35 protein-coding genes, 4 tRNA genes and 2 pseudogenes are annotated in these 46,633 nt (G+C 61.1%); 15 read left to right on the forward strand and 26 right to left on the reverse strand.

The window, feature by feature from the left end; all coding sequences use genetic code 11:
- Window positions 1-513 precede the first annotated feature (513 nt).
- On the reverse strand, window positions 514-780 hold the full coding sequence (locus KY379_RS27515; protein WP_368736592.1) for an antitoxin Xre/MbcA/ParS toxin-binding domain-containing protein: 267 nt from the start codon (window positions 778-780) through the stop codon (window positions 514-516).
- Between the two features lie 666 nt (window positions 781-1,446).
- On the opposite strand from KY379_RS27515, the gene KY379_RS23200 reads away from it, so the two are divergent.
- The 3 genes from KY379_RS23200 (at window position 1,447) to KY379_RS23210 (ending at window position 9,135) form a co-directional block, all read left to right on the forward strand.
- Window positions 1,447-2,910 carry a KAP family NTPase gene (locus tag KY379_RS23200; RefSeq protein ID WP_261241545.1) on the forward strand — a complete coding sequence of 488 codons (1,464 nt, stop codon included), beginning with the start codon at window positions 1,447-1,449 and terminating at the stop codon, window positions 2,908-2,910.
- 364 nt (window positions 2,911-3,274) lie between these two features.
- Window positions 3,275-7,699 (forward strand): ATP-binding protein, encoded by a 4,425-nt coding sequence (locus KY379_RS23205; protein ID WP_261241544.1) that lies wholly within the window; start codon window positions 3,275-3,277, stop codon window positions 7,697-7,699.
- Window positions 7,657-9,135, forward strand: a complete 1,479-nt coding sequence (locus KY379_RS23210; protein WP_261241543.1) for a multidrug DMT transporter permease — start codon at window positions 7,657-7,659, stop codon at window positions 9,133-9,135. Before KY379_RS23205 ends, KY379_RS23210 begins: the two co-directional genes overlap by 43 nt.
- A gap of 250 nt (window positions 9,136-9,385) precedes the next feature.
- Here KY379_RS23210 and KY379_RS23215 read toward each other — a convergent pair whose 3' ends face one another.
- The 9 genes and pseudogenes from KY379_RS23215 to KY379_RS23255 all read right to left on the reverse strand — a co-directional run bounded on the left by KY379_RS23215 (window position 9,386) and on the right by KY379_RS23255 (window position 16,546).
- A complete protein-coding gene (locus KY379_RS23215; RefSeq protein ID WP_080604804.1) occupies window positions 9,386-9,697 on the reverse strand; it encodes a hypothetical protein in 312 nt (103 codons plus the stop codon).
- A 235-nt stretch (window positions 9,698-9,932) separates the two neighbouring features.
- Window positions 9,933-10,868, reverse strand: a pseudogene (locus tag KY379_RS23220) (alkaline phosphatase family protein); the annotation flags it as partial.
- Between the two features lie 188 nt (window positions 10,869-11,056).
- Window positions 11,057-11,983, reverse strand: a complete 927-nt coding sequence (tal, locus tag KY379_RS23225; RefSeq protein ID WP_261241541.1) for a transaldolase — start codon at window positions 11,981-11,983, stop codon at window positions 11,057-11,059.
- A gap of 120 nt (window positions 11,984-12,103) precedes the next feature.
- Window positions 12,104-13,114 carry a tRNA dihydrouridine(20/20a) synthase DusA gene (gene dusA / locus KY379_RS23230; protein WP_196172124.1) on the reverse strand — a complete coding sequence of 337 codons (1,011 nt, stop codon included), beginning with the start codon at window positions 13,112-13,114 and terminating at the stop codon, window positions 12,104-12,106.
- 270 nt (window positions 13,115-13,384) lie between these two features.
- On the reverse strand, window positions 13,385-13,648 hold the full coding sequence (locus tag KY379_RS23235; RefSeq protein ID WP_133328916.1) for a DUF3077 domain-containing protein: 264 nt from the start codon (window positions 13,646-13,648) through the stop codon (window positions 13,385-13,387).
- Between the two features lie 169 nt (window positions 13,649-13,817).
- Window positions 13,818-13,946, reverse strand: coding sequence for a hypothetical protein (locus tag KY379_RS23240; protein ID WP_261241540.1), 129 nt, complete (start codon window positions 13,944-13,946; stop codon window positions 13,818-13,820).
- 353 nt (window positions 13,947-14,299) lie between these two features.
- The gene (locus tag KY379_RS23245) at window positions 14,300-14,650 is read right to left on the reverse strand and encodes a hydroxyisourate hydrolase (protein ID WP_261241538.1); all 351 of its coding nucleotides are present in this window, start codon (window positions 14,648-14,650) and stop codon (window positions 14,300-14,302) included.
- Window positions 14,647-15,150: a nucleoside deaminase gene (locus KY379_RS23250; RefSeq protein WP_261241537.1), complete on the reverse strand. Its 504-nt coding sequence runs from the start codon at window positions 15,148-15,150 to the stop codon at window positions 14,647-14,649. The genes KY379_RS23245 and KY379_RS23250 overlap by 4 nt, the downstream gene beginning before the upstream one ends.
- A gap of 58 nt (window positions 15,151-15,208) precedes the next feature.
- Entirely contained in the window at window positions 15,209-16,546 is a 1,338-nt protein-coding gene (locus KY379_RS23255) for a nucleobase:cation symporter-2 family protein (protein ID WP_261241536.1), read from the reverse strand.
- Between the two features lie 206 nt (window positions 16,547-16,752).
- Between KY379_RS23255 and KY379_RS23260 the strand changes: the two genes are divergently transcribed.
- Window positions 16,753-17,667, forward strand: a complete 915-nt coding sequence (locus KY379_RS23260; RefSeq protein ID WP_133328572.1) for a LysR family transcriptional regulator — start codon at window positions 16,753-16,755, stop codon at window positions 17,665-17,667.
- A gap of 242 nt (window positions 17,668-17,909) precedes the next feature.
- Here the strand turns inward: KY379_RS23260 and KY379_RS23265 are convergent, their stop codons facing one another.
- From KY379_RS23265 to KY379_RS23280, 4 genes are all read right to left on the reverse strand, one after another.
- Window positions 17,910-18,215 (reverse strand): hypothetical protein, encoded by a 306-nt coding sequence (locus KY379_RS23265; protein WP_133328570.1) that lies wholly within the window; start codon window positions 18,213-18,215, stop codon window positions 17,910-17,912.
- Window positions 18,216-18,388: 173 nt separating this feature from the next.
- Complete coding sequence (locus KY379_RS23270; RefSeq protein ID WP_261241535.1) at window positions 18,389-19,303, reverse strand: copper resistance protein B; 915 nt, start codon at window positions 19,301-19,303, stop codon at window positions 18,389-18,391.
- Entirely contained in the window at window positions 19,293-19,616 is a 324-nt protein-coding gene (locus KY379_RS23275) for a hypothetical protein (RefSeq protein ID WP_261241534.1), read from the reverse strand. Before KY379_RS23275 ends, KY379_RS23270 begins: the two co-directional genes overlap by 11 nt.
- Before the next feature lie 14 nt (window positions 19,617-19,630).
- Complete coding sequence (locus tag KY379_RS23280) at window positions 19,631-21,370, reverse strand: copper resistance system multicopper oxidase (protein ID WP_261241546.1); 1,740 nt, start codon at window positions 21,368-21,370, stop codon at window positions 19,631-19,633.
- 357 nt (window positions 21,371-21,727) lie between these two features.
- On the opposite strand from KY379_RS23280, the gene KY379_RS23285 reads away from it, so the two are divergent.
- The 5 genes from KY379_RS23285 to KY379_RS23305 all read left to right on the forward strand — a co-directional run bounded on the left by KY379_RS23285 (window position 21,728) and on the right by KY379_RS23305 (window position 28,775).
- Entirely contained in the window at window positions 21,728-22,210 is a 483-nt protein-coding gene (locus KY379_RS23285) for a formate dehydrogenase subunit gamma (protein WP_133328562.1), read from the forward strand.
- Window positions 22,204-23,763 (forward strand): formate dehydrogenase beta subunit, encoded by a 1,560-nt coding sequence (locus tag KY379_RS23290; RefSeq protein WP_133328560.1) that lies wholly within the window; start codon window positions 22,204-22,206, stop codon window positions 23,761-23,763. The genes KY379_RS23285 and KY379_RS23290 overlap by 7 nt, the downstream gene beginning before the upstream one ends.
- Window positions 23,760-26,630 (forward strand): formate dehydrogenase subunit alpha, encoded by a 2,871-nt coding sequence (gene fdhF, locus KY379_RS23295; protein WP_196172117.1) that lies wholly within the window; start codon window positions 23,760-23,762, stop codon window positions 26,628-26,630. Before KY379_RS23290 ends, fdhF begins: the two co-directional genes overlap by 4 nt.
- Window positions 26,627-26,830, forward strand: coding sequence for a formate dehydrogenase subunit delta (locus tag KY379_RS23300; protein ID WP_133328556.1), 204 nt, complete (start codon window positions 26,627-26,629; stop codon window positions 26,828-26,830). Before fdhF ends, KY379_RS23300 begins: the two co-directional genes overlap by 4 nt.
- A gap of 130 nt (window positions 26,831-26,960) precedes the next feature.
- Window positions 26,961-28,775 (forward strand): ABC transporter ATP-binding protein/permease, encoded by a 1,815-nt coding sequence (locus KY379_RS23305; protein WP_261241533.1) that lies wholly within the window; start codon window positions 26,961-26,963, stop codon window positions 28,773-28,775.
- A gap of 61 nt (window positions 28,776-28,836) precedes the next feature.
- Here the strand turns inward: KY379_RS23305 and KY379_RS23310 are convergent, their stop codons facing one another.
- Window positions 28,837-29,151 (reverse strand): helix-turn-helix domain-containing protein, encoded by a 315-nt coding sequence (locus tag KY379_RS23310; RefSeq protein ID WP_133328552.1) that lies wholly within the window; start codon window positions 29,149-29,151, stop codon window positions 28,837-28,839.
- Complete coding sequence (locus KY379_RS23315) at window positions 29,138-29,458, reverse strand: transcriptional regulator (RefSeq protein ID WP_261241532.1); 321 nt, start codon at window positions 29,456-29,458, stop codon at window positions 29,138-29,140. Before KY379_RS23315 ends, KY379_RS23310 begins: the two co-directional genes overlap by 14 nt.
- A 295-nt stretch (window positions 29,459-29,753) precedes the next feature.
- Here KY379_RS23315 and KY379_RS23320 point away from each other — a divergent pair, with 295 nt between their 5' ends.
- Window positions 29,754-31,988, forward strand: coding sequence for a TonB-dependent siderophore receptor (locus tag KY379_RS23320; RefSeq protein WP_261241531.1), 2,235 nt, complete (start codon window positions 29,754-29,756; stop codon window positions 31,986-31,988).
- Here the strand turns inward: KY379_RS23320 and KY379_RS23325 are convergent, their stop codons facing one another.
- Entirely contained in the window at window positions 31,989-32,582 is a 594-nt protein-coding gene (locus KY379_RS23325; protein ID WP_261241530.1) for a biliverdin-producing heme oxygenase, read from the reverse strand.
- 128 nt (window positions 32,583-32,710) lie between these two features.
- Here KY379_RS23325 and KY379_RS23330 point away from each other — a divergent pair, with 128 nt between their 5' ends.
- The gene (locus tag KY379_RS23330) at window positions 32,711-33,250 is read left to right on the forward strand and encodes a histidine phosphatase family protein (protein ID WP_261241529.1); all 540 of its coding nucleotides are present in this window, start codon (window positions 32,711-32,713) and stop codon (window positions 33,248-33,250) included.
- A gap of 10 nt (window positions 33,251-33,260) precedes the next feature.
- On the opposite strand, the gene KY379_RS23335 is transcribed toward KY379_RS23330, so the two are convergent.
- The 9 genes and pseudogenes from KY379_RS23335 to folD form a co-directional block, all read right to left on the reverse strand.
- Complete coding sequence (locus tag KY379_RS23335) at window positions 33,261-34,046, reverse strand: sulfite exporter TauE/SafE family protein (RefSeq protein ID WP_133328544.1); 786 nt, start codon at window positions 34,044-34,046, stop codon at window positions 33,261-33,263.
- A 120-nt stretch (window positions 34,047-34,166) separates the two neighbouring features.
- Window positions 34,167-35,194: pseudogene (locus KY379_RS23340) on the reverse strand (hypothetical protein).
- A 53-nt stretch (window positions 35,195-35,247) separates the two neighbouring features.
- Entirely contained in the window at window positions 35,248-35,922 is a 675-nt protein-coding gene (locus KY379_RS23345; RefSeq protein WP_133328540.1) for a GntR family transcriptional regulator, read from the reverse strand.
- Window positions 35,923-35,937: 15 nt separating this feature from the next.
- On the reverse strand, window positions 35,938-36,645 hold the full coding sequence (locus KY379_RS23350; protein ID WP_133328538.1) for a FadR/GntR family transcriptional regulator: 708 nt from the start codon (window positions 36,643-36,645) through the stop codon (window positions 35,938-35,940).
- Window positions 36,646-36,688: 43 nt separating this feature from the next.
- Window positions 36,689-37,999 carry a C4-dicarboxylate transporter DctA gene (locus KY379_RS23355; RefSeq protein ID WP_133328536.1) on the reverse strand — a complete coding sequence of 437 codons (1,311 nt, stop codon included), beginning with the start codon at window positions 37,997-37,999 and terminating at the stop codon, window positions 36,689-36,691.
- 292 nt (window positions 38,000-38,291) lie between these two features.
- A complete protein-coding gene (locus KY379_RS23360) occupies window positions 38,292-43,058 on the reverse strand; it encodes a dermonecrotic toxin domain-containing protein (protein WP_261241528.1) in 4,767 nt (1,588 codons plus the stop codon).
- Between the two features lie 87 nt (window positions 43,059-43,145).
- Complete coding sequence (locus KY379_RS23365) at window positions 43,146-43,631, reverse strand: Lrp/AsnC family transcriptional regulator (RefSeq protein WP_133328532.1); 486 nt, start codon at window positions 43,629-43,631, stop codon at window positions 43,146-43,148.
- A gap of 81 nt (window positions 43,632-43,712) precedes the next feature.
- Window positions 43,713-44,777, reverse strand: a complete 1,065-nt coding sequence (locus KY379_RS23370) for an ornithine cyclodeaminase (RefSeq protein WP_261241527.1) — start codon at window positions 44,775-44,777, stop codon at window positions 43,713-43,715.
- 288 nt (window positions 44,778-45,065) lie between these two features.
- Window positions 45,066-45,920, reverse strand: coding sequence for a bifunctional methylenetetrahydrofolate dehydrogenase/methenyltetrahydrofolate cyclohydrolase FolD (gene folD, locus KY379_RS23375; RefSeq protein WP_261241526.1), 855 nt, complete (start codon window positions 45,918-45,920; stop codon window positions 45,066-45,068).
- Between the two features lie 271 nt (window positions 45,921-46,191).
- Here folD and KY379_RS23380 point away from each other — a divergent pair.
- The 4 genes from KY379_RS23380 (at window position 46,192) to KY379_RS23395 (ending at window position 46,633) form a co-directional block, all read left to right on the forward strand.
- A tRNA-Arg gene (locus KY379_RS23380) sits at window positions 46,192-46,268 on the forward strand.
- Window positions 46,269-46,309: 41 nt separating this feature from the next.
- Window positions 46,310-46,385 (forward strand) — tRNA-His (locus tag KY379_RS23385).
- Window positions 46,386-46,439: 54 nt separating this feature from the next.
- Window positions 46,440-46,524 (forward strand) — tRNA-Leu (locus tag KY379_RS23390).
- 36 nt (window positions 46,525-46,560) lie between these two features.
- Window positions 46,561-46,633 (forward strand) — tRNA-His (locus KY379_RS23395).

The following is a 46,633-nucleotide window of genomic DNA, read 5'->3' on the forward strand; positions in this document are numbered from 1 at the left end:
GCTGACGACTCATGGCACCTCCTATTTGGGCCTCATTATGAGGCTTGGAGGTGTCTACGAAACTAGGGGCGATTCAAGATAGGCAACGCGGTTGTTCGCTTGCGTCATGTGTCTCGGTTACGACTCCAGCAGGCTGGTACCAACGTAGGTGTGGCCTTGACGGCATTGCTGTACCTTGGCAAAGCAGAGCTGACTGAACTGGCGTTAAGCAAGATCGCCAACTCACTTAGCGTTGAGGAATTCAACCAGCTTATGGACTGCAAAATGCCTGACTGGATGCGGTCGGCTTTGGCCAGATCCGCGAAGGATCATGCGTGCCGAGATAGCACCTCGACGTACCCCGCAAGCGTGTGACATGTGTGGGAGTTTGATGTCGTAATGATGCGGACGTGCACTACGTGTCGATTGCTGAAATTTGTAAATGACTGAGCTCAATCCATTGATTCCCTTGGTTAAGGCTATAGGCTGCCGCCGGACGAGTCGGCGCCATAGAACAGCTCATTGCGCGTCTGCCTAAATGTATACACAATGATCAATTCGCCCCAAAAGCGTGCTCACTTGCTCGTAGCCCGATCTGGTCGTCAGTATGCTGCAAGGTACTTGATGTGCTAGTCCGATGGCGGGCTTGTATAGCCAGAGTACGGCAAGCGTTCGAGATCCAAGCACATGAGTAGCTAGTGCTAATGCCTGCTGGCACCTTCCAACGAAACACCGATGGACGAGGCTCCAGCAACCCAATGGTGCAATGGGGCAAAACGCGATTATTTCAGTTTTGTTCATGTTGCACCCCTCAAAGGTGAATCCTGCCTTTCAGCCACACAGTCGCCCAGCGGGCTCCATTTTTTTGCCGCTTTGCGCGGCAATGTCGAGCAATCTTCCTTGTTTCTCAGACCGAGCAAGCAGAATCTCTCGTGCGCCGTCTTCAATTGTCGACTTTAGAAGCCATCTGTCAGTCTTTATTTTCCGTCGACCCTTCATCGCATATCTCCGCCCGTAGGGCCTGGGGGCACCAGCTACAACTGAAAGGACCTCGTAAACCCTGGTTACGCCAGCCAGAATAGCTCGGCTCCTGCAGTGGGCTCCATTCAATATGGGTATGACAGCTATGCCCGTGTATTGGCTGTGACGGTACGGCTTATGGATGGCACCCTTTCTTAGCCTAGCTACCTAGGTCGCCTTCTGCTTATGAGATGCCTGACATGCCTAATGCACTGGCCTCCTTGCTGTAACGCAACAGATCCTCCCACACAAATCTGATTGGGTAATGCACGCACATCTACCGTCGGTAGCGGCGCGCCGTCTTGGATGACTCGAAATGCTGGTACTGCTGGCGGCACCTATGTGGCCGCTTACCTCATGCATCGCGCCCCTTTTCTAGATGCTAGTAGCCACTGGCCATCGAAGTGGTGTTATCTTGCCTGGGTGAGCATAACTTATGAGTTTCGTATGATTAAGGATGACGAGATGGAGCAGGGTAGTACGGATGCAAACAAAAATTTTTCTGTTAGGTATAAAGAGCTAGACATAGAAGATGGCGGTTGGCCGAGCGGAGAGGACAAGCTTTCAAGGCGAAAGGAGATTGAGAATCTGACGCCGCTCTTGGTTAATGCGCAAGCCCCGCTTGTTATTTGTTTGGATGCTCCGTGGGGTGCGGGAAAAACAACCTTCGTTAGGCTTTGGTCAGAATATCTCCGAACGATTAATGTGGCTAATTTATATTTAAATGCGTGGGAGAGTGATTTCGCCGAAGACCCTCTTTTGCCTCTGATTTCAACGCTGGATAAATGGATTTCAGCTGAGCTAGATGAATCCAAAGCGAAAGCTGCCTGGAGTAAAGCGAAGAAGGTGGTGCCTGGCATACTTAAGTCGACAGCTGTCGCTGCGGCTAAGGCCGCTTCATTTGGTCTGCTAGACATAGACAAAGAAATTGAGAAGCTGGCGGCCGATGTAGTCGGAGGCGCTGTTGGTGATGTTGTTGATAGATTTAATGTTAAACAGAAATCACTTGAACAGTTTAAGAAGCAGCTTTCTATCGCTTTGGAGGGGTTGCCTGACGGCCAAAAAAACCTCGTGATATTTATTGATGAGCTTGATAGGTGTCGACCTAACTATGCGATCGAGACTTTAGAGCGTGTGAAGCATCTTTTTGATCTCGATCGCATTATTTTCATAATTTCAATGAATCGCGATCAGTTAGGTAAGAGTATTCAGGGTGTCTATGGTTCGTCGTTCAATGGGGCTCATTATTTAAAGCGCTTTATAGACGTTGACTACCATCTGCGGACGCCTTCCATAAAGGAATATATCTCGGTAAGGTTGCATGAGCCGGAAATTGAAAGTTATTTTAAGTCGCGCCGAGATGGACAGTATGATCATGAGCATATCATTGAGCTGATGGCGTATTTGGCGTCTCGCTTTGAGTACACACCTCGTGATGTTAATCAGTTGGTTGGGAGGCTTAAATTAATATTTCGTAGCATTCCTGCCAATCATTATCTTGATGAGTCGATCATAATACCGCTTCTAGTGCTGAGGCAAGAGGCACCGGCACTCTACAATCGATATTCAAAAGATCCATTTTGTGCGAATGAAGTGATTGAGTTTTTGGCGGGCAGTCGAATTGGACAGGGCACATTTGAGCATCGGATCGCGGTCATGTTTGGTTATCTGCTAAGGCCGGCTATGGACTCGCAGTCAAAAGAAGGTGTGGAAAGAATACTAGCTCCCTGGAAAGAATGGCATGGTCAAGTGGCGGAAATGGAAAAAACTTCATATCCATCAGAATTCCAGCGCGCAATTAAGGCGGTTTTGGAGTTTGCCACTGATGATCGTGAGTTCAGGGGGCGTAGAGGTATAAGCACGGTGGTCTTCAATCGAATCGAACTAGCCGGAGAAATTAATTTTTCATAACTCCTCGCTGAACCCATGGGTGTCTAACGGCATCCGTGGGGAAAGCGTTATCTTATGACAATCGCTCATCACGGTCACGTTCGTATGCCACCTCCTGATTGCTCAGACTCAATGTCGCGTACTAGGCCACTCTTGGAAATGTAGGGCGGACCAACGTGCTTCACGTTGCGTCTTTGCATTCGCTTATCATTAAGGGCAAGGGCATCATCAGTCGCATCGGTTCCATGGATAGATGGGTGGCTTACACGCTGCCCAGGGAGCCAAAAGCAGGTACTTTAAACAAATCGCCACGTTGAGCAGAATAAGCCAGTGCTGATGTCTAGCTCGTGACCGACCATAACCAGGCAAACCAGTGAGTTGCTCCATGTCTGAAGGTATCAAGAACACCGCCATCACAGCATCAGGCTACATCTATCAGACCCGACAAGGGATCAGGGTCCTTTGTGACTGGCTTGATGCCCCAGCTCGCTACACTCGTGTGAAGTTTGAATGTGATGAGGAGGTAGTGGCCCCTAAAGGACTGGATGACATCGTGGTGGAGCGCGCCGACGGCCTGTTTGATCTGCAACAGGTCAAGTTTACTCCAGATTCAGATGCCCATCCGCTGTGTTGGAGCTGGCTTTTGGAGAAAACCGGTAAGACTGAGAAAGCTCGATCTATGTTGCGGAAGTGGTTTGATGCCTTTCAGGCGTTGGACCCGGCCAGAATTGGCGTGCTTTCACTCACGACCAATCGCCGTCCAGACGCAGAAATCGAATCTTGCTTGGAGCACGGTCGGATTGCATTCATCAAAATTCCAGAACCCAGACGCTCTCAGATCGTCGCTGCTCTGGGGGGCGAGCAGGAGTGCGAGGCATTTTTCAGTCATCTTCAGGTCATACATAGTGACAAAGGGTTCGACAACCTTGAACACGAGATAGATGCGCGCTTGCGTAAGCACGGTACTGGCGAAGGTATTGCCACTCTTAAAAATCTTGCTCTGAATTGGGCAACTCGACTGAATTCTCCGCCTCCGGACGGTTGGATAAAGTTAGAGCAAATACAGGCGATCCTTCGCTCCACGCCACCTACTCCGTTACCAGAAGACTTCGTCGTGCCCGAGGGCTACGAAGTCCCCGATGAGACATTTCACGAAGCTTTTCTCCGTGATGCCGTTTCGACTACGGGGCAGGCGATGGTGCTAACTGGGCCTCCAGGTCGGGGGAAAAGCACTTACTTGAGCGCCTTGTGTGACGCCCTCGCTGAGCAGGGGATACCTACGGTTAGGCATCATTACTTCCTTTCTGTCACTGAGCGAGGGCGTGACCGAGTCAACAGCTATGCGGTGGTGCAATCGATTGAAGATCAAGTGAAGCGATTCCATCCTGACGTATCGTTTGGAGGAGGTGATCTGCGCTCAATCCTGGAGGCCTGCGCCACATACTACAAGGATCTTGGAAAGCCATTCGTTGTTGTCCTCGACGGGCTGGATCATGTATGGCGCGACAACGCTGAAGATAAGCGGCCTCTGGATGACCTTTTTTCTCAAGTAATACCCTGTCCTGAGAACATGGTGCTGCTTGTTGGTACCCAGCCCGTCGACGACGCCCAGTTGCCGACAGATCTGCTCGCTTATGTGCCCAAGGAGGAATGGCGTACGCTACCCGCGATGTCTGAGAATGCTGTCCTTTCGCACCTGCGGAAGGTGTATCAGGAAGGGAGGCTCGCAACTGGTTTTGATGATGAGCACGAGATTGAGCGACAACTACAAGAAGCCGCATCCGCGCTTCGGACGAAAACCAATGGCCATCCGCTGCATGTAATCTACGCCGTTGCCGAGCTTGAACACGCGGGCGGCATGCTTTCCAAGAGCGACGTAGACCAGCTAAAAGGAGATCTCGGTCGCGATGCGAGATTTTATTACGCATCGCTGTGGGAACGGCTTCCTCCTAGCCTGAAGGATACGTTGAGGCTAGTTTGTGCTTTTCCATTTTTTTGGCCTAAAACCGCCTTTGTTGAGATCGCCCGTAGAGTAGGTTCAGCAGAACCTGACGTCCCTAAAGTCGGGCATTTGCTTCACTCCTCTCCAGCTGGCTTGAAAGTCTTTCACGAAAGCTTGGCCGTTTTTGTACGGTCGACTACGGACTACATGCTTCGCATTACTGAGTTAATGCCGATAGTGGCGAGTTGGCTGGAGAGCGATGCCCCCAACTCTCTGCGTGTCAACTGGCTTTGGACAGTCCAGGCTCGATTAGGTGCCCCCCAAAATCTTATCAGCGGCCTCACACGTGACTGGATCATGTCGCGGTTGGAGGAGGGATACCCGGAGTCGCTCTTTGACATGTTGTTGTCCGATGCACTGATAGCCGCCTTGACGACGAAGCAATTCGCCGAATCTTATAGATTGGCGCACCTGAAAGATCGCATGGTGGGCGGCAGTCAGTACCAGATGCAGGGCGACGACATCGCGCGCCTAATCTCCTACACCTTGGCTCTGACCGGGGAGGAGAGTGTAGTGCGTGAAGCTGTTGCTTCTAGGCACGAAGCGGATGTTCTACATCTTGCGGCGCTCGGCTTGGCGCTGCAAACCCGGGGTGACCCGGTTCAGGCAGAGATATGCGCGGAGGAAGCGTTTCGCCGGTTCAGAGGATTGAGTCGATTCTCTAATCGTTATTCCTCCACCAGCGGCGCAGACGAGTTCAAGTTCTTGGTAGATATGTTCGCACGGCTTGGCATTATTGGAGCCACTGCCGACTCGCTGGCTCGGCTTGTAACGGAAAACACTCCCATTGTCTGGTTGCCGCGGGTTCAGCTTTTGGTTGAAAAAGCCAATTTGGACGAGTTGATGCAGGTGGCAGCCCTTCTTCCGGACAACCACAGCAAGGATCTCGTCAGCGACGCCTGTGTTCGCGCTGCTGCAGGTGCAGGAGCGAGCATCCTCGAGCGCACGGATTTCCATTGCCTGAGCAAGACGCCTTTGGTTGCAACTTTGGAAGTAGCTTGGACACGCACAGCCAGCCTATTGATCAAGCCTATTCCCATCAAATGGCTTAGTGGGGAGTATTACGAGCATAAAGACAACTTGGCGAGGCTGGTCCACCACTGGTTTTTCTCCTCAGTTCACCTGGGCCTAAGCATGCTCGCGGCCGGTGCGACCGCTTTTGAGTTCATCCCGGCCCCAGTGTTCAAAGACAGAACGAACATTACTGCATTCCTCAGCGAGCTCGCTCTGGTTGCAGATGAGATTGCGCAGTTGTGGTGGGAGGGGCAGTTTGTAGATTTCCATGAACTGTACAAGCGGCTTGAGACCGTTGAGTTCAAGTTTTTGAAGCAAGATTATCATGAGACTGCTGCAGCTGAGGATTTTCGAAGGGCATTGCACCAAGTCGCGTGCGATATTCGTACAGTTAGCGTACTTCTGGACGGATCAGGCATCAATGTATCACTGACCCACTCCACGCTAACTGAGGCCTCTCGGTGTGCTTGGTTCGAAAGTGGATCATTTCGTACAGATTACGCGGCGGGGCTGCTTACAACGATGGATGCCGATGCGGCAGCGGCATTTGTTCAGGATCAACGCCAAGTGCTCGATGCAGAAGTGCGCCATGAGACAAGCGTTCATCTTCAAACACCTCTGGAATTGTGCGCGATTGCACTACGGCATGGGGTAATCTCCAGTGCCCGTGAGTTGTGCAAGCAGACGTGGGAGTTGACTACTGGCTATGCACATCGGAAAGACCCCACCCTCAACAACACCTTGGACGCTATCCGCTACTTGGCGGATGTTGCCCAGGACGACGCGCGCCGCCTACTCAGCCTCGTTGCACCGCAAGTCCATCATGTATTGGATTACACCGACGGGAAGGGCACGAGGCATGTTCTTAGTTCTGCTGATCGTCTGTTAGCTAAGCTGCAGCCTTCAGCACTGGTCATCAAGTACGAAGAGCACATTCATGCTGGAGACTGGTCGCTGGCTGAGGATAGTCTCAAGGAATACATCATGGAGGGCATCAGAAACAGTTGGCCTTTGGATGCGGTGCTGCGAACCGGACTCCACCCTGAAATATCTCAGGCAATCAAACAGCTTGACCAAGAAGGCATAACTACCGCTGTAGAACGGCTTACCGTGTTGGAACAGCACGCTGGCTGGGACCTTGGTTCTCTGATGCGACCAGAAATGGTTGGGAGCAAAACAGAAAGCAAACCCTACACGGACGATTTCACAAAGTACGAGCCGGCAAGACTCGATGACTTGCTCGATAGCCTCAGTTCTAGCTACCACGAGCAAGAGCGTGTTCTTCGTGCTTGGTACCAGCACTGGGAGAAGGCTGGTCAAGGTCAGCAATTGCTGATTGCCCTCGACGATTTACTGCTATCTGACGAAGGGCGCCGACGCGGAGTTTTTGCGCTGTCGGATCTGGCCTTTGAGACACGACGAAAGCTGAGTGGCTTAAATTCAGCATGGAAGTATCTTGTGCAAGCACACATCCGGAACGGCGCATGGTCAGGCTTCGTTGAACCTGAGGAGAGAACCTTGTCTAGGTTGGAGCTCGTCGCAAGACGTTATCCGCGGCGCTGCGACGATTTTGTAGCGGAGACGACCTACAGCATGTTTGGCAATCCAGAAACGTCTCGTGTGGCACCTTCAGAATTGATGGTTTACTTCTACGCGCGACAGAACCGGATTGCGGAGGCAGTCGCTTTCGCCGAGATGATGGTCAATTGCGTTATTGACGACACCCGTACCCTACCGCTAGAACCCCCGCGATGGGCGTCGGCATTAACAACTTCTACATCGGTGGAGCATTAATGGACGAGCTTCGAATTCTGATTGCCAGGCTAGGCTGGCCGTCTACAACTGCCAGATGGTGGGCTATGCAAGAGCTGGCCGCGTGCTTGGGGAGATCAACAGCGGAAGCTGAGGCAGCATTGATCCAGCTATTGAAATCCTGTCGGCTGGAGGCAGAAGTAATCGAGATCCTCTGCATATTCTGGATTGCAGCAAGAAGCAATGGTTACAAGGCGCCTGCGCAACTTGGCGAAAGTATCCAGCGATCATCCATTCTTGCGGACTTACTTCTGGACAGTCTAGGTGTTTGCAAACCCCTTGGAGATTCGAACCTAATTGAGGTGCCGGTCGACTTCGATATCCCCCAAGATTTTGAGGATGTACAAGGTTCTGATTTGCCGCGGATATTCAGAACTACAATGATTAATCTTGAATACCAAACTGGCCTGCCGTTTCTTCAACAAATGGCGTTTGAGTGGACGTTAAACCACTCTGTGTACCCAGAGGCACCATTCCAAGGAAACCTCGGGCACTTCATCCGCCCACTAGGAGAGGGGTTTGTAGGGCACCTTTCTTCGCGTACAGCACTTCGCTCCATCTCCGCTTATCTCCGAACTATTGCGGTCGCGACTGAGTGTTGGGGAATACCCATGCCATCCGCAGTGGATAGAGCTTTGCTGGCATTACCAATCCATCCGACATTAGCCTTTCTCACCCCGCAACGGCCACAGTGGTTTCCTCAGGCGACAGACTTTGAGGGCGACAGTGCATTGATTCAAGCGTCTTTACAAGAAATGCTTATGCAGGTCCAAGCAGAAGAAGGTGGCGAGCTGATCGCTTTCGCCTCTCCTATAGTGATATCGAGGGAGCGGTGCGTAGAGGTCTCTTGTGTTCGATGGTCACAGGCTGTTGGCAGCAGTATTGCGGATGAGGACTTGGCTTTACATCTAGATGATTATTGGCATTACCGACCAGGAATTCGTAGCTCCGCTCTTGAGCCCTTGGGTGTGTCGACCTTGTTGTCGCTTCCCGGTGGCTTCAACAGTATCCTTGACGGCGAAAGCAAAGCATGGCCGCTTTCAGCGCCGCTCGACTTCGATCGTATCGGATACCTTCAACACGATTTGTACCCCGAGCGCTTGATGATGCCGACACTGCCAGGCAAAGACGGGGCAGAACTTTCACCCCATCATGGCAGGTTGGTGATCAAGGATCGTGAACAAGTGGTTGCGAGTCTCTGTTATTGGAACGCTGGATGGGGAGTGGCACGACCTACGCAGTTTGGTGGTCACTGTGGTTCAGCTCTGATTTCCCGAGGAACTTCGTATCGCGAAGGCGCTATTTTTGAAACTCCGGGAGTGCGGTCACTCTACTTATGGAAGGTCAGAACTCTGAGCCGCCACAACAGCTTTGGCAGCTTCGATGAAACCATAACGATGGGTGCATTGTTCGTTTGATATGGAGGTATTTTTGTGAGCACGCGTTCGTCACTAAATCGAGGCGTTAAAAGGTCCAGATCGATGCGTACGATAATGATGATGTGAAGCTGAATTATGGTAAGCGTCCTGCCAAGTTACCTTCCGTATTCCAGTATTAAAGGCGATGGTGCCCGCGTATTTTCAAGTGGACGCGATCACCCTTAACCACGCGAGGTGTGTTGGGCAAGCACTATTTCATATCCCACCGCTTGCGAATTGCAGAGAGTATCTACCGGCTCCCGGCATCGCCGAAATAATCATTCTTTGCGACCAGGCCGAGATTATCGGTGAGATCCTGGCCATCTTCGCTGAACAGATGTTGAGTTCGCCGTTCCTGCTTGAGGTAAGCCAATGTTTGGAAGAAGCAATCCTCACACAGGTGCAGCTCATAGCGCTCCCCATCATGGGCAGTGCCATAGCCCCAATGTGCTTGTAGGGTGCCGAACTGATGCCCGCCAGTATCCAAGCGGGTGGAGCAACGGCATACATCGCACACGACGTCTGTAACGGTCTCGACCTCAGCTCTTCCGGTTATTTTCATCGCTGACTCCTACAAATGCCCCTGACTTTCGCTTTCAGCATACAGCCTCCAGGACGGAGCGTAGGCTAGCCGAAGCATTTCAAGACGTTCACCGACTTAACGTAGTTGTAGTCACTCATGTTCGCATGGATGGAAATCAGGACGTTGAAGGTCTTTCCCAGGCAGGCAGGGATGAGATGGTGTCCATAACTGCTGTACGTTCGGATTACGCTGCCCGCACCCCTACGTTCGGACTATCGTCGAAGATCATCAGGCACGGCAGATGGGCCATTACCCGGCCGACCGGGCCGAGGTCGGCGGCGAAGGCCTCGATCAGCGGCAGTTCCTGGCGATATCGCACCTGCCGCTCCCGGCTCAGGCCTGCCGGCATGTCCAGGCTCACCAGGCGCCAGGGAATGGGCGACCAGACCAGCAGGTACATGGCCATGACCTCGGCGAAGGTCACCAGGTGATTGTCGGCGTTGCTGGACGAGAATATCGGCTTGCGTTTGCCGCCGAAGAAACGCTCGCGCAGGCTTTCGTTTCGGGCCTGGGCGGGCAGCAGGTCGGCTCGGTGGTAATAGCAGGCAGGGTGGTTGTACAGGTCGGCGCTGTTGGCGACCCGTGCGCCTTGCAGTTGCTCCTCGAACAGCCCCAGGCGGGCGATCAGCCCATGGATGGCGCAGAGCATCGGCCCTGCGACGTCATCGGCGTAGACCTGGTCGCCGCTCATCATCAGCAGGGCTGGGCGTTGTTCAGGGCGTGGGCAGGTCTGCAGCAATCGGTCGGCGCAGAGCATGCCGTCTCGCGCTGGATGATGCGGTTTGCGGCATGAGCCGTGGAGCAACTGGTCAAGGCGCCCGCGCAGTACGAAACTGGGGCATTGCTGGCCGGGATAGAGCAGGTGCGGTGCCCACTCGGCGATACCCTGGCCGGCCAGGCGCACATCGTATTCCAGCGCGACATCCGAGGGCAGGGGCCGGCTGAAATGCACGTCGAGCAAGTGAACGAAGGCCTGCGTGCCGATCGGCAAGGTCTGGCAATGGACCTCCGGTGTCGTCTGAGGAAGGTCAATGCTGAAGGTGGGCGGCTCGGGCTGCGTGGCGACCAGCCAGATGGCCAGGCGTTGCGGCTCCAGGCGGCGTAGCACTGGGCCGGCGAGAACGAGGGGCAAAGAAGAGGACAAGGTCATCGACAGCTCTGGTGGCGTGGTGGGCCATTCGCGGGCAAGCCGGGGCGCCGAACCGCCGCTCCCACAGGTCTGGCGCCGTTTCGTGACTGACGGGCGTTTCTGTAGGGCTGGCTCGAACGCGTCGTGCACAAACGAAACGGGCGGAAAATGCTGAACATTTCCCGCCCGTCAGGCAAACCGGATGTGTATCAGGCTTTGTCGGCCATCAGCTTCTCGAGTTTTTCCTGGTCCCGGGCGAACTGGCGGATACCTTCGGCCAACTTGTCGGTGGCCATGGCGTCCTCGTTCATCGCCCAGCGGAACCGGCTCTCGTTGAGTACCTGCTTGGCCTCACCGGCGTTACCTGGCTTGAGTACCCGAGGCAGCTCGCCCTGATCGTCGCTCAGCTGTTGCAACAGCTCAGGGCTGATGGTCAGGCGGTCGCAGCCGGCCAACTGTTCGATCTGACCGATGTTACGGAAGCTGGCGCCCATGACCACGGTGTCGTAGCCGTTGGTCTTGTAGTAGTCGTAGATGCGGGTGACCGACTGCACGCCCGGATCTTCGGCGCCCACGTACTCCTGGCCGGTGCTCTTCTTGTACCAGTCGTAGATGCGGCCCACGAATGGCGAAATCAGGAACACCCCGGCGTCGGCGCATGCCTGGGCCTGGGCGAAGGAGAACAGCAGGGTGAGGTTGGTCTGGATGCCTTCCTTTTCCAGCTTCTCGGCGGCACGGATGCCTTCCCAGGTCGAAGCCAGCTTGATCAGCACGCGATCACGGCCGATGCCAGCTTTTTCGTATTGATCGATCAGTTGGCGGGCCTTGTTCAACAGGGCCGGTTCGTCGAAGGACAGGCGGGCATCCACCTCGGTGGAAATGCGCCCTGGGATGACCTTGAGAATACCCGCGCCGACGGCCACGGCGAATTTGTCACAGGCCAGGTCGACATTGCCCTTGGCGTCGCTTTTGACCTGCTTGAGCAAGTCGGCATAGCCAGGGATGGCCGCGGCCTTGAGCAACAGGGACGGGTTGGTGGTGGCATCGACTGGCTTGAGGCGGGTGATGGCGTCCAGGTCCCCGGTGTCGGCGACCACGGTGGTGAACTGCTTGAGTTGTTCCAGCTTGGAGGTCATGGGCGTGCTCTGTCCTGTGCAATGATTCGACCTTACCCGAGCCCCGGCGGCCACTCAAGGGCCAGCACGGGGCGGGGTGTGGGAGTGAGGTTTCGAGTCGAAAGCGCGCCCGGGGTTCCGTCAGCGCCCTTGTAGCAACTCGGCTGCCTGATCGAACACCACCAGGGGCTCCGGCGCCTTGTGGATGTCCGCTGACAGCAGCTGGCGGAACCGCCGCGCCCCCGGGAAGCCTTGGCCCAGCCCGAGGATGTGGCGGGTGATGTGGTGCATGGCGCCACCGCTTTGCAGGTGGGCGACGATATACGGTCGCAGCTGTTCCAGGGCTTCGCTGCGGGTGACCACGGCGGCGTCGCTGGCGAACAGCTGCTGGTCCACTTCGGCCAGCAGGTAAGGATTATGGTACGCCTCGCGGCCCAACATCACCCCATCGAAGGTTTCAAGATGTGCCTGGCATTCCGCCAAGGTCTTGATGCCGCCGTTGAGGACGATTTCCAGGTCGGGGAAATCGGCCTTCAGCTGTGCGGCCACGTCGTAGCGTAGCGGTGGAATCTCGCGGTTTTCCTTGGGCGACAGGCCTTCGAGGATAGCGATGCGCGCATGCACGGTAAAACTGCGACAGCCGGCCTCGCGGACCTGGCCGACGAAGTCGCACAGCTCGGCGTAGCTGTCGCGGCCATTGATGCCGATCCGGTGCTTGACCGTGACCGGCGTCGAGACCGCATCGCGCATGGCCTTCACGCAGTCTGCCACCAACCCCGGATGGGCCATGAGGCAGGCGCCGATCATGTTGTTCTGCACCCGGTCGCTGGGGCAGCCGACGTTGAGGTTGACCTCGTCGTAGCCAGCCTGCTCGGCCAGGCGTGCGCAGGCGGCCAGATCAGCCGGCGCACTGCCACCCAATTGCAGGGCCAAGGGATGCTCTGAAACATCGTGGCGCAGGAAGCGCTGGGCGTCGTTGTGCAGCAAGGCGCCGGTGGTGACCATTTCGGTGTAGAGCAGGGTGTGTTTGGACAGCAGGCGCAGGAAGAAGCGGCAGTGGCGGTCTGTCCAGTCCATCATCGGTGCAACGGAGAACCTCCGGATGACCGGATCGGCGACGTTTGCAGGGGCTTCTGCTGGTTTCGGGTGCATTTCGGTTCTCTCGTTTACTGCTGTGCTGCGGTTTGCGCTGGTGTACCACTTCGGTTGCTCACATGTAGCAATCGAACATGGTGATGTCGCAAAAAACCACATAAAGCCAACCCGGTTTGCCGAGGCAAAAGCGTGCCCCGGCGTGCACCGCGCAGATGGAAAAAGGGGCGATAGTCTATCAGGAAAGCTGATTTTAAGCCCCCACACCGAACCTGTGGGAGCGGGCTTGCCCGCGAAAGGGCCGGCCCAGTCAGCACACCGCTGAAGGACTCACCGCATCATCCCCAACTCCGCATCATCCATCAGCGCCTTGGCCAAGGCCCCCAGATAATGCGAAGCCCAGATCAAATGCGGCTTTTCATCGAGCAGCCCGGTCAAGGTCAATTCCTGCGCATAGCCCAGCAGCTCCGACGCCTGTTCCCGAGCGAAATGGCAGGGAATGCCCGGCTCGATGCAAAATAACGGTTGGGTCTGGTTTTCCCCTTGGTAGAACTTGATTTCGCCGACGGTGGTTTTTTCTCTTTCCTTGGTCATCATTCTCTCTCCCTGAACGTCCAGGTGCCTGAGCTGACCCTACGCCCCGGTCTGTCGAAGGCAAGCGCACGCCTACAGGCCCAGCCTCGGTATTCTCGACTTGGGCGGCCTGATGGTGGTCGCGGGCTTGCCGGCGATGAGGCCAGCTCAGGCGAAACGGGTTTGGTGATTAGCGCTGCAGTGAATCTGCTGGGCGTTGGTGGGCAACGTCGGAGCCGAGCCAATCGTGGGTGGCCAGCATCAGCAGGCTGTCGAGGGAGCGGTGGTGGTGGGGTGGGTCGGGGACTATCTTCAACATTCTCGTTCTCCTAGATAGGCCGACCACCGCCTGCTGTCAAACAGAGGGTGGCAGCTGAACATGGGTTGACAGACCGGCTAGGAGAACAATTTCCGGCGCACACAGAGGTGCCCCATGCACAGCCGCCATAAAGACGAAGCCATGTTGTTCAAACCTAGACGGCCTGTCAAAGCCGGTCGCCGTATTGCGACGACCACCCGAGACTAGGGCGCAAACCAAATCACTGCAATGGCTCGAACGGCCTGGAAGTGTGTTTCGGAAACGGCCTACAAGAAATAGGAACAATCTGAATGTCAGGCCCATTTCCACTCGGCCTTGATCCAGGCTTCCCAAGCGTCAGGACTTGCTTCTGGTCAAGCTCCTCCCCGAAAACAGCTGACCCCCCAGGCCGTGATCTTGAAGGGCAAGTGATAATGCGCCTGCGCATCCCCGATGCCAAACCGATACACCAGTTCGTCAAGAAACGGTACGTCGGGCAAGTCGCTGCCAAGCTGGCGATAGAACTGCGCCACCTGCAGACGCACTTCATAGACGCCCACAGCAAACCGCTCACTCAGCGCAGCCAGTTCCGGCCATTGCCCGCGATCATCGAGGGTGCCTTCGGCGATTGGCACCCCACCGACCACCGCGATGCTCACGCGCAGCCCTTGGGCAGCGCGCCCGCTGGCAATGTCGACGACATGCAGCGAGACGCCGCCGCTCATGCCCAGAAGCCATGGTGAGCGCGGGCCGCCTCATCTTCCAGCACCGGACCATGCACCTGCACGATGCGCTGGCCGCGGGCGAACACTTCGCGGCAGGGCAGGGAGAAGGTGGGGTTCTCCGGGTGGGCGCCGGTCAAGCCAAGCAGCGCATGTTCCGATAGCGCATAGACCACCCGGCCGATTCCGGTCCAGTACACCGCGCCGGCGCACATGCAGCAAGGCTCGGCGCTGGTATACAGCGTGCAGCTTGCCAGTTGCTCCGGGGTCAGCAGCTTGGCCGCGCGGGCCGCTGCGACCAGTTCGGCATGCTGGGTCGGGTCGCCCTCCGGCGGCATGGAGTTGTTGCCGGCGCTGGCGATGACCCGGCCCTCGGCGTCTGCGACCAGGGCGGCGAACGGGTGTCGTCCCTCTTCGCGGGATTGCTCGGACAGGCGGATCGACTGGCGCAGCAGGTCCAGGTCCCGCTCGGATAGGCCGGCGTTGTGGGGGGCTGAGGTCATGGATGTTTCTCCCTGGGAGGCAGTGGAAAGCGCGCCAGCGGCGCGCGTGAAAAAAGGCTCACTTGATCGGGCTGGTATCGACGGCGTCCTGCCGATGGGCGTCGGGCTCGCGGTTGAGCAGCAGGTTGAGCAGGATGGCGCTGACCGCGGCGAGGAAGATGCCGCTTTCCAGCACCAGCTTCAGGGGGCCGCTGACATGCTCGAACAGCGCCGGCATCGACATGGGCAATACGCCGATGCTGACCGATACCGCCACGATCAGGCCGTTGCGGGTGCCCTCGAAGCGCACCCGCGCCAGCTCCTGAATGCCGGCCACGGTGGTCATGCCGAACATCACGATGGCGCAGCCGCCGAGCACCGGCGTCGGCACGCTGGCGATCAGTGCGCCGAGCTTGGGGAACAATCCCATCAGCACCATGATTGCGCCTGCGGCGGCGACCACGAAGCGGCTCTTGACCCGGGAAAGCGCTATCAAACCGGTGTTCTGCGTGAAGGCGTTGTAAGGGAAGCTGTTGAACACGCCCCCCAGCATGGTCGACAGACCATCGGCGCGGAAGGCGTTGCCAAGGGTGCGCTGGTCGGTGGGTTTGCCGGTCAATTTGCCGATGGCCAGGCAGTTGCCGGTGGTCTCGGCCATGATTACCAGCATCGCCAGGAGCATGATCAGCACTGGCGTGAAGGCGAATTCAGGCACCCCGAACGCCATGGGCGCGCTGAGCTCGAACCACGCTGCATCGCCCACCCGGCTGAAGTCGGTCATGCCGCAGGCCGCCGCCACCAGGCTGCCGACGATCAGCCCCAGCAGCACGCTGAGATTGCCGATAAAACCGCGAAAGCGTGCATGGATCACCAGGGTCAAGGCCACCGTGGCCATGCCCAGCATCAGATTGGCCGGTTTGCCGAAATCTGCCGACCCAGGTTGGCCACCGCCGAGCCAGATGGCCGCCGCCGGCATCAGCGAGATGCCAATGACCGTGATCAGGCTGCCGATCACCACGGGCGGGAAGAAGCGCAGCAGGCGGCTGAACAATGGCGCGATGGCAATCGTCAGTGCTCCGGCGGCGATGACCGCTCCGAAGACGTGGGGTAGCCCGAACTCCTTGCCGATCATGATCATCGGCGCCAAGGCAATGAACGAACAGCCCTGGATCAGCGGCAGGCGCGCGCCGAAGCGCCACAAGCCGAGGGTCTGGATCAGAGTGGCGATGCCCGAGGTGAGCAGGTTGGCGTTGATCAGTGTGACCACTTGGGCCTGGGTCAGCCCGAGGGCGCTGCCCAGAATCAGTGGTACGGCGACGGCGCCGGCATACATCACCAGCACGTGCTGCAGGCCGAAGGTGAACAGCTCCCGTGGGGGCAGTACTTCGTCCACTGGATGGATCAGAGGTTGGCTCATGTCGTGACTCTCCTGAAGTGCAGCCTGAAGTGCAGCCTGGTGTGCGGCTCTTTTTCTTGTTGTGGCGCCCGGAGTGACAGGCAGCGCAGGAAAGCGGGGCAGCTGTCGCTGATGTCTGGCGGCAGAATCCTGTGAAATCAGCGATGGAGCAAATGATTAACCATCGCTAATATCGATGGATCGATCGACGTGAACAGGATCAGGTGATGCGCTTTTCTCTGGAGCAGTTGCAGGTCTTCGTCAGTGCCGTGCAGGCTGGCTCGTTCTCTGCTGCAGCGCGCAGGCTGGGCCGTACGCAGTCGACCGTGAGTGCTGCCATCGGCAACCTGGAAACCGACCTGGGGGTGCAGCTGTTCGATCGCTCCAGCCGTATTCCCAGCTTGACCGCCGCTGGGCAGAAACTGCTTTTGCGGGCAGAGGGTATTCTGGAGCGCTGTTACGCTCTGGAGGGCAGCGCCGACAGCCTGGCGGGCGAGGTGGAAGCGGCGCTGACCCTGGCAATCGAAGTGCCGTATGGCCCGCTGATACCGCCTTTAAAGGACTTCGACGCAGCGTTTGCGTTCGTGGATTTGCTGATTCGCCACCCGGTGCACGGCGATGTCAGCGAAATGATCCTGACCGGTGAAGCCGATCTCGGGGTGACCTTCGCGCAGCCCGACTACCCCGCCGAACTTGGCTTTCAGCAGCTAGGCAAGCTGATCATGACCCACGTCTGCCACCCTGATTTCGCCCTGGCGCGACAGTCCCCGGTGAGCTTCGCCGACCTCAACGCCCATCGCCGGTTGGCGTTCTTCGCCCATGCCGAAAAGCTGCCGAGCAGCGAGTACCTGCGCGCCGGTCAAGTGTGGCGGGCAGAGAGCTACCTGGCGCTGGTGGAAATGGTTCGCGGTGGGCTCGGCTGGGCTACGCTGCCGCGCCAGTTGGTGCAGCGCGAGTTGGCGACTGGGCAACTGGTGGAACTGCAACTGGAGGCTTACCCCCACACCGATTGGCTGGTGGGTGTCGACCTGCTGTGGCATCGCAAGCGCCAACCGGGGCCTGCGGCGAGTTACCTGCGCGAGTGCCTGCAGCGCAGCAAGGTGTTCGAGTTGGATCGGCTGGGGAGGTCGACGACTTTGTGAGGGTTGGACAGAGCCCTATGCGAGCTATTGATAAAAGCCCAAACGCCAGACAAAAGAAAGCCCGCCGAGGCGGGCAAGGTCTATCACACGTAGGGATAGGGCTAGGTTCTCCCATCGGGTGTGAAAAATGAGTGAAAGAAAAGTCCCGATCCCGTGATTCTCAGCTTTTTTCACAACCGGCGTCTCATCGCCCACTCAGCACCGAGTCAGCTCGCGCCGCCTCGCTGCCAAGCGCGCGGGGATCAGCGGTCCTTGTCCTGCGGCTGGTTACCGCCCGGCGTGTGCTGGCCACCCATGCGGCCCTCATCCGCAGGCTTTTGCGAGTCGCGCTGATTGCCACCGGCATGCCCACCTTGCCGCTCGGTTTCCGAGGTTTGCTGCCAATCCTTGTTCATCCCGTCTTCGGGCTTCTGCCCAGATTGCCGACCGCCCTGTTGTCCCTGGGACATGTCCTCGCCGGAGCCTTGGCGTCCTTTCTGGCCCGCATCACCCTTGTCAGTCCGGACATGATCGCCCTGGGTTCTGCCATTGTCTTGATCGTTAGCCATGATCGCGTACCTCAAGTGGACACAGGAAGTTCTGTGTTCAATTGAGATTCCTCGCTGTCAGCGCTCGATCCATTGGCGGTGGGCAGTTTCAGACCAAACGCGTGAACCACCCCCGGCCCGGCATTTGGAGCACCAAACGCCATGATCAAGGCGCTGGACCCTCAGTGGCGGGATCAAAACCACATGCGAATGCCTGCAACGAATCGCGCTTCTTCGACATCCCCGTCTTCGTCGCGGACGAAATCCGCCGTCTTGCCGTAAGACCGACCCCAGGTAACGCCGATGTAAGGCGCGAACTGGCGGACGATTTCGTATCGCAAGCGCAGCCCGACCTCGGTATTGGCCAGGCCCGAACCGACCCCGCGTGCCGGATCGTTGCGGCCATACAGGTTGGCTTCGAAGGTCGGTTGCAGGATCAGACGGTTGGTCAGAAGGATGTCGTACTCTCCCTCCAGCCGCGCGGCGGTCTGGCCGTTTTCACCGATGAATGCGCTGGCTTCGACTTCGAACCCATAAAGGGCCATGCCCTGGACACCGAATGTGGCCCAGGTTTGTGGCGAGCCTGGCTTGAAGTCCTGGCGAACCCCGGCCAGCACGTCCCACCACGGGCTCACGGCGTGCCCATACAGCACCTGTAGCTCGGCATCCTCGGTGACGCCTGCGGTGCGTTCACCTTCGCTGCGCAACCAGAGCCGGTCGACATCACCGCCAATCCACCCCTCGGCTTTCCAGGCCAGGGCGCTGCCTCCGTCGGCATCCTGATATTCGAGCTGGTCGAGCAGGAAAAAGCTGTTGAGCGCGCGGTCATGAACCTGGTGGCCGCCCAGCGGTGGAAAGGCGGCTTGGCGGTCGGCGTCGGTCAATACCGGGATCGGCGTGCGGCTGGTGCTCGTGGCAGCATCGGCCGCTGGGGCAGGGGGCATGCCGGAATGGTCCATCCCTTCCATGCTGCCATGGTCCATCTGCATCGACTCGTGCCCCATCGCCGAATGATCCATGGGCTGCGCCGCCACGTGCGGCGTTGCACTCAATGTGCCGAGGCACACCGACAGCGCCAGCAGCGAGGGCCGTGCCAGGCTATTGGCCATCTTTCCCTGCCTGTGCTTTGTCGGTGCCCTGCGACTCCATCATCTTGCGGTGATCCATGCCCTGCATGGCGTCATGGTCCATGCCCTTCATCGCATCATGATCCATGCCTTTCATGGACCCATGGCCCATCCCCTGCATGGCGCCATGCTTGCCCATCGCGGCTTTGCCGTCGGCGTTGGGTTGGGCTGTCGGTGCAGCTTGCTCGGCGGGCTGGGTGGCGTCGGCTGACCACGCCGCCGGGGCTTGCACCAGCAGCAGGCCCAACAGGGCGGCAGACATGCAGAAGGTAGTACGTGCGCTTGGCTTGCTCATCTCGGATCTCCCGTTCATTCGTCCACACGGACTTCTCGAAACATGCCCATTTCCATGTGGAACAGCAGGTGGCAGTGATAGGCCCAACGACCCAGCGCATCCGCTGTCACGCGGTAGCTGCGTTTCGAGCCGGGTGGCATGTCGATCGTGTGCTTACGAACCTTGAAGTTGCCGTGTTCGTCTTCCAGATCACTCCACATGCCATGGAGGTGAATGGGGTGGGTCATCATGGTGTCGTTGACCAGGGTGATGCGCAGGCGCTCGCCGTAGCGCAGGCGCAGCGGTTCGGCATCGGAGAACTTGATGCCGTCGAAGGACCAGGCGAACTTCTCCATGTGGCCGGTAAGGTGCAGTTCGAGAGTGCGGCCCGGAGCTCGGCCATCGGGATCCTCGAAGGCGCTGCGCAGGTCCGCATAGGTCAGAACGCGGCGGCCGTTGTCCCGTAGCCCGATACCCGGGTCGTCGAGCTTGGCCGTTGGGTTCATCGTCTGCATGTCGACCAGCGGGTTGCCGTTCTCCGAATCCGGGTGGGACTGCATGGCGCCCATGTCGCCATGCTCCATGCCGGCCATCTGGCTGTGGTCCATGCCTGCCATGTCGCCGTGATCCATACCCATGTCGCTCATCGACAGCAGCGGGCGTGGGTCGAGCGCTGGCACCGGGGCTTGCAAGCCTGGCTGGGTAGCCAGGGTGCCGCGGGCGTAGCCGGTGCGGTCCATGGATTGCGCGAACAGGGTGTAGGCCTGGGCGTCTTGCGGCTCGACGATGACGTCGTAGGTTTCCGCCACGGCGATGCGCAGCTCATCGACCGACACCGGCTCCACGTGCTGGCCATCTGCAGCGACCACAGTCATTTTCAACCCCGGAATACGGACGTCGAAGTAGGTCATGGCCGAGGCGTTGATCAGTCGCAGGCGGACTTTCTCGCCTGGGGTGAAGAGGCCGGTCCAGTTGCCATCAGGGGCCTGGCCATTCATCAGGTAAGTGTAGGTAGCGCCGCTCACGTCGGCGAGGTCGGTGGGGCTCATGTTCATTTCGGCCCACATCTTGCGATCGGCGAGGGTCGCGGCCCAGCCCTTGTCGCTGACGTCTTCGACGAAATCGAACAGTGTGCGCTTGTGCTGGTTGTAGTAGTCGGACTGCTTCTTGAGCTTGGCCATGACCCGTGCCGGGTCTTCGTCGGTCCAGTCGCTCAGCAGCACCACATAGTCGCGCTCGTAGCTGAAGGGCTCGGGCACCTTGGCATCGATCACCAGCGCGCCATACACGCCGAGCTGCTCCTGCAGTCCCGAATGGCTGTGGTACCAGTAGGTGCCGCTCTGGCGGACCTGGAAGCGGTATTCGTACAGGCCATCCGGGGCGATGCCGTGGAAGCTCAGGCCAGGCACGCCGTCCATGTTGGCCGGCAGCAGGATGCCGTGCCAGTGGATGGAGGTGTCCTGGCGCAAGCGGTTGTGCACGCGCAGGGTCACGGTGTCACCTTCACGCCAGCGTAGCGTCGGCCCGGGCAATCCGCCGTTGACGGCCATGGCGGTGCGCGCGGCACCGGTGATGTTGACCGGTAACTGATCGATGAACAGATCGAAGTCACTGCCGCTCAGCACGGTCGGCTGGCCAGGGCTGGTCAGGGCCCAGACTGGCGTGCGCCATAGTCCCAGGCCCGTCAACAGGCCGGTAGCGGCCAGGCCTTTGACGAAACGGCGTCGTGTGGTGGTGCTGTACCTGCCCTGGTGTCCATTCGCTGGTAGGTGCAGATCGGACCCAGGCTAAGCGGGGTAGGCTGTCAGCCAGCTGAAGGCTGCATTACTTTTCTGTCAGCTGGGAGCAGATCGTCAGGGCATCAGCCGGTTCGGACCACTGCAGGCACGTTGATCTTCGCCGATGCTCTGGTCGGTTTCAGGATGCGCTTGGTCGCTCGCACACAACCTTTCGGCCATACAAGTGCCATGCTTACTCGATGCCCCTGGACCCAGTGCGCGCAGACGCACGGCCAGGTGCAAGGAGGCCGCTACCACGTATCCGTGACGTGACCAGCGTGCCGCAGCAGAACACGCCGGATACCTGCCCTCCACAACAATTCAGGCAGGGTCCGTGATGCCGAGGTCCGCTGTATGCCTGATGAATTGCTGTACCTGCCAGAAATCCAGCTCATCCTCGACCGAGAGAAGAGCAAGCCCGGCGCTTTGTTGCCGATCCTTCACGCCATCCAGGATGCCATCGGTTTCATTCCCGATGCCGCTGTGGGCGATATCGCCCATGCCCTGAACCTCAGCCTCGCCGAAGTCCGCGGGGTGATCAGCTTCTATCACGACTTCCGCACCCAACCACCTGCTCGCCACACCCTGCGTCTGTGCCGCGCCGAATCCTGCCAGAGCCGTGGCAGCGAGGCGCTGGCCGCGCAGCTGCGTGAACAACTGGTGCTGGACGATCACGGCACCAGCGCCGATGGGGCCATCAGCCTGCGGCCGGTTTACTGCCTGGGCGCCTGTGCCTGCTCGCCGGCGCTGGAACTGGACGGCCAGGTCCATGCGCGCCTGACCCCCGAGCGCCTGCGTGAGCTGGTTAACGCTTGTCTGGAGGACGAAGCATGCTGAAGGTGTTCATTGCCTGCGATTCAGTCGCCCGTGCGGTGGGCGCCGACCAGGTCGCCAGCGCCTTGCAGCGCGAAGCCGAGCGGCGTCAGTTGCCTCTCGATATCCAGCGCACCAGTTCGCGCGGCCTGTACTGGCTGGAGCCGCTGGTGGAATGTGACAGCGCGGAAGGTCGGATGGGCTTTGGCCCGGTCACTGCGCAAGACGTGCCGGGGCTGCTCGATGCGTTGAGCGGCCAGCCAGGCGGCCACTCTTTGGCGCTGGGGCCGGTAGAACAGATTCCCTACCTCAAGAGTCAGCAGCGCCTGCTGTTCGCCCGCGCCGGCATCACCCGGCCGCTGTCGCTGGAGGACTACCGCGCCCATGGCGGCTTCGCCGGTCTGGCAAATGCTGTTGCCCAGAGCGGCACCGAGGTGGTCGCCGCCGTGCTCGATTCAGGCTTGCGTGGGCGTGGCGGCGCGGCGTTTCCAGCCGGCATCAAGTGGCGCACCGTGCGTGACGCCGTGGCCGGGCAGAAATACGTGGTGTGCAACGCCGACGAAGGCGATTCCGGCACCTTTGCCGACCGCATGTTGATGGAAGGCGACCCCTTCCTGCTCATCGAGGGGATGATCATCGCCGGCCTCGCGGTCGGTGCCGACAAAGGCTACATCTACGTGCGCTCGGAATACCCCGATGCGATCCACGCGCTCGAACAGGCCCTGGTGATCGCGCGCGACGCCGGCTACCTGGGCCGCGATGTCGCCGGCAGCGGCCAGGCCTTCGACCTGGAAGTGCGGGTAGGGGCCGGCGCCTACATCTGCGGCGAGGAAACCGCGCTGCTCGAATCGCTCGAAGGCAAGCGTGGCATCGTTCGCGCCAAGCCCCCGCTGCCGGCGCTCGAAGGCCTGTTCGGGCAGCCGACGCTGGTGCACAACGTGCTCACCCTGGCCTCGGTGCCGATCATCCTGGCCAAGGGCGCGGCGTACTACCGTGACTTCGGCATGGGCCGTTCGCTGGGTACCATGCCGTTCCAGCTGGCCGGCAACATCCGCCATGGCGGTCTGGTGGAGCGCGCCTTTGGCCTGACCCTGCGCGAGCTGGTCGAAGACTATGGCGGCGGCACTGCCAGCGGCCGGCCGCTGAAAGCCGCACAAGTGGGTGGCCCGCTGGGCGCCTGGGTGCCACCGAGCCATTTCGATACACCACTGGACTACGAGGCCTTCGCCGCCATCGGTGCGATGCTCGGGCACGGCGGCGTGGTGGTGGCCGACGACACTTTGAACATGGCCAGCATGGCCCGCTTTGCCCTGCAGTTCTGCGCCGAGGAGTCCTGTGGCAAGTGCACGCCGTGCCGCATCGGCTCGACCCGGGGCATGGAGGTGGTGGATCGCTTGATCGCCAGCGACGATCTGGCTGAGCGTCATGACCAGGCCCTGCTGCTGCGCGACCTGTGCGACACCATGCAGTACGGCTCGCTGTGCGCCATGGGCGGTATGACCGCCTATCCGGTGGCCAGCGCACTGAAGTATTTCCCCGCCGATTTTGGCCTGACCACCAAGGAGGCCGCGCAGTGATCAATTATTTCGACCCCCAGACCGACCTGGGCACGCCGGCCCGTGACAGCGACGTGCAGGTCAACCTGAACATCGATGGCCGCAGCATCAGCGTGCCGGCCGGCACCTCGGTGATGCGCGCCGCGGCGCTGCTCGGCACCAGCATCCCCAAACTGTGCGCCACCGACAGCCTGGAAGCCTTTGGTTCGTGCCGCATGTGCATGGTCGAGATCGACGGCATGCGCGGCTACCCGGCTTCATGTACCACGCCGGTCAGCGAAGGCATGGTGGTGCGCACGCAAACGCCGCGCCTGGCCGACCTGCGACGTAATGTCATGGAGTTGTACATCTCCGACCACCCGCTGGACTGCCTGACCTGCTCGGCCAACGGCAACTGCGAGCTGCAGACCGTCGCTGGCCAGGTCGGCCTGCGCGAGGTGCGGTATGGCTATGACGGCGCCAATCACCTGGCCGAACAGAAGGACGTGTCCAACCCGTACTTCGACTATGAGCCGAGCAAATGCATCGTCTGCAGCCGCTGCGTGCGCGCCTGCGAAGACATCCAGGGCACCTTCGCCCTGACCATTACCGGGCGCGGCTTCGAGTCGCGGGTGGCGGCGGCCGGAGGTGATGATTTCCTTTCCTCCGAGTGCGTATCCTGCGGTGCCTGTGTGCAGGCCTGCCCGACTGCGACCCTCAGCGAGAAGAGCCTGATCCAGATCGGCCAGCCCGAGCGGGCTGTGATCACCACCTGCGCCTATTGCGGTGTCGGCTGCTCGTTCCGCGCCGAGATGAAGGGCGACCAGTTGGTGCGTATGGTCCCGGACAAGAACGGCGGCGCCAACCATGGTCACGCCTGCGTCAAAGGTCGTTTCGCCTGGGGCTATGCGACGCACCCCGACCGCATCACCAAACCGATGATCCGCAAGCGCTTGGAAGACCCTTGGCAGGAGGTCAGCTGGGACGAGGCCGTGACCTACGCCGCCAGCGAGTTCCGCCGTATCCAGCTCAAGTACGGGCGTGATTCGATCGGCGGCATCACCTCCAGCCGCTGCACCAACGAAGAGGCCTACCTGGTCCAGAAGCTGGTGCGCACGGCGTTCGGCAACAACAACGTCGACACCTGCGCGCGGGTCTGCCATTCGCCTACCGGCTATGGCCTGAAACAGACCCTCGGCGAGTCTGCCGGTACCCAGAGTTTCGACTCGGTGATGCAGGCCGACGTGATCCTGGTGATCGGCGCCAACCCGACCGACGCCCACCCGGTGTTCGCCTCGCAACTCAAGCGCCGTCTGCGTGAGGGCGCGCGGCTGGTGGTCATCGATCCACGGCGTATCGACCTGGTCGACTCGCCACACGCCCGCGCCGAGCTGCACCTGCAACTGCGCCCTGGCACCAACGTCGCCATGCTCAACGCCCTGGCCCACGTGATCGTCAGTGAAGGCCTGCTGGCTCAGCACTTCATCGATGCGCGCTGCGAAGGTGAGGACTTTGCCCGCTGGCGTGATTTCGTCGCACTGCCGGAAAACGCCCCCGAGGTACTGGGACCGGTGTGCGGCGTTCCTGCCGAGCAGATCCGCGCTGCGGCGCGGCTGTACGCCACTGGTGGCAACGCGGCCATCTACTATGGGCTGGGCGTGACCGAACACAGCCAGGGCAGTACCGCGGTGATGGGTATCGCCAACCTGGCCATGGCCACCGGCAACGTCGGCCGTGAAGGGGTAGGGGTGAATCCGCTGCGCGGACAGAACAACGTGCAGGGCTCGTGCGACATGGGCTCGTTCCCCCACGAGTTGCCGGGCTACCGACACATCTCCAACGAGGGCGTGCGTGCCGAGTTCGAGCAGGCCTGGGGCGTTACCCTGCAGCCCGATCCGGGTCTGCGGATCCCCAACATGTTCGAGGCCGCGCTCGACGGCAGTTTCAAGGCGCTTTACTGCCAGGGCGAGGACATCGCCCAGAGCGACCCCAACACCCAGCACGTCACCGCCGCACTGTTGGCGATGGAGTGCGTGGTGGTGCAGGACATCTTCCTCAACGAGACGGCCAAGTTCGCCCACGTATTCCTGCCGGGCAGCTCGTTCCTCGAGAAGGATGGTACCTTCACCAACGCCGAACGACGCATCTCGCGGGTGCGCAAGGTCATGCAACCGCTGGCCGGCAAGGCCGACTGGGAGGCGACCGTGGCCCTGGCCAATGCCCTGGGCTACCCGATGAACTACCGCCATCCGTCCGAGATCATGGACGAGATCGCGCGCCTGACCCCGACCTTCAAACGTGTCAGCTACGCCGAACTCGATCGTCACGGCAGCCTGCAATGGCCCTGCAACGACGCCGCACCGGACGGTACACCGACCATGCACATCGAGCAGTTCGTGCGTGGCAAGGGGCGTTTCATGCTGACCGGCTACGTGCCCACCGACGAAAAGGTCAACAGCCGCTATCCGCTGCTGCTCACCACCGGGCGCATCCTCAGTCAGTACAACGTCGGCGCGCAGACCCGACGCACCGGCAATGTCGCCTGGCATGACGCTGACCGCCTGGAGATCCACCCCAGCGACGCCGAGAGCCGTGGCATCGTTGACGGCGACTGGGTCGGCATCGGCAGCCGTGCCGGGCAGACCGTGCTACGTGCCAAGGTCAGTGCGCGGGTGGCACCGGGGGTGGTCTACACCACGTTCCACTTCCCTGAGTCTGGGGCCAACGTGATCACCACCGACAACTCCGACTGGGCGACCAACTGCCCGGAATACAAGGTCACCGCGGTGGAGGTGGTGAAAGTGTTCCAGCCGTCGCAATGGCAGCAGCGCTATCAGGACTTCAGTGATGAACAGCGGCGCTTGCTCAAGGAACGTCGTACCGAAGAAAAAGCCGAGGTACGCCGATGAGCAGCGAGAACCTGGTCAAGATGGCCAACCAGATCGCTCACTATTTCGATAGCGAGCCGGACCATGCGCTGGCGGTGCAGGGAATACGCCAGCACCTGCAGAGCTTCTGGACGCCGGCGATGCGCCGGCAACTGGGTGAGTGGGTCGAGGCCAATACGGGGCAGGGGGTGGACCCCAAGGTATTGGAGGCGTTGAGCTGAACTTTGCCTGACCGGTCCCTCTCGCGGGTTTACCCGCGAAAGGGACGACCCGGAAAAATGAAATGTCCGTCATGTTTGCCACTTCACCCCGGTGCTACGCTCGCGAAATCACTCGCTGCGGATGACACCCATGGACATGAACTGGCACCAGGCCCTGCAAGAGAGCCTGAGCTGGCTGGCAGTCGCCACACTCATCACCTTCGTCGCTTTCCTCGCCGCCGCCACCCTGGCCGTGCGCTTCACCCGTTGGGGCGGGCAGTTCTGGCAACTGGCCGGGCCGTATTTCAGTTTCCGCCGCAGTTGGCGGCCCTTGCTGGCGTTCGCCCTGCTGCTGGTACTGACGCTGTTCGCCGTGCGCCTGAACGTGCTGTTCTCATTCTGGTACAACGGCTTCTACAGCGCCTTGCAGGCCTTGGACCAGAAAGCCTTCTGGTACCTGCTTGGGGTGTTCGGGGTGCTGGCGACCATCCACGTCGGACGCTCGTTGTTCACCGCCTACATGACCCAGGCGTTCAATATCCGTTGGCGGACCTGGCTGACCGAGCGCTTGACCGCCGACTGGATGCGCGGCGACGCCTATTACCGCGGACAGTTCGTCGCCGAGCCGGTGGACAACCCCGACCAACGTATCGAACTCGACGTCAATGCCTTCGTCACCGGCTCGGTGAGCCTGGCCCTCGGTGCGGTCAGTGCGCTGGTGTCGCTGGTGGCCTTCACCGGCATTCTCTGGGGGCTGTCGGCACCGCTGATGGTTGCCGGAACGGAGATTCCACGGGCGATGGTGTTCGCGGTCTACCTCTACGTACTGGTGGCGACCTGGATCGCCTTCCGGCTCGGGCGGCCGTTGATCCGCCTGAACTTCCTCAATGAGAAGCTCACCGCCAACTTCCGTTATGCGCTGATGCGCCTGCGCGAGAACGCCGAGAACATTGCCTTCTACCAAGGTGCGGCAGTCGAGCGAGGAACCTTGCTCGGCCGTTTTGCCGCGCTGATCGCCAATGCCTGGGCCTTGGTGTACCGGGGCCTGAAGTTCGAAGGCTTCAACCTGGGTATCAGCCAGATGGCAGTGGTGTTTCCGTTCATTCTCCAGGCGCCGCGCTTTTTCAGCGGGGCGATCAAGCTGGGGGATGTGATGCAGACCTCCCAGGCCTTTGGCCAGGTGCAGGATTCGTTATCGTTCTTCCGAGAGTCCTACGACGCCTTTGCCCAATACCGCGCAACGCTTGATCGTTTGACCGGCTTCCTCGATGCCAACCACCAGGCGGGTGCATTGCCACACGTCAGCACCGAAGACCAGCCGCAGGCCTTGCACATCCGTCAGCTACAGGTTTCGCGCCCGGATGGCCAGCGCCTGATCGCCGGCCTGGAGCTGGACCTGCAGGCCGGCCAGGCGCTGTTGATCAAAGGCCCGTCGGGCAGCGGCAAGACCACGTTGCTGCGAGCGCTGGCGGGGCTCTGGCCCTACGCTGAAGGGGAGGTGAAGCGCCCGACCGGCCATCGGTCGCTGTTTCTTTCCCAACGTCCCTACCTGCCGCTGGGCGACTTGCGCACCGCGATCGCCTACCCGGCCGAGCCCACGACCCAGGACGATGGGCGTATGCGCCAAGCCTTGCGTCAGGTCAATCTGGCCCACCTGGCCGATCGCCTGACGCAGAACTGCGACTGGTCCCATGTGCTGTCGATCGGCGAGCAGCAGCGTCTGGCATTCGCCCGGGTACTGTTCAACCGACCGCAAATGGTGTTTCTCGACGAATCCACCTCGGCCATGGATGAAGGGCTCGAGCACACCCTTTACTCGCTGCTGCGCAGTGAAATGCCGGACACGTTGCTGGTGAGCATCGGTCATCGAAGCACACTCGCCGGCTTCCATACCCATCGCCTGGAGGTGGATGGCCAAGGCGGTTGGGTTTTCCAGTCGCAGCGGTCGGACGAGGTGCTGGCCTAGCGCAAGGACTGTCGGCGATGAACGCGGCGAAGATGTCGTGATTGAACCCCTGGTGCAGCCCTCAGCGGTCCTGAAGTACCTCGCGAAAGACATCTGGGCGCGAGACGGCAATATGCAGCAGCGATCGCGCGGCGCCGGACGGCATGCGACGGCCCTGCTCCCATTCCTGCAGGGTACGGACCGAAACGCCTAGCAATTCGGCGAATTTGACTTGGGATAGGCCGGTTCTACTACGGGCTTCGGCGGCCTTGGTGACTTCTACCTGGTGCACCGCTCCATAGTGACCGGCTTTGATGTCGCGGATCGATTCGAGCAGTTCTTCGCCAATATTACGCGTGGCATCGCGCGTCATCAGTTGCTTTTCAGTCAGGGGCATAGTTGAGCTCCTTGGCAATTTTGCGCAGCACATGCGCGGGTATGTTCTCTGTGGCGGTCTTGCAATAGATGAGCAATGCAACCAGGGCACCGTTTGCCAACTGGGCAGTGTAGATCACTCGAACCGCTCCCCGTTTGCCTTGGCCGTCGAGGCTCCAGCGCAGCTTGCGGCACCCGCCAGAGCCCGGAATGACCACGCCGGCCTCAGGATCATTCGCAAGATAGGCCATGAAGGCTCCATGTTCCTCTGTGGTCCAGTAATCTGGCCATTGCCTGGAGAAAATTGGCGCTTCGATAATCGTCAGCATACTGCATACCTACGTCTTTGACGTAGGTATTTTGCTCGACCGCTTCCGGATGAAGAAGCGTAAATGTGTGGCTCGGGGTTACCAAAGAGGGGAAGGCTTCACCTGCCATGTAAGAAACGGTCAATTTCCAGGTCGGATATGTAAACTTCGTAAATAAGATTTAAACCCATTTGAGAATGACTATATTCACCATCCCTAGTGACTCCCCAAGCTGTGCTTGAGAGGTCGGAGGGCGAGGGCTTTCCGGCTGCGCAGACGGATCTTGCCTTTGCTCACCTTTCTAGGAGATGTACCGATGCAACCCAGAACCTCACCCAATCGCCTGGCCCTGGCCCTCTTCGCGCTGACCTCGCCTGCCGTGCTGGCAGCCGAGGGCCAGCCAGCTGTTTCTGGCGAGGTACTGGAACTGCCAGTGGCCGATAATGCGCTGGTGATCCAGGACACCCTGGTCACCGCCGAGCGCGAAGCACGTCAGGCCCTGGGTTCGTCGATCATCACCGCCGAGGACATCAAGCGTCATCCGCCTGCCAACGATCTGTCCGACCTCATCCGCCGCGAACCGGGGGTCAACCTCACCGGCAACAGCGCCAGCGGTGCGCGTGGCAACAACCGCCAGATCGACCTGCGCGGCATGGGGCCGGAGAACACCCTGATCCTCATCGACGGCAAACCCTCCAGCGCCCGCAATGCGGTGCGCTACGGCTGGAACGGCGACCGCGACACCCGTGGCGAGACCAACTGGGTGCCAGCCGAGGCGGTCGAGCGCATCGAGATCCTGCGGGGGCCGGCAGCGGCGCGCTATGGCTCCGGCGCCATGGGCGGGGTGGTCAACATCATCACCAAACGCCCAACCGATGAGCTCAAAGGCAACGTCACCTTCTACACCCAGATGCCGCAAGACAGTGCCGAGGGTGCCAGCCGCCGGGCCAACTTCAACCTCGGCGGTGGGCTCACCGACAACCTCGGTTTCCGTCTGTACGGTGGCCTGGCCAAGACCGATGCCGATGACCTGGACATCAACGCCAGCCACGCCAACAGCGCCCTGTCTGCCGGGCGCGAGGGCGTGCGCAACAAGGATATCAACGGCCTGCTGAGCTGGAGGCTCAACGACGAGCATCGCCTCGAAGCCAGCGCCGGCTATAGCCGCCAAGGCAATATCTACGCCGGCGACACCATGAACAGCAACGGTGGCAGCAACATCGACCTGATCTCCAGCCTGTACGGCAAGGAGACCAACGTGATGCAGCGCAGTACCTACGACCTGACCCATCTGGGCGACTTCACCTGGGGTTCCAGCAAGTCCACCCTGGCCTACGAGTACGTGCGCAACTGGCGCCTCAACGAAGGCTTGGCCGGTGGTCCGGAGGGTGCGATCAACGACAGCGGTGCGGCCATGTCGCGTCTGCGCAACACCCGTCTCTCCAGCGAGGTCAACCTGCCGTTCGCCATGGGCAGCAGCGAGCACGTGCTGACCCTGGGCGGCGAGTACCTCTATGAGTCGCTCAACGACCAGGGCTCGTTCCGCCCGCAGAGCTTCGATCCCAGCGGGGGTGGCGATGACGTCATCAGCGGCTTCGACCGTAGCGATTCGAAGATGACCGCCAGAAGCTACGCGTTGTTCGCCGAGGACAACATCATCCTCGGTGACACCACCATCACCCCCGGCCTGCGTTTCGACCATCACGAGACCTTCGGCGACAACTTCAGCCCGAGCTTGAATCTCTCCCACAAGATCACCGAGGCCCTGACTTTCAAGGGCGGCATCGCCCGGGCCTACAAGGTGCCGAACCTGTACCAGTCCAACCCCAATTACCTGTTGTACAGCCGGGGTAACGGCTGCAGCGTGCAGCAGACCAACTCCGGCGGTTGCTACCTGCAAGGCAACGCCGACCTCAAGCCGGAGATCAGCGTGAACAAGGAAATCGGCCTGCTGTACGACCGCGGCACCTGGCGTACCAGCGCCACCTACTTCCGCAACGATTATCAGAACAAGATCATCGGCGGCACCGACGTGCTTTATGCGATCAACAGCGGCCGCCGCGTGACCCAATGGGAAAACGCCGGTAAGGCACGGGTCGAGGGCATCGAGGGCAACTTCTTCATGGAACTGACCCCGACCCTGGACTGGAATACCAACCTGACCTGGATGCTCGACAACGACAACCGCGAGACCGGCGAGCCGCTGTCGGTGATCCCTGAGTACACGGTCAATACCACCCTGGACTGGCGCGCCACCGACAAGCTGTCGTTCCAGGTCGCTGGCACCTATTACGGTAAGCAGAAGTCGCCGACCTACAACTATCGCACCCAGGAAGACTATGACGAGGCCGCGCAGCAGGACGTCGAGGCCTATGGCCTGGTGGATCTGAGCGCAGGGTACAAGTTCAACGCCAACTATGACGTGCGGGTCGGGGTGAACAACGTGTTCGACAAGCAGATCCTGCGCGGCGGCAACGCCAGCAGTTCGGGTGCCAACACCTATAACCAGCCTGGGCGGGCGGTGTTCGCCGCGTTGAATATTTCCTTCTGATCATCGGAGCAGGACCCCACAGCGCTCCAGCCACCGCTCGAAGCAGCAGAACGTGTCGATGGCCGCCTGCACCGTGGCGGCCTGTTCTGCCGGTGCGCTCGGGGCTTGCCCGAGCTGCTCGAGAAAGGCTCGCCAGTAGCTGCCGGTCATCGTCCCGTACACATCGAGAAAGCCTGTGCCGTCGTCGGGACCGAGCCCCAGGCGTTCGGTCATGGCCCGCTTCAAGACCTGGCCGCCCAAGGTCGAGCCTTCCATCACGTACATCACGCCCAGCGCGCGGGCCGCGTCATCGATGCTCGGAAGGGTTTGGCACAACGGCAAGCCATCGATGTCTGCCTCGCTGAGGCCCAAGGCCAAGAGATCGCGAACCAGCGCCGGCGACTTGAGCCGTTCGCCAGCCAGGTATTGGCCAAGGCGTAACTCCAGTGGCGCATGGAAGCCGTAGTAGGCCGCCAACAGACGACGGTAAGCGTGCGTGTCGAAGCCTTCGCGGAAAAACGGCAGGCGCCTCTCCAGGGCCTTATGGCAGTCATGGGTGCCCGTACGCAGGGCAAGCAGCAAGGGGGAGGGGGCGGGAGTAGTGCGGGTCGACATCGATCGGGCTCTGCTGGCAATCTGCCTAGTTTGGAGTGGCATCCTACCGCAGTGTTCCGCGCTGGCCGCGACAAAATTGCCAGCCCGTGGTAAACGAGTCGGCTGCCCCTGTGCGAAAAGCCCCAGCGATGAAACCACTGCACCTTACCCTGATCTGCCACGCCCTGACCGATGCCCAGCGTACCGGCTACCTTTCGAGCCGGCACGATACGATCCTGCCGCTGGCAGCACTGCCGTGGTCTCACGATGCCTCGGTCAAGGTGCTCAGTGCGCCAGAGCGACGGGCCCAGGAGACTGCTGCGTTGCTGGGCTCGCCCGTTCGGCTGGAGTCGGCGCTGGCCGATTGCGACTTGGGAAGCTGGCAGGGGCTGGCACTCAAGCAATTGCAGGCCGAACAGCCCGAGGCGCTGGCGCAGTGGCTGGGCGACCCTTGCAGCAACCCCCACGGCGGTGAGTCGTTCGCCGAACTGCGTCAGCGGGTGACGACCTGGCTAGGTGCATTCGAAGAGCGGGGAGACTGGCTGGCGGTGACCCATCCGTGGGTCATCCGCGCTGTGTTGGTCGAGGTGCTGGGCGCGCCGCTGGCCACGCAGGCGCGTATCGACGTGCTGCCACTGTCTCGGGTGTGCCTGAGCCATACCGGGCAGTGGCGTCTGCGCCTGGCATGAGAGACGGCGTTCAGAACGCCAGTTTATAGCCGATCAGCAGCAGCATTCCGGCCAGGCAAGGCCGTAGTACACGGTCGGAAATGCGTCCGGTCAGGTGGCTGCCCAGGTAGATGCCGGGCAGAGAGCCGAGCAGCAGGTAACCCAGCAGGGACCAATCCAGATTGCCCATGCCGGCATGGCCCAGGCCTGCGACCAGGGTCAATGGTACGGCGTGGGCGATCTCGGTGCCGACCAGGCGTCGGGTTTGCAGGAACGGGTATAGCAGGAACAGGGCTACGGTCCCCAGGGCACCGGCACCGATGGAGGTCAACGTGACCATGATGCCAAGCACCACGCCGGTGAGTACCGTCAGCGCATTGAGGGTGCGGTCGCTGAGGTGATAATGGTCGCCGGCATGGCGGTTGGCGAAGGCCTGCAGGCGTGATTTGAACAGGATCGCCAGGGCAGTGAGGATCAACACCGCTGCCAGGCCTTGCTTGATGATCGCGTTGAGCGCCGAGGTATCGGTGTGCAAGGTGCTGAGAAACCACAGGGTGAGCGCTGCGGCAGGCACGCTGCCCAGGCTAAGGTAGCCGGTGATCTTCCAGTCGATGTTCTTGTTGCGTCCATGCACCCAGACCCCACTGGCCTTGGTGATGGCGGCGTAGAGCAGGTCGGTGCCCACGGCAGTCGCGGGGTTGATACCAAACCAGAGCAGGATCGGTGTCATCAGCGAGCCGCCGCCCACACCGGTCATGCCGACGATGAAACCCACCACCAGACCGGCAATGGTGAAACCGAAAGAACCTACATCCATACGCTACTCGACTGCCCAGCTTTGCCCGTTATCGGATGCAAGCAGCATATAGGTTTTTTTATAGCCAAATAGACTTGTTCGTTATTAGGTTATAACCGAGGCAAGTCGCTCAAACGGCGCCTAGGGTGGCAGGCGAATCAGCAACGGTTGTTCCTGCGCAGGCCGGGGGCGGCTGGCCAGCTGTCCTCTACCTGCCCTGACAGGTAGTACACCCCGGCCATGGCACCGCTCTGGCGGTTTTCCATGAGTTCGCGCCACTCCTGGTTCAGTGCGACGTTGAGGATCACCCGTAACTGCTCGACCATCTGCGGATGTTCGCGGTCGTGGCTGAGCATGCCGTAGCCGGCGGTGGCGATCGAAATCATCGCTCCGGCCACTTTGCCCACCGCACTTGCCACGGCGCTGGCGATACCGCGCGGAGCCAGGGTGGAGCCGAGCTTCTCGCTGGCGCGGGTGGCCACCGAGGACAGGCCGACGTCAGTTTGCCCTGGGCCCTTGGCCGCCTGTTGATGCAAGTGCTCACGCAACGCCGACCAGGCCGGGAGCTGAACCAGTGGCTTGGCCCGCAGTAACTGGTAGAGGCTGGCGTCACGCGCAGCCGGTGGGCCCAGGGCAATGGCCGGTATCCGTGCGAGGCGTTGGCTGACCTGGTCGGCTGGCGCGTTGTAGCGCTGGATGATGGCCGGCAGTTGTTGGCCGAACAACTGCACGTACAACTCGCTGGCGCGCTCGCGGATGCCCTCTGGGTTGATCTGCTCGGCCACTGGTTCGATCACCCGCTCGTGGTATTGCTCCTGCAGGTAGAGCGCCAGGCGTTTCTCCGCCGGTTCACGGCCTTTGCCGCTGTCGAGCTTGTACCAGGCCACTTTCAATGTCAGCCATTGCTGGGTCCAGTAGCCGGTGAACCAGGGGATGAAGTCGCTTTCGGTGCGTTGCTGGACCTGTTCTTTCCAGACCCGCATCGAGCGCCGCGCATAGTCGTTGGCCGAGCCTGCAGCGCCAACCGAGGCTTCGATCAGTTCCTGGTCGATGCGCTGCCACATGGCCGGGGTCAGCACTGCGGGTGGTGGCGGAGGGGGTGGGCGCTTGCTGGCGCAGCCGCCCACGGCCAGCAGGAGGCAGAACAGGATCGGCAATCGCGTACTCACTCGACGGCCTCCTGAAAGTAGAGGCGGGTGGTCATCGGAGTATAGGGTGGAGGCTAGCCAAGCACGAGCTTGGCCTCCAGACGGTCGAGGTGTTGGTTCATCAGGTCGAGGGCTGCGTGTTCGTCGCCGGCTTCCACGGCATCGATGATTGCCGCATGCTCTTGCCACGCGCAGTGGTCGCAACAGGGCGATTCGTAGCGGGCGATGATCAGTGAGGTCATGGGCACCAGACCATTGAGAAACCGTGCCAGCGGCGCATTGGCCGCGACCTGGGCGAGCTTGAGGTGAAATTCGCCGCCCAGGCGTATGGCCGCGCAGCGCTCACCGCGTTGATGGTGCTGGCGTTCGCGTTCCACCAGTTGACGCAGCTGGCGGATCTGCGCGGGCCGTGCGCGTTGCGCAGCCAGGCCGATCAAGGTGGTCTCGGTCAGGCGCCTGGCACTGAGCACCTGGCGAGCCTGCTGGACGTCGGGCACGGCCAGGTGCGCCGTGTGGCTGGGACGTTGCACCACCACCTGCTGGTCCGACAGGCGCCCGAGCACGCGGCGGATGACCGTGCGGCTGACACCGAAGGCGTTGCCCAGGGCCTGTTCGGGCAACAGGCTACCGGGCGGCAGGCGTTGTTCGAGGATGGCATCGAACAGGCGCGGGTAGATCTGCTCGGCCGACAGGCGGGTTTCGCCTGCGGCCAGCAGGGCGGGCAGGTGAGGGGCGGCGTGGGCGGTCATGGTCGCGGTCCTGTCCTAGAGGCCTGGCTGTTCGTCGGGAACGTTCAATTCGATGCCCATGCGCAAGCCTTCGGCAAGAATATGCTTGCGCATCTGGGCACTGGCCTGGGCGCTGTTGCGCTCACGGATGGCGCGCACTACCGCTTCGTTCTCGCGCAGGCGTGCGGTCAGATGCTCCGGTGAGTTGCGCAGCATCTCGGCGCTCTGCTTGAGCGCGTTGCCGGTCTGCTGCACCACGCTTTGGAAGATCGGGTTGCTGGTCAAAGCGAATAACCCCTCGTGGAAGGCGATGTAGGCCGTGACGCCGGCCTCGCTGTCCTCGGCTTCTAGGGCTTCGCGCATGTCCATCAGGATCAGGCGCAACTGACCGATGTCCTGGCTGTTGGCCGACTGCGCCACCAGGCCGACGATGAAGGGTTCGAGGGTGTAGCGCAGCTCCAGTACGTCGGCCAGGCTGGCGGCGGCGCTGGCCTCGTGGCTGGGCGCGTCGGACCCGGCCGGCTCGGCATCGAGCACCAGCACCCCCTTGCCCGGTAGCGAACGCACCAGGCCGAGGGTTTCCAGCACGATCACCGCTTCGCGCAGGCTGGGGCGGCTGATGCCCAATTGTTCGGCCAGCTCGCGCTGGCCGGGCAGCATGTCACCGCTGCGCCATTGCCCACGGGCGAGGGCCTTGCGCAGTTTTTCCACCACTGAATTGACGACGGTCGATGAGCTGATCACGGTGTGCTCCTGGGTGACCGGCGCTGGCGCCGGCCGGCTTCGGTCAGAATTCCTGTTGTTGGGCATTGCCCTGCTTACGTGGCGTGTGGGCGAAGCCCGGCTTGCCATCGAGCACGTTGTGCGCACGCTCCAGATCGATGTCCTTCTCCCAGCGGGCGATGGCCACGGTGGCGACGCAGTTGCCGATCAGATTGGTCAGCGCCCGGCCGATGCCCATGAACCAGTCCACCGCCAGTACCAGGACCAGGCCCACCACCGGTATGGCGGGGACGGCGGTCAGGGTCGCGGCGAGAATCACCAGGGCCGAGCCTGGGATGCCGTGGGCCCCTTTGGAAGTCACCAGCGACACCAGAAGGATGGTCAGCAGGTCGGTCATCTCAAGCGGCGTACCGGTGGCGTTGGCGATGAACACGATGGCCAGGGTCAGGTAAATCGAGAACCCGTCGAGGTTGAACGAGTAGCCGGTGGGGATCACCAGGCCGACTGTGGAGCTGCCGATGCCCAGGTGCTCGAGTTTACGCATGATCTGTGGCAGCACGGCATCGGACGAGGCGGTACCGAGGACGATGGTCAGCTCCTCGCGCAGGTACTTGATGAAGGGCAGCAGCTTGAGGCCGGACAGGCGCATCACCGTGCCGAGGATGATCAGCACGAAGCCGGCGCAGGTCAGGTAGAACAGCGCCACCAGGCCGCCAAGGTGCTGCAGCGATTCCAGGCCGTACTTGCTGGTGGTGAAAGCGATGGCGCCGAACACACCGATCGGCGCCAGGCGCACGATCATGCCCATGATGCGGAACACCACGTGGCTGAGTTCGTTGATCAACCGCGAGATGCCGGCGGCCGAGTCGCCGACCAGGTTCAGGGCGCTGCCGAACAGCACCGAGAACAGCAGCACCTGGAGGATGTTGTTGTCGGCAAAGGCACCGACTACCGAATTCGGAATCAGGTCCATGAAGAAGGCGGAGGCGCCATGGATGTGCTGGCCACGTTCGGCCAGGCTGCTGGCGTCGGCGCTGGACAGTTGGTCCAGATGGATGTTGGCGCCGCTGCCGATGCCACTGGTGAAGGCGAATACCAGGCCGATCACCAGAGCCAGGGTGGTGAGCACTTCGAAGTAGATCACCGATTTCAGGCCGATACGCCCGACCTTCTTCAAGTCGCCGGCACCGGAGATACCGCTGACCACCACACAGAACACGATCAGCCCGATGAGCATCTTGATCAGTTTGATGAAGCCATCGCCCAGGGGTTTGAGCTGCAGGGAGAGGTCGGGGAAGCTGAGGCCGCAGGCAATGCCGAGGGCAAGGCCCAGCACGACTTGCAGGAAGATCGAACGCGAGCACCATTTGAGCATGGGAGTGGTCTCTGGTCGGTGTCCTTGCTTCGGTGCCGCACGGGCGAAAGAGCGCAGGACTTAATTATTGTGGTCTTACCGGTTTGTTCAGCGCGCAGTCATAAAACCGCGAAAAAAACCGACTTGCAAGGGTTTTTGGCCTTACCGGTCTGACCAGTTGTGGTGCACTGACGGTGCAACGGCTCTAAGCCGGTGCACGCGGCGCGAGCTGCAATGAATGAAATTGCGCCTGGGGCCAGGCCCCGACTCACCGCTGTGCAAGCAGCTTGCCAGGACCATGGCGATGCGCGTTTCAGTCGTCGGTCGGACTGAAGGCCTGGGGGTTGGCCTCGCTCAGGGCAGTGGTCAGTTCATCGATCAAGGCGGTCTGGGCTTGCTGGCGGCTGCTGAGCAGCAAGGCCGAGGCCTGGGCATAGAGGCCGCTGTCGTGACTGAGGTCGACCCGTTGCAGTACGCCATCCTGGCGCCAGGTGATCTGGCCGATCTGGGTTTCCAGGCTGTCGATATAGCCCTGGGGTACGCTCGGTCCGGTATAGGGGCCTGGGGCGGTAACGACTTCGTTGAGGGTGTCGAAGTATTCCGAAGCCGCCTCCCACTCCACTTGCAGCGCATCGAATGCCTCCGGACGCAAGCGTTGCAACCAGCGCTGCCAGAAGGCCTGTTCGCCGGCCCACTCGCGCAGGCGTGATGCCGAGGCGGCGCTCCATACCTCCTCGGCGATGGCCTGCAGCGTGCCATCGCTGACCCGCGCCAGATACTCGAAACGCATGCCCTCGGGCTGCGCCGGCAGGCGTAAGCGGTCCTGCAGACGGATGCGTGCATAGAGCGCAATCTCCAGCTCGTCGAGGGGCAGGTTCGTATCGACCAGTTGCTCGTCGCTCAGCGTGTCGTAGCTGACCAATGCCGGCGCGTCCAGGCCTTCGCCGAGGGCGGTGCGACGGGCCCGGCGGGCATTGAACAGCGCACCGATGCGTTCATCGAGCAACTGCTGACGCAGCAACCCGCTGGCGCTCTCCACGGCCACCTGCTCATTGCCGGCGCCAGGCGCGGCGTGGGCGACCGACTGCCATAACGAGACTTCGGTCTCGACCTGCTGGAACAACAGGCTGGCCTGATCGACACAGGCTTGAGCGGCGTCGTTCAACAGGTCGTTGATCCGCTGCTGCAGTTCGCTGAAGCCCCAACTGGCATCGTCCTGCGAGCCGTCGACCAAGGTTTGCATGACATGGCGCATGCGCTCGTTGGTGGCGCCGGGGCTACGCACATAGGCCTCAGTGTCTGGCAGGCGCTGATAGAGCTCGTGCAAAGGTTGCCACTGCGGGTCGAACCACAACTCGCTCAGGTGGGCGCGTAATGTCGAAGGCCAACCGCTGGACCAGTCGGTATCGGCCATATCTCCCCCCACTGGTAAGCCGGCCTCCTCGAGACTGCGTAGCGCGATGTCGGTAAATGGGTTGTCGTCGAAGGCATAGGTGAGCTCCTGATCGTCTTCGCGAATCAGCCAGGCGAACGCGGTATCGCGCAGGTCCGGGGCATCAGTCAGTTCGTTCATGCTCAGGTCTATGGCGCGCAGCCTGAGCGGGGTCTGGTTCATCAACTCGACCAGGCCGTTTGGCCACGCCTGCAGGCCTGTGTGCTCAAGGTCCAACTGTTCGAGCTGCGTCCACCCGGTAAGGTCGGGCGCCAGTTCCAGGGGGTTATGCCGCAACGAGAGCAGTTGCAAGCGGTTGAGGCTGGCCAGTGCGGTGCGGCTGTCTTCGGTCAGGGTGATGGCGTTGCGACCCAGCTCCAGGTGGGTCAGAGCTGGCAAGCGCTCCAAGGCGCGGAAATGTTCCGCTCCCAGGGCCAGGGCGTTGCTGTCGAGTTGCAGGAATCGCAGCGACTGCAAAGTGGCAAGCTGCTCGAACGCAGCCACGGGCAGCGTGGTGATACTGTGACTGAGATTGAGTTGTCGCAGTGCCGGCATGCTGGTCAGGGTCTGGCACACAGTTGCCTGGCTGAGGTCGAGCTCGTTGTAGGACAGATCGAGGGTTTCGACCTCCCGCAGTTCGCTCAGTACAGCCGGCAGAGCACTCAGGCCGTTGCTTTCCAGATCCAGGTGGCGCACGCCTGGGAAACTACGAAGAAAGCCGTCGAGCAAGGTCGGGGGGCGTGCTGAAAGCCCGCTGATATGTAACTGGCGTACCTGCGGTAGCTGGCTTCGCAGGGTCGGAAGGCTCTGCAATTCGGAAAGGTCGAGCCGGAGGGTGACGAAGTCGATGTCACCGATGTCGCCTTCGGTGCTTTGTCGACGCCAAGCCTGGCGTATTTGCTGGGCCAGGAGGTCGCGCTGGGTGCGTTGCTCGCCGATGCCTTGCTCGACCCAGGCCTGCAGGTCTTCGTCCAAGTGCCGGTAGTCGCTGCGCATGCTCTCGAGCAGGCGCATGAAGGCGCCGGGTCGACGGCCAGCCACGTGGCGCAGGTGCTGGCGTAGCAAGCGCCGGTCACGTTCAGGGGCGCTGGGGAACAATTCGTCGAACAAGGCGTCCTCGGACTGCCAGCCGCGCCCGCGGCCACTGAGGCGATAGCCTAGACCTGGGCTGCCCGGCAGTCGATTGGGCAGACGAACCAAGGGGCGCACAGGGGCCATGCCCAATTGACGAGCGCAGCCTTCGCGATCGTTGACCGCCAGTTGGTAGATGGCCTCGCGCAGGCCGTCGGTGTCACCGATAGGCAAGCCAAGGGCATTGCGCTCGCTGTCTGGCAAGGCGCGCAACAGGGCGTGGAACAGATTGCTCCGATTGGCCAGTACCTGCCCGTAGGCATCGCTGGGTTCATAGCCGTCGAGGCTTCGGCTCACCTGTTTCAGCGTTGCACCTGGGCGGCCTGTGGCCTGAATCAGTCGACCGCCCTCGCGCAGCTCCAGGCGCACGTTACCGGTCCAGCCCGGCAAGCGCTGTAGATTGGCGAATACCAGCGTGTCGCGGTCGGCGTCTGCACCGCCCACCTGGCGCAGGCTGGCCAGGGCACGATTGATGCGAGCGTGGCGCAAGTACAGTCGGGCGCTTTCGGCCATCGGCAATGGCAGGCGTCCGGTGCGTTGCAGTTGGGCGCGCTGGGCTGGCGTGGCATGGGCCAGGATTTCGTTGCGCGCCCTCGGGCTGAGGCCTGGGAAGTCGCGGGCAAGCACGGCCGTGCCTTCGGTTTCTGCAGGCACGACGCGATCGGCGCCGAAGGCTTCGAGGCTGTCCAGCATCAGCGCTGGCAACGGCTTGTGGTCGGTCAACAGCTCGCGCAGGGCCGCGTCATCGTAGCCACTGCAGGCCAACGCATCGGCCAACGTGGCGTCGTCCATGCCTGCGCTCACCGGGCCAAGCCTGCGCCTGAGCGTACTCGCGCTCCAGCTCAATGGTCGTTCGTGCTCCAGCACCCAGCTTCCGGCGCCGTTGCCGAGCACACTGGGCTGGTAGCGGTGCCCCGGTTGCGGGGCCAGGCGCCAACGGCCTCTGCCGGACGCCTGCAGGGGCAGGGCCTGGCCATCGAGTTCCAGCCAGGGCTGGCCCTGCCAGTGACGCATGCCGGAGGGGGGTAACGGCAGGTCCTGGGGCCATGGCCGTGGCTGGCTGAATGGAGTGAGGTCGCCGTGCCAGAGTCGCTCACTGGCGCCTGTGCCCACGCGCTGCCATCCATGCAGGGGCCCCGCGGTTTCGTAGGCATGTACGGCGCCGCCCAGAATGGCGATCTGGGCCAGACCAGCGAATACCGCGAACAGGTGGGTGATGGCGGCATCGGCTTCATTCTCGTTGGCCGCATGCACCCCTTCGAGAAACTCGTCGACCAACTGTGCGCCACCCACTACCAGCATGACTTCCGCCAGCCCTGGCACGAAGAAACTCGCCACGTTCAGTACATTGAACCCCCACTGCAGCCATCCTTGAAGACTGGCCTGCAGAGCCGCGGCATCGCGCTGCGCGACCGGCACCACGATATCGGCGGCATCCTCCAGTTGGCGTTCGCGCTGGGTCCTGGCCCGCTCGCCGAAGCACTCGCGGGACCAGGGCGTATGCGCCCAGGGCAGGCGAACGTTTTTGTCCAGGGTGGCTTGCCAGATGGCCCTGGGGCCGGGAAACAGGCGCCTGAACACACTGATGTGTTGGCCTTTCTCCAGTACAGGGATGTCCGACGTCACGTAGTTATAGGGGTAGGAGGGATACAGCGTCTCGCGCAGTTTCAATGCGAAAGCCGGCTGCAGGGAGCGTTTCACGTAACGCAGAAAGAATTGTCGTTCGTGGTCTTGCCATAACATTTCAGTGATGGCCTGGCCCACTGCTTTGAGCGAGTCATACTGACGCAGCGGCTGGGTCGGATGCCCGGGCAGGTAGAGCAGGCAGGCTTCAGTGTTTTTTCGGGGCTGCTTGCGAATCAGCAGCGGCCCGCTCATGGGCATGTCGAACAGGCTCAGGTAACTGCATTCCAGTGGCTGCCGGGAGGCGTGCGACAGGCCTGCAAGTACGGCATCGCCGAGCGCGGCACCGTGGTCATCGAGCGCGCCCTTGAGGCGCGCCAGGTACAGTTCGGCAGCGAACGCGGCGCGGTCCTGAGCCTGCAAGGCCTCGAGGAATGCCTGACGGCCAAGATGCTCGTTCAGGTGGTACTGATACGCCTCGCCCAGGTCCAGGTTGCGCAGGACCTTGATGAAACGCTCGGGGTCCAGGGTCGTCGGGCCTGATGCGTCTTTCGCCAGATAGAGCCTTACCTGCGCTTGCGCCTCGAAGTTCTGCATGCCGGCCTCCAGCCAGGACATGCCGTGCATGCCTGCCACAGGCAATAGCCAGCCTTGCTCGATATCCGGCAATTCACGCTCGGGGAAGGCGTGCGCCAGCGCATCCTCCAAGCGCGTTCGGCAAAACATCGAGGGCGTCTGGATGGGGCGCAGAAGGGCCTGCACATGGCGCATGGCCCGATGGCTGCCGCGCACAAGGCGCTCGAGCGTCTCTCGCTGGGTGGGAGTGGCCGCAGCCAGCCAGGCGGGTAGGCGAGGCTGCATGAAAGCGAAATGGGATGAGGGTGCCGCAGGCATGGGGCTGTTCTCCATGAGGAAAACGCCCAGCCTAGGAAGGTGGGAGGCGCCGGCGGTGCTATTGGACTAGCACCTCTGTTCGAGCGCTCAAAGCCGTGGCGTCAGGCTCTTGACCGTCGCCAGCTCGGGGTGAGCGACCAGTTTGTCGATATGCAGGGCCGCATCGTTCATCCAGCGCTCGCTCAGCACGCGGTAATGCTCCATGTCGCGACAGCGCAGGCGCAGGCTGTAATCGAAATGGCCGCTGATCAGTTGGCATTCGAAGACCTCGCTGCAGGCGTTGATGGTGGCTTCGAAATGCTTTTGCGACGTGCGTCCACTGAGGTTGGAGAGCGCGACCAGCACCAGGACGGATAACCCCGGTGCCACTTTCTGCGGGTCGATGATCGCTGCATAGCCTCGAATCACGCCGTGGCGTTCCAGTTTACGGACCCGCTCCAGGCACGGGCGCGGGGTCAGGTGGACGAGGGTGGAGAGTTTCTCGAAGGTGATGCGGCCTTCGTGGCGTAGCACTTCGATGATGGCCTGATCGATACGGTCCAGTGGGTAGGTGGCCTCAGCCTTGGTGTCCATGCGCGAGCCTCATTGACGGGGAGGGGCATGGAACAGGTTAGGCGGTTCTACGCCCCTCGTCTGCCCGTCGTCGCCTGCGCCTCAAGCTATCGCGCAGCTGAGCCACGGTGGGGTGCCGGTGCTGACCACCCGGGGCTGGAGCAGGGTGTACAGATCCTTTGGATCGGTCAGGCTGGGCACCAATTCGATGTCCTCGCCGATATCCAATGCCTGGGCGACATCCATCACGTAGCGCAGGGCCGAATAATCTTCCAGGGCGAAGCCCACCGAGTCGAACAGGGTAATCTGAGCGCTGTGTTCACGGCCCGCGGCCTGTTCGGCGAGCACTTGCCAGAACTCGGTGACCGGGAAGTCGGCAGGCATCTGCTGGATCTCGCCTTCGATCCGACTCTGGGGTGCGTACTCGACGATCACCCGGGCGCGCTCGACGATATCGCGGTGCAGTTCGGTCTTGCCGGGGCAATCGCCGCCCACGGCGTTCAGGTGCATGCCTGGCTCGATCATCTCCGGCGTCAGGATGGTGGCATAAGCCTTGTCGGCGGTGACGGTGGTGACGATATCGGCGCCCTTGACCGCCTCGGCGACGCTGCCGACAGTGGTCAGCTTGAGTCCGGGCCGACCTGACAGGTTGGCGACCAGCTTGGCCGAAGCATCAGGGTCGATGTCGTAGAGGCGTACCTCATCGATTCCCACCAAGGTGTTGAAGGCGATCACCTGGAATTCGCTCTGTGAGCCGTTACCGATCAGAGCCATGCAGCGGCTGTCTTCCCGAGCCAGATAGCGTGCCGCCAGGGCTGATGTGGCGGCCGTGCGGATCGCCGTGGTCAGCGTCATTTCGCTGAGCAGCAACGGGGCGCCGGTGGCCACGTCGGCGAGGGCGCCGAAGGCCATCACGGTCGGCAGGCCGTGGCGGGTATTGACCGGGTGGCCGTTGACGTACTTGAAGCTATAGCGGCTGGCGTCAGATACCGGCATCAGCTCGATGACCCCGTCCTGGGAGTGGTTGGCCAGGCGCGCGCATTTCTCGAATGCGTGCCAACGCAGGTAGTCGTGGCGGATGTAGTCCGCCATCTCCACCAGGCAGGTGGCCAGGCCTTTACGGTTGACCAGGCGGGCGAGGTCTTGCACATCGATGAAGCGGGTCATGGGACTCCTCCTTGCGGTGCCACACTCAGGTGGGCTGCCCCATGATTATCCCGCTTCGCTGCTGTCGATCCCGGCTGAACCGGTCCTTGCGGTCAGCTGACTACGTTGTTCGGTCGGGCGCCACAGCCGAATCGGTTGTGGTTGGTTTAGCGGCAGTTTGGAGAGAGCCACCAGGTGATTGTCTTTGGGGGGAGGCGGCGCTCGATCTCGCAGGCGCCAGATACCTTACGAGAGGCATCAAAAAAAACGGCACCTGCCTGAGGTGCCGTTTTTCACTGCCCGGTACGCCTACTTGTGCAGCTCTTCAGCGGCGTACAGCGTGTTTTCCAGCAGGCAGGCGCGGGTCATCGGGCCGACGCCACCGGGCACCGGGGTGATCCAGCCGGCGCGGGGCAGGGCGGTCTCGTAGACCACGTCACCGACCAGCTTGCCATCGTCCTGGCGGTTGATGCCGACATCGATGACGATGGCAGCTTCCTTGATCCACTCACCCTTGACCAGGCCTGGCTTACCGGCTGCGACCACCACCAGGTCGGCGCGGCCGACATGGCCTGGCAGGTCCTTGGTGAAGCGGTGGCACACGGTGACGGTGCAGCCGGCCAGCAGCAGTTCCATGGCCATGGGGCGGCCAACGATGTTGGAGGCGCCGACGATCACCGCGTTCATGCCATACAGATCCTGGCCGGTGCTCTCCAGCAGGGTCATGATGCCCTTCGGGGTGCATGGGCGCAGCAGCGGGATACGCTGGGCAAGGCGACCGATGTTATAGGGGTGGAAGCCGTCCACGTCCTTGTCCGGGCGGATGCGTTCGAGCAGCAGCGAGGCGTCCAGATGGGCCGGCAGTGGCAGTTGCAGGAGGATGCCGTCCACCGCCGGGTCATCGTTGAGGCGGTCGATGAGCTCGGTCAGGGCCTGTTGCGTGGTTTCGCTGGGCAGATCGAATGCCTGCGAAATGAAGCCGACCTCTTCGCAGTCCTTGCGCTTGTGCGAGACATAGACTTGGGAGGCGGGGTCGGTACCGACCAGGATCACGGCGAGGCCTGGAGTGCGCAGGCCTTGCTGGCGACGCTCCTCGACACGTTGGGCGATCTGCTGGCGCAGGTTGGCGGCGATCGCCTTGCCATCGATTAGGTGTGCAGTCATAGACGCGTGATTAACCATCGAGAAAGGAACATTGAAGAGGGCGCATTCTCGCACGACATGCGCCGAGGGCAAAGGCGCGTGGTCGGGCAAATCCTCTAACCCCTTCAATAATTTAAATTTTTTTGAGAAAGGTGTTGACGCAGTTTGGCCTCGCCTATAAGATTCGCCGCACTTGTCGGGCACTGCCTAGCACCGGTCGGCGAAGTCGGGCAGAATGAGTGGTTTAGCAGTCAACTGTTAAGTATCTTGTTCGGTTAGGCTGAACGCTTAAGCGCCCGTAGCTCAGCTGGATAGAGCATCCGCCTTCTAAGCGGATGGTCGCAGGTTCGAGTCCTGCCGGGTGCGCCATTAGGCCTCTGGGCAAACAAGTGATGCTGTATCGCGATATGGTGGGCGTAGCTCAGTTGGTAGAGCGCTGGATTGTGATTCCAGTTGTCGTGGGTTCGATTCCCATCGTCCACCCCATATTCTACGAAGGCGCCTCGATAGTTGATCTGGCGCCTTTGTTTTAAGCGTTACGCGGACGTGGTGAAATTGGTAGACACACTGGATTTAGGTTCCAGCGGCGCAAGCTGTAAGAGTTCGAGTCTCTTCGTCCGCACCATGCTTCTGTTAGGTTGTACCGCAGCACCGCACTATGGTGGGCGTAGCTCAGTTGGTAGAGCGCTGGATTGTGATTCCAGTTGTCGTGGGTTCGATTCCCATCGTCCACC

The organism is Pseudomonas sp. HD6422 (genome assembly GCF_025377065.1).
Lineage (GTDB): Bacteria > Pseudomonadota > Gammaproteobacteria > Pseudomonadales > Pseudomonadaceae > Aquipseudomonas > Aquipseudomonas putida_U.

Excerpts from the sequence above, each read along its gene's own strand:
- KY379_RS27515 (WP_368736592.1), bottom strand. The coding sequence starts at position 780 with ATGAACAAAACTGAAATAATCGCGTTTTGCCCCATTGCACCATTGGGT.
- KY379_RS23200 (WP_261241545.1), top strand. The coding sequence starts at position 1,447 with ATGATTAAGGATGACGAGATGGAGCAGGGTAGTACGGATGCAAACAAA.
- KY379_RS23205 (WP_261241544.1), top strand. The coding sequence starts at position 3,275 with ATGTCTGAAGGTATCAAGAACACCGCCATCACAGCATCAGGCTACATC.
- KY379_RS23210 (WP_261241543.1), top strand. The coding sequence starts at position 7,657 with ATGGGCGTCGGCATTAACAACTTCTACATCGGTGGAGCATTAATGGAC.
- KY379_RS23215 (WP_080604804.1), bottom strand. The coding sequence starts at position 9,697 with ATGAAAATAACCGGAAGAGCTGAGGTCGAGACCGTTACAGACGTCGTG.
- tal (WP_261241541.1), bottom strand. The coding sequence starts at position 11,983 with ATGACCTCCAAGCTGGAACAACTCAAGCAGTTCACCACCGTGGTCGCC.
- dusA (WP_196172124.1), bottom strand. The coding sequence starts at position 13,114 with ATGCACCCGAAACCAGCAGAAGCCCCTGCAAACGTCGCCGATCCGGTC.
- KY379_RS23235 (WP_133328916.1), bottom strand. The coding sequence starts at position 13,648 with ATGACCAAGGAAAGAGAAAAAACCACCGTCGGCGAAATCAAGTTCTAC.
- KY379_RS23240 (WP_261241540.1), bottom strand. The coding sequence starts at position 13,946 with ATGTTGAAGATAGTCCCCGACCCACCCCACCACCACCGCTCCCTCGAC.
- KY379_RS23245 (WP_261241538.1), bottom strand. The coding sequence starts at position 14,650 with ATGAGCGGCGGCGTCTCGCTGCATGTCGTCGACATTGCCAGCGGGCGC.
- KY379_RS23250 (WP_261241537.1), bottom strand. The coding sequence starts at position 15,150 with ATGACCTCAGCCCCCCACAACGCCGGCCTATCCGAGCGGGACCTGGAC.
- KY379_RS23255 (WP_261241536.1), bottom strand. The coding sequence starts at position 16,546 with ATGAGCCAACCTCTGATCCATCCAGTGGACGAAGTACTGCCCCCACGG.
- KY379_RS23260 (WP_133328572.1), top strand. The coding sequence starts at position 16,753 with ATGCGCTTTTCTCTGGAGCAGTTGCAGGTCTTCGTCAGTGCCGTGCAG.
- KY379_RS23265 (WP_133328570.1), bottom strand. The coding sequence starts at position 18,215 with ATGGCTAACGATCAAGACAATGGCAGAACCCAGGGCGATCATGTCCGG.
- KY379_RS23270 (WP_261241535.1), bottom strand. The coding sequence starts at position 19,303 with ATGGCCAATAGCCTGGCACGGCCCTCGCTGCTGGCGCTGTCGGTGTGC.
- KY379_RS23275 (WP_261241534.1), bottom strand. The coding sequence starts at position 19,616 with ATGAGCAAGCCAAGCGCACGTACTACCTTCTGCATGTCTGCCGCCCTG.
- KY379_RS23285 (WP_133328562.1), top strand. The coding sequence starts at position 21,728 with ATGCCTGATGAATTGCTGTACCTGCCAGAAATCCAGCTCATCCTCGAC.
- KY379_RS23290 (WP_133328560.1), top strand. The coding sequence starts at position 22,204 with ATGCTGAAGGTGTTCATTGCCTGCGATTCAGTCGCCCGTGCGGTGGGC.
- KY379_RS23300 (WP_133328556.1), top strand. The coding sequence starts at position 26,627 with ATGAGCAGCGAGAACCTGGTCAAGATGGCCAACCAGATCGCTCACTAT.
- KY379_RS23305 (WP_261241533.1), top strand. The coding sequence starts at position 26,961 with ATGGACATGAACTGGCACCAGGCCCTGCAAGAGAGCCTGAGCTGGCTG.
- KY379_RS23310 (WP_133328552.1), bottom strand. The coding sequence starts at position 29,151 with ATGCCCCTGACTGAAAAGCAACTGATGACGCGCGATGCCACGCGTAAT.
- KY379_RS23315 (WP_261241532.1), bottom strand. The coding sequence starts at position 29,458 with ATGCTGACGATTATCGAAGCGCCAATTTTCTCCAGGCAATGGCCAGAT.
- KY379_RS23320 (WP_261241531.1), top strand. The coding sequence starts at position 29,754 with ATGCAACCCAGAACCTCACCCAATCGCCTGGCCCTGGCCCTCTTCGCG.
- KY379_RS23325 (WP_261241530.1), bottom strand. The coding sequence starts at position 32,582 with ATGTCGACCCGCACTACTCCCGCCCCCTCCCCCTTGCTGCTTGCCCTG.
- KY379_RS23330 (WP_261241529.1), top strand. The coding sequence starts at position 32,711 with ATGAAACCACTGCACCTTACCCTGATCTGCCACGCCCTGACCGATGCC.
- KY379_RS23335 (WP_133328544.1), bottom strand. The coding sequence starts at position 34,046 with ATGGATGTAGGTTCTTTCGGTTTCACCATTGCCGGTCTGGTGGTGGGT.
- KY379_RS23345 (WP_133328540.1), bottom strand. The coding sequence starts at position 35,922 with ATGACCGCCCACGCCGCCCCTCACCTGCCCGCCCTGCTGGCCGCAGGC.
- KY379_RS23355 (WP_133328536.1), bottom strand. The coding sequence starts at position 37,999 with ATGCTCAAATGGTGCTCGCGTTCGATCTTCCTGCAAGTCGTGCTGGGC.
- KY379_RS23360 (WP_261241528.1), bottom strand. The coding sequence starts at position 43,058 with ATGCCTGCGGCACCCTCATCCCATTTCGCTTTCATGCAGCCTCGCCTA.
- KY379_RS23365 (WP_133328532.1), bottom strand. The coding sequence starts at position 43,631 with ATGGACACCAAGGCTGAGGCCACCTACCCACTGGACCGTATCGATCAG.
- KY379_RS23370 (WP_261241527.1), bottom strand. The coding sequence starts at position 44,777 with ATGACCCGCTTCATCGATGTGCAAGACCTCGCCCGCCTGGTCAACCGT.
- folD (WP_261241526.1), bottom strand. The coding sequence starts at position 45,920 with ATGACTGCACACCTAATCGATGGCAAGGCGATCGCCGCCAACCTGCGC.